This is a genomic window from Algibacter pectinivorans (assembly GCF_900112595.1).
GTDB classification, from domain to species: domain Bacteria; phylum Bacteroidota; class Bacteroidia; order Flavobacteriales; family Flavobacteriaceae; genus Algibacter_B; species Algibacter_B pectinivorans.
In genome coordinates, this window is the sequence record NZ_FOMI01000002.1 from 420,389 (window position 1) to 478,059 (window position 57,671).

The following is a 57,671-nucleotide window of genomic DNA, read 5'->3' on the forward strand; positions in this document are numbered from 1 at the left end:
GAGCCTAAGCCACCATTTTGCCTAATTTTAACTCCGGCCGTGGCGTTTAGCAATTCGTTAGTTTGCATGTTTCTAAGACCAGCTTCTTTGGTTTTAATTACACTTACTGCAAAGCCTTGGGTTTCTTTTATTGTTTTATTAGATTTTCTAATTACTTGAACCTCGTCTAAATCTTGATAATCGGTTAATGTTAAGGTTGTGTGTATAGTTTTTTTATTCGCATCTAAAACCACCTTAATTTTTTTGGGTTTAGCATCAATAGAATAAATTTCTAAATGATACTCTCCAAAAGGAATAGTATTAAATTTAAATTCGCCATCTATACCTGTTGCCGTTTCTTTTTTAAGCGTTTTGTTTTGGATAGTTACGTAGGCTCCAAGAACGGGTTCGTTATTATTAAAAGTAACAAGTCCTTCTAGTGTGCAATTCTGACTAAAAGTAATACTGCTAAGTAGCAGTAAAAGTAAAAATGGACTTTTGTTAAGAAACATGGTTGTTTTTTTTTACAAAAGTAGCCTTATTTAGATTTAGTCCAAATAAAGATATAACATTTTCACATATCTAGTTTATAGTGTTAAAATTTTATTGATATCAAAATTTATAATTATTTATTTTAAATAGTAATCAAAAAAATCTGTTATTTTTAATAATTCTAAATAGAAGAAATTGAATTTAAATTGCATTTTTAAGGTGATTTTCATTAAAAAAATGAATTTTAACAGCGAAAAGGATTGTTTTTTGGCTAAAACTCGAATTTTAACTGGACACTCACACTTGCAGTTGGTTGTGGCTTTTCTTTTTTTTCTGTGTTTAAGCTAGACATAGAAATGCCCAACAGCCTAACAGAATTATTTAAAGTTTCTTGGTAGAGCAACTGTGTTGCTGTTTCTAAAATTACATCCTTATCACTTATGTAATATGGTAATGTTTTACTGCGTGTTTGTAATGTAAAATCGCTGTATTTTATTTTTAAGGTTACGGTTTTACCGGCCACTTTGCTTTTTAGTAACCTACGCGATACCTCTTCTGCAATTTGTTTTAGTTTGTCTAGCATAAATATTTCCGACGATAAATTTTCGCTAAACGTCCGTTCGGCAGCCAAACTTTTTCTAATTCTATCTGGTTTTACCTCGCTATCTTGAATACCTCTAACTATGTTATAATAGTATCGTCCAGATTTTCCGAAGTTTTTATCCAGATATTCTAATGATTTGTTTTTTAAATCTAAACCCGTAAAAATGCCTTTTTGGTACATTTTTTCGGCCGTAACTTTGCCTACACCATAAAATTTTCGAATATCCAATTGTTCTAAAAACTCAATAACTTCCTCGGGATTTACCGTTTTTTGTCCGTTTGGTTTATTGTAATCGCTTGCTACCTTAGCAATAAATTTGTTAATTGAAATACCAGCAGAGGCTGTTAAACCCACTTCTTCAAAAATTCTAGTTCTAATCTCTTCAGCAATTTTCGAGGCACTTGGGTTTCCTTTTTTGTTTACAGTAACATCCAAATACGCTTCATCTAAAGATAGTGGTTCTACCAAATCGGTATAATCATGAAAAATTTTTCTAATTTTTTTAGATATTTCGGCGTACCGTTCAAAATTTGTTTTCACAAAAATAAGATGCGGACATAGTTTTATAGCCAATGAGCCAGACATCGCACTTTTTACTCCAAATTTTCTAGCCTCGTAACTCGCAGCACTAATAACACCGCGTTTTCCGCCACCACCCACGGCAATTGCTTTGCCTTTAAGTTCTGGGTTATCCAATTGCTCTACAGAGGCATAAAACGCATCCATATCAACATGAATAATTTTTCTTACTGGAAAATTGCTAGACATACCGTAAATTTAGGCATTAAATGCCTGTTTATTAAAATAAGATTAGGATAAAAATGATAGAAATTGAACGTAAATTTTTGGTGACTTCAAATGCTTTTAAAACAGAGGCTTTTAAATCTACACGTATTATACAAGGATATTTAAATTCCAATAAGAATAGAGCTGTTAGAGTACGGATTAAAGGTGAGCAAGGGTTTTTAACCATAAAAGGGGCCTCATCAAAAAATGGATTGTCCCGTTTTGAATGGGAAAAAGAAATTCCCCGTAAAGAAGCTCAAGAATTGTTAAATTTGTGCGAACCTGGTGTTATTGATAAAACGCGTTACGAGGTAAAAGTAGGACCTCATATTTTTGAAGTTGATACGTTTTATGGCGATAATGAAGGTTTAATTATAGCCGAAGTCGAACTAAAAAACGAAAATGAAACTTTTGAAAAACCAAATTGGTTAGGCGAAGAGGTTTCTGGCCAAATAAAATATTATAACTCGCAGTTAAGTAACACCCCTTTTAACACGTGGGATACGTCCTGTAATAATTTATAAAAAATGAAATTAATGAAAAGAATTCTAGTAATATTTACGCTTAGTTTCGTGCTATTTGCATGTAAAGACAATTCAGTAAAACCGGAAACAGAAGAGGTTGTTAATGAGGTTAGTAATGTTATAAATGATGTTGCTGAAATAGAACCAGAAGTTCCGAAAACTATAAAGGAAATTAAGGAAGAACTTACGGCTAAAGGTTTTCAAATTTTCGATTATGTAGATGAAGCCACTCAAGATACTATCATAATGCAGCAGTATTTTATGGCGTTTTTAAAAAAAGGTGCTATTCGTATGCAAAACGAAGAGGAATCTGCAAAACTCCAAAAACAACATTTGGCACATTTAAAAAAAATGTACCAGTTAGGTTATGCTGATATTTCTGGTCCTTTTGGTGATGATGGCGATATTCGCGGTATAACCATTTACAATGTACCAACTTTAAAAATGGCCGATAGTTTAGCAAATTCAGATCCAATGGTTAAGGCCGGAAGATTAGTGATTGAAGTACACCCTTGGTGGGCCGCAAAAGGTTTTGAATTACGCTAATGCTAAAGTTTATTAGAGGGCTTTACCTCGTTTTAAATATGGCAATTATTATTGCTTTATTAGCCATTCATTTTGTGGTTAAAGAAAGTAGCCATCAAAGCTCCTTGCTTTATTACATGTTGCCTTTACCCATTATAATTGTTGCAGTTTTAGTTTTAAGTGTTTTTTTATCTAAAAGATATAGAAGGTATAACCTCATATTAACCGGATTGTTATTGGTAATTTGGTTAAGCCGAAGTTTTAAAATTAATATTCCGGAAGACGCTCAAGAAAACGATTTAGAAGTTGTTTTATGGAACGCATCTCGAGAAAATAATTTTAAAGAAGCTTTTATAGAAAACGAAAATATTCCTGATGTTTTTGTTTTGGTTGAAGCTCGTAGAATGAATATTAAAAGGCTTCAGCTTGATTTTCCTGAGTATCATTTTTATTTTTCTGGTGAAGAAATTTCCATTTTTTCTAGAACACCTATCGAAAATATTGAAGTAAATCAGAACAAATTCAGAACCGTTATTGTAAGCTTTAAAGTGAAAGATATTCGTTTTTATGCTGTTGATGGTGTAGGAAGCTTAGATGTTCCTCGAGCTTGGGGTTTAGATTTTATTGATGCACAAATAGAAGAAAAAGAACGCGCTGTGTTGCTAGGGGATTTTAATGTGCCTTTTGAGTCGAAATTTTTTAGTGCCATTAAATCTAATTTTAATCATGCTTTTAATGAAAAAGGAAATGGATTTCGCGAAACGTGGTTTTGGAATATGCCCTTGCTTTCTTTAGATCATATTTGGGTTTCAAAAGACTTGCAGGTTGTAGCTACAAAAAAAATAAACACGTTTAAAAGCGATCATTGTATGATTAGAACAACCATTAGATGGTAATTATTCTGATATTTCAAATTGTCGTTTTGCCTCGTTTCCAAATGCATCAACAACCGTAATAATATGTTGCCCTGATGTTGGTTTAACCGCTAACTCATGAATATCTTTTGTGCTTCCAATAAACCTTTCATCAACATACCAGAACACTGTAGTTTCTGGCTTGGAATGGGCAATTTTTAAAATAAGATTGTTGGTATTGCCATCAAAATCTTTCGGTAAAAAAATACTGTTATTGGCTTTTGGGTAAATAAAATCTATAGACACACTATTTTCGCCTAAACAATCACTTCTAAATTTTGGTAAAGGTTTATAAAATGGATTTTTAGTTTTGTAATAATAAGCCATTAATGGTGGCAGCACAAACCAAGACTTATGGTTAATATTACTTAAATCCTCGCACGAAGCGTTCACTTGAAAGGAGTTATTTTTATCCAAATGAATTAAAACATGATACGGACATGGTTTGGTTTTTAGTCCGCTAATTTGAATGTATTTTTCTTGGGTATCATTGCAATTTGGAGAAGCTCTATGGCCGCTTTGTTTGCATATAGTAACGTTTTGCATTTCATCAAAAGGTTTAGCAAACCAATCGGAATTTGGTAAAGCATCAAAAACATCAAATAAAATTGGGGCAGCGGTTTGCACGCCAACTAATCCTGGTCGGCCTTCGCCATCGGCATTTCCAACCCAAACACCAACCACATAATCTTTTGTGGTTCCAATGGCCCAAGCATCTCTAAAGCCGAAACTGGTACCGGTTTTCCAAGCTATTTGCTTCGAGCCATCAAAAAACTCCCAACTTTCATCACTTTCAGGTCGGTTTACTTCTTTTAAACTTTCGTAGGTAAGATATATAGAGGCGGCATCAAAAAGCGTTTTATCCGTAGTTTTGTTTCCAAAATCAACCACTTCAGAAGCCAAAAACGTAGGTTCGCAAAATTCATTTGAAAAGTACTCGCTAGAATGTTCAGAGAAATGGTTTAAGGTTGAAGATAAAGCAGCATAGCTTTTACATAAATCCCAAAGGTTACTTTCGGCACCTCCTAAAACTAAGGATAATCCGTAATGATTGGCATTATATTTTAAATCCTTAAGATGTAGTTGTTTTAAATAATGGTAGAATCTATCTAAACCAAAACTTTGCAACATTCTAACCGCAGGCACATTTAAAGAGCGCGATAAAGCGCGACTTGCAGGTACAGCGCCATCATAGGTTTTGTCGTAGTTTTCTGGGTTATAGCTTCCAAATTGTGTGGGTACATCGGCTACCAAAGTATTAGGTAGTAAGTCGCCAGTATCTAGCATAGCAGCATATAAAAAGGGTTTTAAAATACTACCGGTACTTCTAGGTTTATCAATAATATCCACATCCTTTTGATGTGCTTTATCTGTTGGTGTATTACCTACATAAGCTAAAACTTGTCTGGTTTTTACATTTAAAACTAAAACCGCTGCATTATGAATTTCGTTTTGGCTAAGTTGATTGTAATGCGTTTTTACAATACGGTTTACACGGTCTTGAAGCTTTGTGTTTATGGTAGTATAAATGCGTTGTCCGTAATACTTTTTAGTTATTTTTTGTAATAAATGAGGTGCTATTTGCGGCAGCGGATAAGGTTTTTGAGGCAAACCTTCGGCAATAGAAAGTTTATAGGTAAGTGAATCTAAAATCGCATTATCTAAAAGTTTTTTCAGTAGGCGATTTCGTTTATTTAATAAGCGCTCTTGGTTTTTCCCGGGGTAAATTAAGCTAGGTGCATTTGGTAAAACTGCTAAGGTGGCACTTTCTGCCCACGATAAATCGTTAGCATGTCTATTAAAATACCGCCACGAAGCTGCTTCAAGCCCTACCACATTTCCCCCGAAAGGGGCATTACTGGTATAAAACGCTAAAATATTATCTTTAGACTCTCGTAACTCCAAACGTGTGGCTAGAATTATTTCTTTTACTTTTTCAAAATAGGTTCTAGGTTGTCCTTTTCTCGATAGTCTGATAACCTGTTGCGTTAGGGTGCTTCCGCCACGTTTAATACCTCCAGATTTTAAATTATCTCGTATGGTCTTAAAAATAGAAATTGGGTTAAACCCAGGATGTTTATAAAAGTACTCGTCTTCAAATTGTAGAATACAAGTTTTAAATTTATCGGGAATAGAATCGTTGTGCGGAAAACGCCATTGTCCATCTTTGGCAATTTGTGCACCTAAAAGTTCATTATTGGAACTTGTAATTACAGTAGCTGTAGGGTCTTTAAAAAGTTGTTTTGGCAGACAAAACATATAAGCAAAACATAGTACAGCAATAATTGCCGATTTAATTTTATGTTTCTTTATGGTGTTTATTAGGCCTGTCATTTACCTTTCCGTCCTTTGGACACCTTCCCTTCATGAAGGCAAGGAATTGTGTAGGAGTTTAGTTTTAATTTATTAATATTTTTAATTTAACGCTCATCCATTACAAGCAGGAGCAGATTTAGTTTTGCTAAAGGAAACTAAAAAAGAAGCTGTTTTATTAAGATTCTTGGTTTCTTAGAAACTCATATTCGCGTTCTACTTTGCAAATTCTTACCTTATACCAACTGTACCAATCTTGTCTTCCTTTTTGTTGTGCCTGTAAATGCTCCGTTTGTTGTTTCCAGTTATTAATGGCTTCAACAGTTTCCCAATAGCTAACAGTAATTCCAATACCATCTCTTGCACTTTCCATACCTAGAAAACCAGGTTGCTGTTTGGCTAAATGTTCCATTTTATCAGCCATGTCTGCATAACCTTCAATAATTTCATTTTGAGTTGATGTAAAGATTACCGCATAATACGGTTTAAAGTCATTTGTCATTGCTCAAAAGGTATTTAATTACTAATAAGTGGCATTTTCTTCTTATTCCAAGTTAAAACTTGCACGCCGCTAGAGTAATGCATTCTATCTGGTTGGTTATTTATTAAATGGTTAAAACGCCCATAGTTTAATTTTACACTACTAATGTTTATATTTTGCATGGGCCATTCCACATGGTGCACGTCGTACTCAATAATATGTTTTTTATAATCTTGAAATACCGCATAACGTTCAGTAAGCCATAAATCGGTTTCATCTTTTTTAACAGGCGTTTCATTGCGTTCATATTTTATATAAAACGTGTCATTAAATATATTATTTTCTGATGTAAAAGTAGATGCGTTTCTACTCATTTTAGAATGCCTATATGGAAATTTAGAAAGTGTTTTTAAAACCTTACAAGAAGTTTTTTTACTGCCTTCCATACTTAAAAAGTACACACTAGGCTTGCCATTACAAACCACATAAACACGAATATTTATTTCTTGAAAATCTGAAATGTGAGGGATTTTTGGTAAGCTCCTAACACCAATATTATTCATGTTAAAAGCCACTAAACTTACCCATGTTTTACCGTTAAGAGTATCTACTTTTAAAGGTTTAGGAATTAGCGGTTTAATTAATTCTGGGTTAACTTCCCAATGTAAAAAAACAGCCTTATTCCATTCTTGGTAAAATTTCCAAGAACGTTTTGGGTATGCAAAAGGTCTGTGCGATTTTTGTTTTAATATGTCCTTTGCTTTCATATCACTTCTCAACCGTAACCCATTCTCCTTTAGTTCTAACTAAAAATTCATTATCGTACATGGCTTCGGCTTGTACACCAGGTAAATAATAGGTGCCTAAATACGAGGCATTCAACATCACATTAAACGTTTTGGTGCTGTGTTTGCCTTTTTCTGGTAAATCAAAATAGAAATTTACGCGGTCGTCTCTAATATCGGTATGTCTTGCGGCGCTTGTTACTGTGCTTCCAAAGGCCGTAAAACGAGTATTTACAATGTCCCAACCCGACGGGAAAATTTGGGTTAAAGCCACATCATTTACAGCCGCATTTTTTAAATTACTTACGCTTACAGTGGCCATAAAATCTTGACCTTGCATAAGCTTAGATATTTCAATTGGATTGCCTTTTAAATCTTTGTATTTAACAGATACGCTTAAACCACGTTGCTCGACCAATTCTTGACCTAGCGGTAATTTTCCAGAATTTAACACACGAACATAAACCACATTGTCTTTCGCATTTGTAAAAGTTAAATTATTAGCGCCATCAACAACTTGTAACTCCCGTTGTGCAATGGCACTTTTGGTTTCTATATTTTCAGTTTTTCCGTTTATGGTGTAATTTACGTTTAACGCTTTTCCGCCATTGGCATTAACCATTTTAGCCATAGCCAATAAACTGTATGCCGAGGTTTGTGTGCTCATCCATCGGTCGCTCGATAAATCTTTAGCAATAGTTTCGGCTAGTTCTCGCATTTTAGCGTTTTTGGTAAGTACCATAGTCTCTAAAGCCATAGCACGGTTTCTATCTACAGATCCATAGGTATAATAATTATAGCGCTGAGGTTTAAAATTAATATTTGCCGACTGCGAAATTTTATCGCTAGCTTCTTGCTGTCCTGCTAAAGCATAAGCTGCTGCCAATCGCCATTTGGCTTCGTTAGAAATTTCGGAGAATTCTCGAAGCCTGTTCATGCTTCCTAATTCCGGACTTCCCGCTAATGCTAATGTGTAAAGCCTGTAGGCTTGAGCCAAATCGGAATTATAGCTTCTATAGCTAGGGCGCCAATTTCTAGCCGCTTGCTTTTGGTATTTTAACCAATTGCTTTTAAAGGTAAGTGGCAATACATAGCCTTTCTTTTCGGCTTCAAGCATAAAATGACCAGCGTAACTTGTTCCCCAATCATTCGCGCTTTGTTCTCCAATCCAATAACTTAGTCCGCCATGTGCACGCTGAAAATGTCCTAAACGCTTAATGCCATTTTCTACATTGGTTTGAATTTGTTTCTTTTTATCGTAAGTTAAATCAAAAATATCGGCTAAAAATAATTGAGGAAACACACTGGATGTGGTTTGCTCTACACAACCATGCGGATATTGAATTAAGTATTGCAGCCTGCGTGAAAAATCCATCGGCGGAAGGGTTGAAAACTCAATGGTTGCAGCATTTGTTCCTGCCACACCAAAGGTTGTAAAGTCTAAAGTTTCAGAAGCATTTGCTGCTAAGGTTTTATCTATAGCTTTGGATGTTATTGGGTTGGTGTTTAAAACATCTAACTCTACTTTGTAAGTCGATTTTTCACCATTTCCAGTAGCAATCACTTCAACGGTATTAATGCCTTTAGCTTTACTAACATCTAATTCAAAATAAGCCATTTGTTCGTCCGGTTGGGCAAAATTCAAGGTTTTAGTGGTTTCTCCAACAATCGAAATGCCATCGCTCAGTTTTAAACTAATGTTTACATTTTTCATTTTAGGTTCCATAGCAAAAACAGTAACTGGCAAGGTTACTTTTTCACCTGGGCTTAACTTCCGCGGAAGCGTTGCTAAAACCATAAGCGGTTTTTTAACTTCTACAGCCTTATCTGTGCTTCCGTAAGCTTCATTGCTGTTGTTTCCTGAAACCACCATGGTGCGTACCGAACCTATGTAATTTGGTAGTTTTATTTGATGTGTTTTGGTTTGTCCTGCATCCAATTTAAAAGGTCCTAAATAGGTAACTACAGGTTTAAAACGGTTTGCTTTTTTGTTTTTTCCGCCAGCAGCACTACCATCGCCACCAATAGCAAATACTTGGTCTATGCTGCCAGAATAGGCACCAATAACATCATCGAAAACATCCCAAGTTTTTACACCTAAAGCTTCACGTTTATAAAATTCATCCCAAGCATTTGGGGTTTTAAAACGTGTTAAATCTAGCAAGCCTTCTTCAACCATAGCAATGGTATAGGTCATGGCTTTTTTGTTTTTTTCAGATATTTTAACCTCAAAGGTTTGCTCTGGGCGTAATTTATCTGGCATTTGCAATTGAGGTTGTAATATAGTGTTTGGGTCTTCTACCATAATTGGAATTACGCCATATAAACGAATTGGTAAATCGTTGGCCGTAATAGCATGCGGTTGTAGTAATGAAATGTTTACAAACACATTTGGTGCCATATCATTACTAATTGGAATATCCACAACGGTTTCTCCTTTGGCTGTTTTTACCCATTTATAATCTAAAACTTCGGTACCATTTTCTATACTTACCAAAGCACGCCCTTCGCTTCCTGATGCAAAGGTAATTTTAGCGGTTTCGCCAACATTATAGTTTTCTTTATCGGCAGAAAAGACTAGCATTTTAGCGGCTTCTTTATCGCTAGATGGTGATTTTTGCCACCAGTTTTTATAAAAATAGGCTGTTCGTCCTGTGGCATGACCACTTACAGGATCGGAAACTCTTATTAAATAGCGGCCTCTATCATTATCAGGAACCTTAATGTTAAAAGTGGCTTTGCCATTTGCATCTGTGTTTACTTTTGTTGTGGTGTAAGGCCTGTGGTAGTTGCTAGACACGTAGCTAGACAAATTATCGTAAGAGGAATTCCACCACCAACGCCATTCTACTTTATAAATTTTAACTTCTAGATTGTTTCGTTTTATAGGCTTGCCATTTTTATCGACTACAACGACATCAAACTGTTGATTTTCGTCTGTAAAAAACGAACCGTACGCATTGCCTTTTGGCGAACGCAATCCTACAAAAGACTCGTAAGGTGCGTATTGTTTTGTAAAGGCGTCCATTGAGAAGTCACCACCATTTTCGAAGGCACGGACTAAAAATTGAACGTTAAGCATACCAGGAGCATTTTTACCAACACTCAGGTTTTTATTTATTGTGGCTAAGCCTTCGTTATTTACTTTGCCTTCAAAAACATTTATTTCTTCGGTTTGAAAGTTGCGTGTTGGGTCGTTAAACGTATAATCTTTATAATTTTTAAACGCCGAATAGGCTGTACTAAATTTAGCTTTTACCTCGGCTTTTAAATTTTTTCCTGGAGCGCCATGAAGCCATTTTACATCTAAGTGCCCTTCAAGAGGAGTTTTACTAGAAAGTATCTCGTTTTCAAAATCGACTTTAATTTTTAAGCGATTAGGTTTTACAGTTTCAATTTTTAAAGGTTTGTAAAATGTAGCACCTCCTACAGATACTTTAGCATTGTAATTTCCTGTTTTATCTTCGGTGGATGTTGTTACTGTGAACTTGTAGAAATTATCAATATTATTGGTAGTAACGTTTTTATGTACCAATTTACCATTGGGGTCGGTAATTTCGAGTTTTACAGGATGGTTTTTTGGGAGCGGATTTGCTCTATCATTTAGCATAAAGGTTAAGTGTAATGTGTCTCCTGGTCGCCAAACACCGCGTTCGCCATAAATATAACCTTTAAGTCCGCGTTGTAAACGATTTCCAGATACATCGAATTTGCTTAAGGATAATGAGTTACCATCATGAAGTTTTACATAGGTTTTATTTTTCCCTTTTGAAACAATGGCGAATGCTGCATTTTTATCGGAATCGATTAAGGTTAAACCTTGCTCGTCGGTATTTCTACTGGCTAATTCTTGCTGCTGGAAATTATAAATAGCCACTTTAGCACCAGCTTCAGGATTGGTATTAAGTATATTGGAAACTGCAAAATAATACGAGTTGTTAGCGCCTTGTTTAGCAATAACACCCAAGTTTGAAGCCAATAAATTTTGAGACACTATTTTATTTTCGCCGTAGTAGGCATCATGACAAGGGTTTTGCTCTTCTCGCCAATTGTATGTATAGTTTTTGTAGCGGTAAGCCTTATTGTCCCAATATGCTTCTTCGCGTAATTCTTCATCTTCACCATCTGTATCGGTGTAATTACCCTCATAGTAATCATCTTCATAATAATCATCGTAATCATCGCTTTCAGAATTTGAAATGCCGGCATTAGCCTCGCAATCGTATAATGAATAACTTTTATTAAAACTTAATTCTATACGGTAAATGGCGCCAGCATCTGCTTTAAAATATTGAGATAAATCTATACTATAGGCTTTCCATTTTCCAGAATTTTCGGCTGCGGTTTGTAGTGGTATAGTTTGTTTTGCAATACGACGACCAACCTTTTTAATATCGTAAGTGTTATTGCTGCTTAAATTATTGTCTTGTAGAAACTGAAGGATATTGTCTTCAAAAATCTTAATAACACGAACATCAACAGCACTTAAATTAACCGCCTCGAAATTGAATTTTAGTTGTTCGGAATTTGGTAAAATAGTACCATTGCTAATTAGTCGAACTTGTGGTTTTAAAGATTCGAAAGCAATGGTTTCAGAAAAAGGTTTCTTCAGCTTAAAACCATCGGTGTTTTTTATGCCTTGAAATACATCAACTTGAATGTTGCCAACTAATTTAGTGTCTGGATATACTTTTAATACATTGCCATCCACAATGTATTTTGGGTTTTTTACCTTTTGAATAGTGACTAAACCATCAAAATTTTGTTGTTTTTTTAATGGATCTGAGAAGTTTATAGATAAATATTGTTCGGGCGATTGAATGACGTCTACGTTTACAATGCTAAAATTATTTATACCTGGAATAGCCATGGTGTTTTCGCCCTCGTTTGATGCTTTTATGGCTTTTCCATTCCATTTAACAAGTATGTTATCGTCGTCTATTTTACGATTAATACTGTCAATTTTAAACTCGAAATACTTTGAAGATGTATTGGCTTCGTTAAAAACTATGGATAGGTTTTCACCATTTTGAGTCGCTTTAACTAAGGTTTTGGCATCTTTAAGCGAAATGATATCGGCAGATTTTATTACGCCTTCCATGTACTGCCAATTTTTGCTATACGATTGTAAATGATTGGTATCTATATTAAAACTTGGTGTTATTGTTTTAAACTGAAAGGTGTAATCGCTAAAACCGTCGGGCATATTTTTATAAATGTCGCGAAGTTTAACGGTAACAGTGTATTCGGTATCTGGTTCTAGATTTTCATCGGGTGTAAAAAGGAGCGTGTGCTTATTTCCGGCTGTTAATTTGCCTTCTACATGAGGTTTAATACTTATAATGTTATCTGTAATGTCCTGACCCATTTCCCAGCCTTCAACCTCATTAGCTAAATTAATTTGAATAGGATTTGCTACCGATGTTATGCCAGAAGTGGTGTAGCTTATATAGTCTCGAAACTTAAAAAGGTTATCGGTTTCTACAACTTTCTTTTTACAAGAAACAATAATTGAAAGTATAAAAATGAACGCAAGAAGCTTTTTTAGAGACATGGATAGACGAATTTATATGAACAAAATTAGGTAAAAAAGAAAGCGTAAGGTGTTTCTCGTTAATAAAATTACGTTCATTTTTTTAAGTTTAGACTATTAGTATTTGTTAAAGTACTCCCAAAAAATACAGTTAGTAAGTTTAAAAATGTTCTTATAATTAGCACGAGTTTTTATGAAATATTTTTTTTTCAGTTGATAATACTATTCATAGAATGGATTGGTTGTTAGATGTTTTATGATGATAACTCTGTTTTAAGTTGAATATAAAGAGGCCTTATTTAGTCTCTATTAACGGTAGTTTTTCTATTGTTAATTAAAACTGAAATCAATCATTATATAATTCGTAAATTTCAGTAAAAACGACTTTTAATTGGTATATTCGTAAACATATTCAGTATAAACCATAAATCAATAATTAATGAGTAATAAAGAAGTGAATTTTGGTATTGATAACGCGCTTAAAATACTTGGTGTAACCGGTTTAAATGAAGGGTCATCTATAGGATTAACTAACTTTTCTTCTGGTGAAATTATCGAATCTTTTTCGCCTGTTGATGGATTATTGGTGGGTAAAATAAAACAAACTACAAAGGCAGATTACGAGAAAGTTATGGAAGCTGCTACATCGGCCTTTAAAACTTGGCGAACAATGCCAGCGCCACAACGAGGGGAAATTGTACGCCAATTTGGTAATAAATTACGAGAAAAAAAGGAGGCTTTAGGTAAACTAGTGTCCTATGAAATGGGTAAAAGTTATCAAGAAGGTTTGGGCGAAGTTCAAGAAATGATTGATATCTGCGATTTTGCAGTAGGATTGTCACGTCAGTTACACGGTTTAACCATGCACTCTGAGCGTCCAGGACACCGCATGTACGAGCAATACCATCCGCTAGGTGTGGTTGGTATTATTTCGGCTTTTAATTTTCCAGTAGCTGTTTGGGCGTGGAATACGGCTTTAGCTTGGGTTTGTGGCGATGTTTGTATTTGGAAACCCTCGGAAAAAACACCTATGTGTGGTGTGGCGTGCCAAAATATTGCTGCCGAAGTTTTTGCCGAAAATAACTTGCCAGAAGGTATTTCATGTTTAATAAATGGCGATTATAAGGTTGGCGAATTTATGAGTAAAGACACGCGCATTCCATTAATATCTGCAACAGGTTCTACTAAAATGGGAAAATTGGTAGCTCAAGAAGTTGCTGCGCGTTTAGGTAAAAGTTTATTGGAGTTAGGTGGCAATAACGCTATAATTGTTACGCCAGATGCCGATATAAAAATGACGGTTATAGGTGCTGTTTTTGGGGCCGTTGGTACCGCAGGACAACGTTGTACAAGTACACGTCGATTAATAATTCACGAATCGATTTACGATAAGATAAAAACTGCTGTTGTGGATGCGTATAAACAATTGCGCATTGGAAACCCGCTAGATGAAAACAATCATGTTGGGCCGTTAATAGATAAAGATGCTGTTAAAATGTATCAAAATGCTTTAGAGAAAGTAGTTGAAGAAGGCGGAAACCTTGTAGTTGAAGGTGGTGTGCTTTCTGGAAAAGGTTATGAAAGCGGATGCTATGTAAAGCCTGCAATTGCAGAAGCTAAACCAAATTTTATGATTGTACAACACGAAACTTTTGCACCTGTTTTATACTTGTTAAAATATTCTGGAACGGTTGAAAATGCTATAGACATTCAAAATGAAGTGACGCAAGGGTTAAGTTCTGCTATTATGACGAATAATTTACGCGAGGCGGAACGTTTCTTGTCTGTTCAAGGGTCGGATTGTGGCATTGCAAATGTAAATATTGGAACTTCTGGAGCCGAAATTGGAGGTGCTTTTGGAGGTGAGAAAGATACAGGTGGCGGACGCGAATCGGGTTCAGATGCATGGAAAGTTTACATGCGCAGACAAACCAATACCATTAATTATACTACAGAATTGCCACTAGCTCAGGGAATTAAGTTCAATTTATAATCTATCCTCGATTTACGCATTTAAAAGTCATATTTGTATTAATGTGACTTTTTTGGTTTTATTGGTTCATATTTTACGAGCTTAAAGTGTTATCTTGTAGATACTTATATTTTATTAACCAAAAACTAAAATCTAATGAGTAAAAAATCATCCTATCTTTTAGGAATTATACTCACTATTATTATCGGTACTATTTTGTATTACTTTCTCTGTTGTAGCGTATGCTGTGGCAAAGAATCTTGTAAAAATAAAGTAGACGAAACTAAAAGTGTTGTAACTCCAGAAAAAAAAGATGCCACTAAAAATGCACTTGTAATAAAAGATGCTAACGGCGACTTTAATCTTAACTTAAGTGAGAATTTCAATTTTAAATCGTCTAATTTTTCAATTTTACAACCTGTTTCTGCTAATGTTGAAAACGGTGTGGTAAAGCTTAAAGACTATCTTTTAGCAAATCCTTTAAAAACAGTAGATATTACAGGTTTTTATAAAAGTGATGAAGTTAACAATTCTGCCTATCCAAATCTTGGGATAGCAAGAGCAAATTCGGTTAAAAATTACTTGGTTTTACATGGCATCTCTTCTAAACAAATAGATACTTATGGCAAATTAAACGATGCTATTCATGCAGATGATAGTAATATATTGTTTGGACCAGTGGAGTTTGTTGTTGCAACAACAGATGCATCAGATACCTCGGCAATTGAAGCTTTAAAAACAGCTTGCGATGCCATTAGGTCAAACCCATTAGTGTTACATTTTAAAACTGGGCAAGCATCAATAAATTTAACTCCAGAACAGCGCCAGAAAATCGCAGATATTTCTCATTGTGTAGATAAATTAGGGGTTAAAATACAGGTTGTAGGACATACCGATAATACAGGAGATGCCGCAAAAAATATTGTTTTAGGCCAGCAGCGTGCCGATTTTGCTAAGGGTTATTTAGTTAAAAATGGACTATTGGAAGGCAATATAGAAACATCATCTAAAGGACCTAACGTGCCTATTGCAGACAATGCCACCGAAGCAGGACGCGCAAAAAATAGAAGAACAGAAATTACAATTAACTAAAATAAAAAAAATATAAAATTATGAATTGGTGTATATTAATTCCATTATTAGTCGGTGCTATTTGCGCTATATTAGGTTATTTATTAGGAAGACTCTTAGGTGGAGGAACTCATGATGACTGTAATGAAAAATTAGGGAAACTACAAGCAGAGCTAGATGCCTGTAAATTAAGTAAAGTGTCTATAGAGGGCGATTTAAAATCAACTAAAGCGTCTTTAGCGTCATCATTAGCCGCTCCTGCTGCTCCTGCGGCTTCTGTGTCCAGTGCTGTTTTAATTCCTTTTGATGCAGCTGCGGCTAAAGCTGTGTTTGGAAAGAAAATAAAAGATAACGATTTAACGGTTGTGGAGGGTATTGGCCCAAAAATTCAGGAGTTATTTCATAATAATGGTGTAAAAACATGGAAAGCATTATCAGAGTGTTCCATTGAAAAATGTAAAGACGTTTTAATTAGTGGAGGCGATAGGTTTAAAATGCACAAACCAGGTACATGGCCAAAACAAGCTAAGTTTGCTTACGAAGGCAAATGGGCCGAATTGCTTAAATGGCAAGACGAATTGGATGGCGGAAAATAAGTGTTACCATATTTTAATAAAAACCGTTTCCTGTAAAGAAACGGTTTTTTTGTATATTCATATTAAACTATTTTAAAACATTTAGGTCTAATGGTATACCGTGTTGCTACTTAATAGGTTTTATGTCTTAATATTATCGCTTTATGAAAACAAAACATATACAACATTTATACAGACGTATTGGTTTTGGGATTTTACCCGCAACTTTAAATAAGTTGTCAAAAAAGAGCGAAAAAGCAATTATTAATGAGCTGTTTAAGGCTTCGAAACAGTTTATACCTCTGGAAGTCGATACTTCGGAAATAAAAGCTATTTATAAAAGTGCTTTTATGAAGGGTGAAAAACTAGATGCTGAAACACGCAGAAAAGTTCAAAAATTAAGTCGCATGAAACAGCTTGAGTTAAATGTGGCTTGGATTGAAAGACTTGCAAACTCTCAAGATGTATTAAGGGAAAAAATGACCCTGTTTTGGGCCAACCATTTTGTATGCGAGGACAATAGTATTACCTATATTCAACAGTTTAATAATACGCTAAGAAAACATGCCTTAGGCGATTTTAAAGCATTTGTAAATGCAGTTTCTAAAGAAGCAGCTATGACAAAATATTTAAACACAAAGCAGAATAAAAAACAAAGACCTAACGAGAATTTTGCTCGCGAACTCATGGAATTGTTCACCTTAGGTGTTGGTAATTATTCCGAAGCAGATATAAAAGAAAGTGCTAGAGCGTTTACAGGTTATAGTCATAATTTACAAGGTGATTTTGTATTTAGAAAACGAGCACACGACCAAGGCGAAAAAACCTTTTTTGGAAAAACAGGTAGTTTCTCGGGCGAAGATATTATCGATATTATCCTGGAGCAAAAACAATGCGCAAAGTATATATGCGGAAAGATATACCGCTATTTTGTAAATGATTTGATTGATGAAAATCATGTTAATGAAATGGCTAATGTTTTTTATAAAGACTATAATATTGAGAATGTAATGCGTTATATGCTTACATCTGGCTGGTTTTATAATGATCAAAATATAGGTTCAAAAATTAAGTCGCCAATAGAATTTATAGTAGGTCTTAAAACCATAGTGCCTACAGATTTTAAAAACCCGAAACAACTTTTATATATTCAAAAACTATTAGGTCAAATACTTTTAAATCCACCAAATGTAGCTGGTTGGAAAGGTGGTAAAAGCTGGATAGATAGCAATACTATTGTTTTGCGTTTAAAATTACCATCATTATTATTAAATAACGCCTATATATCTAAAGAAAAACTAGGTGAGGTTGATGAATATGCTCAGGCTAAAAAAGAGGCTTTTAAGAAAAAATATGGTAAACGATTTAAAACAGTTGCTAATTGGGAGTATTTTAATACACAATTTAAAAATGTTGCGATAAGTGATTTTCAAAAACATGTCTTGGCGTGCGAGGTTAGTGAAAGCGCAAAAGCGTATTTGCAATCTTTAGAGAAAGTCTCTAAAAAAGAATACTGTGTGCAGCTCATGTCGTTACCCGAATATCAAATGTGTTAATTATGGACAGAAGAAAATTTTTAAAACAGTCGTCTTTAGCAAGTAGCCTATTTTTTGTTCCTAGTTTTGTTAGAGCATTCGAGGAGGTTGCAAGTAGTACATTAGGTTATAAACGTTTAGTAATTATACAGCTATCTGGAGGTAATGATGGGCTAAATACTGTTATTCCTTACAGAAACGATGTGTATTATAAAGCGCGTCCTACATTAGGAATTCCACAAAAAGATATTATTAAGTTAAACGATGAGGTTGGTTTAAACGCTAGTTTAAAGCCATTAAAAAGGCTGTACGATAAGGGTTATTTATCTATTATTAATAACGTAGGGTACCCAAATCCAGTACGTTCTCATTTTAGGTCTATGGATATTTGGCAAACTGCTACCGATGCTAATACATATTCGCAAAGTGGATGGATTGGTCGTTATTTAGATCATTATGGTAAACAACCACACAGCGCTATCGAGGTGGACGAAAGTTTATCCCTAGCCATGAAAGGCGAACAGTTTAACGCTATTGCAACACAAGATGCAAAGGCTTTATATAACCTGTCTAAAGATCCATATTTTAAAAACATTCATAAGCATAAAAACGATGCACATTTAAGCGAGCACAATTTGGGTTATTTATACAAATCTATGATTGCTGCGGAGTCTTCAGCTAAGTATATTTTCGAAACCAGTAAAACCGTTACTAGTAAAAAAGAATATCCAAATAATAAATTTGGAAAGCAGATGAAAACCACTGCACAATTTATTAATTCGCGCTTAGATACTAAGGTGTTTTATACCTCTTTAGGCGGTTTCGATACACACGTAAATCAATTAAATGCCCAAAAACGATTATTAGGTAATTATGCAGAAAGTGTAGAGGCTTTTGTGGAAGATTTAAAAGATAATAACACATTTAAAGATACTTTAATTTTAACCTTTTCGGAATTTGGGCGCCGTGTAAAACAAAACGCTAGTGTTGGTACAGATCATGGTACAGCAAACAATGTATTTATAATTGGAGAAAACTTAAAGAAACAAGGGTTATATAATAATATGGCGAGTTTAAGTAATTTAGACGATAACGGCGATTTGAAATTCGAAATAGATTTTAGAACTATTTACGCCACCGTGTTAGATAAATGGCTAGAAGTAGATAATAAAAAAGTGCTTAATAAAGCCTTTAATCAGTTAGATTTTATTTAAAGCTCATTTAAATTTTATGAGCGCTATCATACCTTTAGGCAGGTTACCATTGGAATCTCTAACGCGGGTGCCTCTGATAAAGGACGTGATAATAATAATTTATTGGAAATTTAGATACAACAGGTTTCCTTCAAATAAAGACGTCTTGAGTGTAGTGTATTAATTGCTATACTAAATAAACGATAGGTTTTTCAGGAAAATTTAGGGACTAAAAAAACCCTGAACCAATCTTAACGATTTGGGGCGCAAGGTTTAATTAAATGATTAATAGCATTGCAAATATAAATAAATATAGTCTTACAATGTTATAATAATGTTAAAAATACAGAATAACCCCAAATTTTATTAGGCGATAAAATTTAGGGCTTTCGAGACTAACTAATTATAAAAATAACACTAATTTATTTGCTTAATCTAGTCCTAAATTCAGGATACTTTTTATTATAAAGTTCTAAAGTAGTATCATCAATAGTGGTAATAATTAGTGTTGATGTGTCGTCTTCAGATTCTATTATAACTTGTGTGCCATCAGCGCTTAAAATGTAGGTGTATGTTTCGATAACTCCCGATTCGCAGACATCGTCGGAATTAAGAAAATAGTTCTGAGACAGTAATGTGCCATCGCTTAAAAAATTAAGATATATGTTTCTAGTACAATCGTTTGCTTCTTCATAGGTTTCAGGGTTGGTAGTTGTATCCCAAACTCCTGCTGCAAACCATTTATTTTCTAATAGTTCTGTTACAGTGGGTTCATCTTCTTTGTTATCATCACTGGAGCAAGCGCAAAATGATGTCATTAAAAGTAATACGACTAGTAATTTGTAGTTTTTAAATACTGTTTTCATGTTTTAAATTTGTAAGTTATGTTAATAATTGCATGCAAATTATACCTTAACTAATTGACTTTACATCACATATGTAACAAAGTATATCACATATGTAACATGTTTGTTTTATCTAGATAATCAAAGGGTTATCAAGGTTATTGTATGTATTAGATATACAATAGACCATGGTTTTAAGAAATAAGTAAGCCTACGTGTTTAGGTTTTTAGGCTTCACTTAAGGCAGAAAATTAGCTGTACTTAACTTTTCTTAAAATTCTTAAAGACTCTTTGTAGAGGTTGTAATATTCCTTGTTGTAAGCCTTTATGTAAGGTTTGGCTTCGTGTAGTTTGTCTATAGCCTCATGAAATAAGTTGAGGTAACAAATTAGGTAAGTTGATGGTAGATTTCTTAAATCTAAGTCTTCGCTCGTAGTTAGTGGTTGACCTTTTTTTAGTTTTTCTAAAATGGCATTATTTGTATTGTAAACATGGTGTAAATCTTTTTTATTAAACTGCGGAGGCGCAAAAAGTAAATGGGTGTCAATAGAGTAATTGGCATTATCTTCAAACTTAATAATTGTCTCTTCCAAAGGATAATATTTAGCTAAATTTTGAAGGCCCAGATTTACGTATTCAATAATTTTAAAGCTATCATCGTTAATCGATATGGCAACTTCGTCTAAAGCCGAAAAAAACAAACGCACCTGTTCGTTAATTAATTCTATATCCACTCTAGAGTAAAATGTATTTTCTTTAACTTTCTTTTTATGTCCTGCCCAACATACAACAAAATACTCTTTAAATACTTTGTATTGTGCATTATAGTCTTTACGGCTATTCATAAAATGGAAAACACCATTTAGAGTGTGCTCTATATTGTTTTGCGCATGGTTTTCTATAGCTTCAACTATTTTAGAATTTACATCCTTAATTTCAATATCAAAAACCTTAGGCATACTTATACTGCCATCTCTAAAAAAGACAGAGCCGCCATAGTATTTCCAAATGTTTTTTCTAAGAGATGTTATTTTACCTGTAGGTCTAATAGTTACTAAGCCAACTACTTTATCGTCTGGTAAATGTGGAAACGGGATGTTTTCATATTGCACGATTGGCGGATGGCTCAAATAGGCATTAATGAGGTTTTGTATTTTGCTATCATCAAAAAAATCGACTCCAATAATAGTGTTATCTTCATCTTCAACTCCAATAACTATATACGAATTGTTTTTTGGATTACTATTGGAAAGGGCGCAGATATGCTTTAAAAACTTAGCCTTTCCTTCCTTATGGCTAATATCAACTTTTCGCTTTTTATCATAAAAGCTGTTCTCGTCGTTGTGGGCAAGTAAATGTTTTATGAGGAGGCGTTTGTTAATCATTTCGATATTGTCAAGTTTCTTTTACGCGAATACAATAGTCTCCTAATTAAATCCATATTTTAAGCAAATATTACCATTGCTTTTGAGTTGTGCTCAGGCCTTGATATAACACTACTTGATTTGCTGAGTTTGGAAAACTGTTTACATCACCCGGTCCTGTAACAACATTTCGCTCTGCGACATTCTTATAACTAATGTTTTTATTTGCATAAATGCCTAAATATCCTATGTCGGTAGTTGGTGTATTACTTCCTTTTAAAACATAACAATTAGTACCTACCTCGTTAGCGGGTAATAAGCCACCAATATCTACGAACCCATCGGAGGCACTTGTGCTTGATTGCTTTACTTTGTTTGTTGTACTTACGGCATGGTTGTTCATTTTAAATGCAAAAACATAACTACTAGCCGGCATTGTTATGCCATTGTTATTTGCGCCAGAAAAGGATGTAGGTGCATTTAGGTTAGAGCTTTCGTAAGCTATATAATCATCATCGGAAGTTGCTACTTTAGTAACATTATTTAATTTATTAGCTAGTGCATTATATTCTGCTTCTTCAATAATAACCCATGTGCCATCAGCAGCAGCTAAATAATTTGCTTGAGAGGCTGTTAAAAAAGACTTGATATCATCTAGATTGTTAATGTTAATTGTGGCCGTAGCACTTGCTGTATCAATGGCATCAACAATAGAAATTGAGGCGCTTATTATTGGGTTAGTTTCATAATCAAAGGCCTCAGGGTCTGCTACCGACAACTCACCTGTACTAGGGTTAATTTTTAATGCTCCAGAAGGTGTTTGAGAGCTTATACTAAAACTCAAGGTGTTTGTGCTTGAGGCTTGGATAGTGGCAATAATCGCATCTACTGCAGGGTTTTCATCAAAATTAGTAACTAGGTTATTAACGATTATTTTATTGCTGGCACTAGAGTCGTCGTCGCTGCCGCAGGAACATATAAATAATAAAATTGTTAAAATAAAAAAGCTTGAGGGTTTTAGACTGGTTTTCATAATTAAGAATTTATTGATCACTATATTTAGTATAATTAATTGTGTTTAAAGATGAGTGTTTTGTTTATAATTTGTAAAAAGTGTTTTTTAAATTAGTGGTATTGCATAGGTAAAAGTGTTGTAAATTTATGACAAATAGTGTAATTAAGTAGTGTTCTGTGTTTTTTAAAATTTTAATTATTTTGTTTACCAATTTTTTTCACCATAGAAGAATTAGCCTGAGCCGTTGGAAATACCAATAAATCTGCAATATTAACATGTGGTGGCCTAGAAACGGCAAAATAAATAATTTCTGCTATGTCTTTAGCTTGTAGGGCTTTAAAGCCTTTGTACACGTTATCGGCCACAGCATCGCCTTTAAAGCGTACTTTAGAAAATTCGGTTTCTACCAAACCAGGGTTAATGGCTCCAACTTTAATGCCATACGGGTTTAAATCCATACGCATGCCCTCTGTAATAGCTAAAACGGCATGTTTACTAGCGCAATACACATTGCCTTTTGGGTACACCTCTTTACCGGCCGACGATCCAATATTTATTATTTGACCAGATTTACGCTCCGTCATTTGTGGTATTATGGCTTTACTAACATATAGCAAACCTTTAACATTAATGTCCATCATGGCATCCCAATCGTCTGTACTTCCGTTGTGTATTGGGTCTAAACCATGAGCGTTACCTGCATTATTTATTAAAATATCAATAGTTTTAAAATCTTCTGGAAGGTTTGCAATGGCTTTAAACGTCGCGTCCTTATCGCGAACATCAAAATTTAAAACATGAACATCGGTTAATCGTGCTAATGCTTTCTCAATGGTTTTTAAGCGTTGTAACCGTCTGCCACAAAGTACCAAGTTAATCCCTTGTTTTGCAAACTCATAGGCGGTAGCTTCTCCAATTCCACTTGTAGCCCCAGTAATTAGTGCTGTTTTTTTCATATTATGTTTTATTTGTCTACACCCTAAAAATACTTAAAAGCTATTTTAAAATAGAAGCTTTTTAAAAGATATAAGTTAGGATGCTTTAACTATTTAAGATAAACTTATAATAATTATTTGTTAAATGGTATAAACATTGGGTTTCCTTAATTTTTTTAACCATTTTTTAACATGGTATCAGCAAAAATTTTAACACTTTGCAAACCGAAAATAACTACTGTATTTTTGGATTTATAATAAAACAAAAAATGATGGAAGAAACCAGTACAATTGATATTAAGTCAATTAACGAGAAAATTGAAAAAGAAAGTGCTTTTGTTGATTTACTGATGCTAGAAATGAATAAAGTCATCGTAGGTCAAAAACACATGGTAGAGCGTTTGTTAATTGGTTTGTTGGGACAAGGGCATATTTTGCTTGAAGGTGTTCCGGGTTTAGCAAAAACTTTAGCAATTAACACTTTGGCACAGGCTGTAGATGGTAGCTTTAGTAGAATACAGTTTACTCCAGATTTATTACCTGCAGATGTTACAGGAACATTAATCTACAATATGAAGGTTAATGATTTTTCAATTAAAAAAGGGCCAATATTTGCAAATTTCGTATTAGCAGATGAGATTAATAGAGCGCCCGCAAAAGTGCAATCGGCGCTTTTAGAAGCCATGCAAGAAAAGCAGGTAACTATTGGCGATGAAACCTTTAAGTTAGATAAACCTTTTTTAGTAATGGCAACTATGAATCCGGTTGAGCAGGAAGGAACTTATCCTCTACCAGAAGCACAGGTGGATCGATTTATGCTAAAAACAGTTATTGATTACCCAAAAATTGACGAGGAGCAGTTAATTATGCGTGCCAATTTAAAAGGAGCTTGGGATAAAGTAAACCCTGTGGTGTCTATAGCACAGATTCTTAGAGCACAAGATGCTGTTAGAGATGTTTACATGGATGAAAAAATAGAAAAATACATACTAGATATTATTTTTGCTACGCGTTATCCAGAAAAATTTAGACTTCCAGATTTAAAACCATTAATATCTTTTGGAGCATCACCTCGTGGTAGTATAAACTTAGCAACAGCGGCAAAATGTTATGCATTTATTAAGCGCCGTGGGTATGTAATTCCTGAAGATGTTCGTGCTGTAGTTTATGATGTATTAAGACACAGAATTGGAATTACTTACGAAGCTGAAGCAGAAAATATTACTTCAATAGATATTATAAACAAAATAGTAAACGAAATAGAGGTACCATAAATGAGTTTCCAGTATTCAGTTTCAGTGAGCAGTTGCTTACTTAACTGAATACTAAAAAACTTAACGGTTTATTGATAACTGATTACTGCGACTGAAAACTGTTTACTGAATAGATGGATACTAAAGAATTACTAAAAAAAGTACGAAAAATTGAGATTAAGACACGGCGTTTGTCTGATCATATTTTTGGAGGAGAATACCATTCTACCTTTAAAGGTCGTGGTATGACTTTTAGTGAGGTGCGTCAGTATCAATTTGGCGATGATGTTAGAAATATAGACTGGAATGTTACCGCACGTTATAACGAGCCTTACGTAAAAGTTTTTGAAGAAGAACGCGAACTTACCATGATGCTTATGGTAGATGTTTCGGGGTCTGAGATGTTTGGTACCAACCAGCAATTTAAAAACGAAGTGGTTACTGAAATTGCTGCAACTTTAGCCTTTTCGGCAACACAGAATAACGATAAAATAGGGCTTATTTTATTTTCAGATAAAGTAGAGCTATATATTCCGCCTAAAAAAGGACGATCGCATGTACTACGTATTATTCGCGAGCTTATAGAGTTTAAGCCAGAAAGTAAACTTACAAATTTTGCCGAGGCCTTAAAGTTTTTGCAAAACGTCATGAAAAAGAAAGCCATTGTATTTGTGCTTTCCGATTTTATTGCAGACGATTACCATCAAACCATGAAAATAGTTTCTGGAAAACACGATGTTACAGGTATTCGGGTTTACGATAAGCGAGAAGAAGAAATTCCAAATCTAGGTATAGTACAAATGCAAGATGAGGAAACTGGCGAACTCATGCTAGTTAACACAGCTTCAAAAAAAGTGCGAATTAATTACGGGAAGTTCTACAGCCAAAAAGTAGCATATTATAAAGATAGTTTTACAAAATCTGGTGCCGGCGCTATAGATTGTCGCGTAGACGAAAGTTATGTAAAAAAGCTTTTAGGCTATTTTAAAAGAAGAGGATAAAAAGATTTACAATTTATGAATAACGATTTACGATATATGAATAGAAAACACACCGTCATCGGACTTCCGTCTGCGGTCTTTTTTTCTATATTCTTTATTCTATTTTCTCTTGTTTCATCAGGTCAAGTCTCATCAACGATCGACTCTACTTCAATAAAAATTGGAGAGCAAATTACATATTACGTTCAAGTTGAAGCAGACTCTACCGATTTAGTGGTTTTTCCGGAAGGGCAAACTTTTTCGCCTTTAGAGATGATTGAATCCTATGATATTGATACGCTAAAAAAAAGCGATAAATATAACCTAATTAAAAAATACGGATTAACCCAATTCGATTCTGGATCGTACACCATTCCAAGGCAAAAAATAATTATTGGCGATAAAACCTTTTTCACCGATTCGTTAAGGGTTGAGGTTAATAATGTTGTGGTAGATACCACGCAAGGTTTATACGATATTAAACCCATTATTGCTGTAGAGAAAAGCGGGAGCGATTGGTGGAAGTATCTATTGCTAACCTTACTAATCATAGGTGCAATAGCGTTTTTACTATATTGGTTTATTTGGCGAAAAAAGCCGTTAACCGAAGATGAAAAAATAGCCTTATTACCACCTTATGATAGAGCAAAATTAGCCATTCGTAAGTTGGATGAAAGTACGTATTTAGAAAACAAAAATTTAAAGGATTACTACTCAGAGTTAACTTTTATTATTAGAAAATATCTAGACGAAAAAGTATACGATAAAGCTTTAGAGAGTACCACCGACGAGCTAATTACAAGATTAAAAATACTAAAACAAGGCAATCAAGTCGATTTAAGTCAGGACGATATTAAGAATTTAGAAGACATCTTAAAACGTGCCGATTTAGTAAAATTTGCAAAATCTGCTCCAGATATCGAGTTGGCAAAAATTGATAGAGATACCATAGATGTAGAAATTGATCATGTAAAAGAAGCCTTACCAGAACCTACCGAGGAAGAAAAGCTGTTAGACGAAAAATATAGAGAAGAGCAAGAACGCAAAAAGAAACGTAAAAAGATATGGCTAACCGTAGGTATTAGTGTGTTTTTATTGCTTGCAACTTTAACAGGTTTGTCTGTAAAATACGGATTCGATTTAGTAAAAGACACTATAATTGGTCATGATAGTAAAGAGCTTTTAGAGGGCGATTGGGTACGTAGTGCCTATGGTTTTCCGCCAATTACCATTTCTACACCTAAAGTTTTAAAACGTAGCACGCCACAGTTGCCAGAAGAAATGGCACAACAAATAGAATTAACGCAATTTAGCTATGGAAGCTTAATTGATAATTTTCAAATACAAGTAGCCACAACAAACATTAAAAATTTAGGCGAGAATAAAATTAATTTGGAGCAGGCAATGGAAGGCACATTAAAAGTGTTTGAAAACGCTGGAGCACAAAATATAATTACTAAAAACGAAAAGTTTGTAACACCAAATGGTGCCGAAGGATTAAAGGTTTATGGCACCATGGATTCTCCGGTTCTTGGAACCGATAAACTTGAAAAAGGTAAATATGTTATTTTAGGATTTACCGCAGAAAGCGTGGTGCAACAGGTTATGCTTTTTTATAAAGAACAAGATGTTTATGCCCAACAAATGGTAGATCGTATATTAAATTCAGTCGAACTTAAACCTGCAGAAGAATAATGTTAGAAGGTATTGAATTTGTAAATAAAGAATTTTTCTGGTTGCTGTTAGTCATTCCATTGGTTGTACTATGGTACATTTTAAAAAATAAAAAACAAACAGCCGAACTTAAAATATCAAGTTTAAAAGGTTTTAAAGTAACCAGTTCTTGGTTGCCAAAACTTAGGCATTTGTTGTTTGGCTTACGTTTATTGGCATTAACTCTTTTAATAATGGCATTGGCTAGACCACAATCGGTAGATGTGTCTACAAAAACGAAAACCACCCGAGGTATAGATATTGTTATGGCTATTGATGTTTCTGCAAGTATGCTGGCTAAAGATTTATCGCCAAATAGATTAGAAGCCTTAAAAAAAGTAGCCTCAGAGTTTATTATGGGCAGACCAAACGATAGGATAGGTCTAGTAGAATACGCCGGCGAGAGTTACACCAAAACACCAATTACAAGCGATAAGTCTATTGTATTGCGTTCGCTAAAAGGCATTAAATACAATAATATTATTGAAGGCGGAACTGCCATAGGCATGGGTTTAGCAACCTCTGTAAATAGATTAAAGGATAGTAAAGCATCAAGTAAAGTTATTATTTTATTAACCGATGGTGTAAACAACTCTGGGTTTATAGATCCTAAAATTGCAAGTGAGTTGGCTGTCGAGTATGGTATTAAAACGTACACCATAGGTTTAGGAACCAACGGAATGGCCTTATCGCCAGTAGCTATTTTACCAAATGGTAATTTTCAATATGGTAGAATTCAAGTTGAAATTGATGAGGAGTTGCTAAAAGAAATTGCCAAGGTTACAGGAGGTAAATATTTTAGAGCCACCAATAATAAAAAGCTAGAAGAGATTTACGAAGAGATAAATAAGTTAGAGAAAACAGAAATCGAAGAGTTTAAATATTATAATTACGAAGAAAAATTTAGACCATTAGTCATTCTTGCAGGCTTGTTACTGCTAATGGAATTACTATTGCGTTACACCGTTTTTAGAAGTTTTATTTAGATGTTTTTTTATTTTCGCAAAGGCGGAAATCATAAAAAAAGAACCCTAAGAATAAAAATATTAGTGAATTCGTGGAAACAGATTTAAACAAATCCGCGACAAACAACTAAACAATAAAATGTTTCAATTAGAAGAAAAAATATGGTTTTGGACATTAGGAGTTATTCCAGTAATAATCCTGCTTTTTTTGGTGCTTCAATTTTGGAGGTATAGAACCCAAAAAAAGTTTGCTGATGCCGCATTGCTTAAGCGATTAAGTCCTAATAGGTCTGTTTTTAAATCCGTTTTAAAGGTCATTGTATTAAGTTTAGCATTTTTATGTTTAACAATTGCTTTGGTAAATCCTAAAATTGGTACAAAACTAGAAACGGTTAAGCGCGAAGGTGTCGATATTGTGTTTGCAGTCGATGTTTCTAAAAGTATGTTGGCAGAAGATATTGCTCCAAACCGACTAGAAAAATCCAAACAATTAGTTACTCAAATTATAAATAATTTAGCAAGCGACCGTGTGGGTATTATTGCCTATGCCGGAAAAGCGTTTCCGCAACTGCCAATTACAACAGATTATGCATCGGCTAAAATGTTTTTACAAAGCATGAATACCGATATGCTATCATCGCAAGGTACCGCCATAAACGAAGCTATTAAATTGGCTAAAACCTATTTTGATAACGAGGAGCAAACCAATCGTGTACTTATAATACTTTCCGATGGCGAGGATCATAGCGAACAAGCAGCCGTGGTTGCAGAAGAAGCTAGCGAGGAAGGTATTAGAATTTTCACCATTGGTGTTGGCGATGTAAAAGGAGGACCAATTCCAGAAAAAAGAAACGGTGTTGTATTAAGTTATAAAAAAGATAGCCAAGGCGAAACCGTAATTACCAAGCTAAATGAAGAAACACTAAAAAATATAGCATCAGAGGCTAACGGTGTTTACATTAACGGTAAAAATACAAACAATGTAGTTGAAAATATTCGTGAGATATTAAATACCATGGATAAAACGGAGTTTGAAGCTAAAGAATTTGCAGATTTTAAAGATCAGTTTCAATGGTTTTTAGGTTTCGGAATTTTCTTTTTATTATTAGATGTTTTACTATTAGAAAGAAAAACAGGTTGGTTAAAGAAGTTAAATCTATTTAATGAAAATTTTTAATGTCCGCGAAAGCGTAAACCTTATTACTAAGGGTAATAAATATTTATAATTTTTTTAACGCCAAAAACACATAAGATTCTATAAATTAGAAATAAAAAATGAAGCATATAATTCTTATTATAATAACATTAACCTCGATTTTTTCTTTTTCGCAAGAAGAAAACGAAGCGTTATTGTTAGCTGCAAAAAAGGCAAATAATTATGTTTATGAAGGTAATGAGCTAATTGGCAATGAAGATTTTGTTTCGGCAGAAATGGCTTACCGCAAAGCCATTTCAGAACAACCTACAGGAGCTACAGGAGCATATAATTTAGGTACATCGTATTACAAAAGTGGTAATTTTAACGAAGCCTTATATCGATTGGAACAAGCTGTAAAAACAGCAAGTACAAAGTCTGAAAAACATAAAGCATTTCATAACATTGGAAACATTTTAATGCAAAATGAAAAATGTAAGGAAGCGGTTGAAGCTTATAAAAATGCATTAAGAAACAATCCTACCGATAATGAAACGAGATACAATTTAGGTGTAGCAAAAGTTTGTGCAGAACAGCAACAACAGCAAGACGACCAAAATAAGGAGGATAAAGATAACAAAGACGAAAAGCAAGACGATAATAAAGAGAACCAAGGCCAAAAGGAAAACCAGGATAATAAAGATAAAGAAGGCGAAGATAAAGAGGATAAAAAGGATAAAAAGGACGAGGGCGACGACGATAAAAAAGAAGGTGAAGACGAGAAAGATGAGGATGGTAAACCTAAAGATGAAAAAGAAGATAAGGGCAATGAAGGAGACAAGGAGAAGGAAGACAATAAAAAGCCACAACAGCAACCAGGACAATTATCGCCTCAGCAAATTAAAAGTTTGTTAGAAGCCATGAATAATCAAGAACAAAAAGTTCAAGAAAAAATGAATGCCGAAAAACAAAAAGGTGTTAAAATTAAAACCGATAAAGATTGGTAAGTTTGAGCTATAAGTTTCGTGCAAGATTTTAAAAACCTTGTAGGGATTAAAAAGAATAAATAAAAATCATTTTGTCGTGCAAAAGGCATAGCCTAAGCATCTCAATTTAATACAAATGAAAATTATAAAACATTTATACATATTACTCATATTGGTTTCAACTTTGGCATCGGCACAAGTAAAGTTTGATGCAAAGCCTAGTAAAACCAAATTAGGGATTAACGAGCGCCTGCGTATTGATTTTGAAATGAATCAAGATGGCGATAACTTTAATCCGCCAGATTTTAATGGATTTACCGTTGTAGGTGGCCCAAACCAATCGGTAAGTAATTCGTGGATTAATGGTAAACGCTCCTTTAAAAAAACATACTCTTATTTTTTAGCACCTAAAAAGCGCGGACGTTTTACAATTTCTCAAGCTACTATAACTATTGATGGTGAAACCTTTAAAACAACACCTTTAAAAATAGAGGTTACAGCTGCAGTAGATATTCCTAAGGATCCTAACGATCCTAATTATTTAGCGTCAGAAAACATACATTTAGTTGCCGAAATATCTAAAACAAACCCATACCTTAACGAGGCTATTACAGTTGTGTATAAGCTTTATGTGTCGCCTAAAATAGCGGTAGATAATTGGAATGAAATCGATTCGCCTAGGTATAACGATTTTTGGAGCCAAAATATAAATACGCAAGGTCAAAAAGTACAAAACGGAACCTACAAGGGTGAAGATTATCGTTATTTGGTGTTAAGAAAAACGGTTTTATATCCTCAAAAAACAGGCAAGTTAAATTTAGAGCCTTTAACCTTAGATCTGTCTATGCGTGTGCCGTCTAACAGACGCGATATTTTTGGTAGTTTTTTAATGACGCGTGTTAACCGAACCGTATCTGCAGGTAACCAAACCATAAATGTAAAAGCCTTACCTCAAGAAGGTAAACCAGCAGATTTTACAGGTGCTGTTGGCGATTTTAAACTTAATGTATCTTCTTCTAAAACAGAATTAGATGCCACAGAGTCCTTATTGTTAAACGTAAAAGTATCTGGAAACGGGAATTTAAAGCTATTTAAACTTCCTAAAATATCGTTACCAAGCTCGTTAGAAGTTTACGAGCCAGAGCATAAAGAGGATGTTACTACTAACTTATCTGGTATGCAAGGTAGTATTTTAGATAGTTATACGGTAGTGCCTCAGTTTAAAGGTAAATACCCAATACCGAGTATTTCATTTTCGTATTTCGACTTAAAATCTAAAAGCTACAAAAGGCTCACATCCAACGAAATTGTTATTAATGTGCTAAACGGTCCGTCAAACAACGCAATAGCATCTAATGCTAATCAGGCGGCCAATAGTAATAAGCAGGCTGTAGTTTTAAATAACGATCAGTTTGCATTTATAAAAACAAAAACTAACTTTTCGGCAGTACAGCCAGAATACTTTTTTAAGTCTAGCACGTTTTGGGGCTTACTGCTTTTACCATTTTTAGCAATTCCTTTGGCTATTTTTATTCGTAAAAAGAAGGCAACACGAGATGCCGATGTATCTGGTAATAAAATTAGAAAAGCCAATAAGCTTGCACGTAAATATTTAAGCAATGCCAAAAAGGCTTTAGGTAAAAAAGAGGCCTTTTATATCGCTCTAGAGAAAGCGTTACATAATTATTTAAAGGCGAAGTTACAAATTGAAACTAACGAGCTTAGTAAGGATAAAATTAAGAGTTTATTAGCCGAAAAAGGCGTAGAAAGAAGCGTTATTAAAGATTTTGAAGGAATTTTAGAAAGTTGTGAGTTAGCGCGATATACGCCAATAGATATTGTGACTATGCAAGAGGATTACGATAAGGCAGCAAAAACTATTTCATTAATCGATAAACAAGCACGTTAATATGAAAAAGATTTTATACATACTATCGTTTTTGGTGAGTTTTTGGGTTTTTGCACAAAACCAAACGCTATTTGAAAAGGCAAATAATTTGTACAACCAAGGGAAATACGCCGAAGCTATAGATAACTATAGTTTGATTTTAGAAAGCAAAAAGCATTCGGCAGAGTTGTACTTTAATTTAGCAAATGCCCATTATAAACTCAATAATATTGCGCCAAGTATTTTTTATTACGAAAAAGCATTACAATTGAAACCTAATGACGCAGAGATAAAAAACAATATAGCTTTTGCTCGAAATATGACTATCGATGCCATTGATGTGGTTCCAGATGCAGGGTTTTCCAAACTATTAAATAGTACAACCAAAAAACTGTCTTTTGATGGGTGGGCAAAGGCGTCAGTAGTTTTAGTATTTTGTTTTGTAGTACTGTTTTTAGTGTATTATTTTGCATATTCAACGCTAAATAAACGCTTATCATTTATTGGCAGTATTGCAGCTTTACTATTTGTGTTTATAACATTGGCTTTTGCTTTTCATAGATTTAATTTAGATAATAAAGATAATCCGGCTATTATTTTTGCTCAGGAAACTAAAGTAAAAAACGATCCAAATGCACGAGGTGAAGAAGCTTTTAGACTGCATGAAGGAACTAAAGTTCAGGTTGTTGAAACTTATAATGGTTGGAATAAAATTGAACTTTCTGATGGTAAAACAGGCTGGGTAAAAGCCGAAGATTTAAAGCTAATAAGGATGTTGTAGATTTGTTTTAATTAAAATTTAACTATACTAATGGGTTTATGTGTTATCTTTACTCTTTATTTTTTTGATGAAAAAACAAATTACAGCAATATTCTTTTTAGTTTTATTTATGGGTCTCATGTCAGCCCCATCTGTTATTGCTGTGTTAGATGATTCTGTTGATACATCTATTTTTTATTCTATAGCTGAAGAAGAAGAAAGTGGCAAAACCAAAAACATGCTGTCTCCCTTTTCTTTAGAAAATCATGATTTTTTAGATGGTTTCGATTATACAGATCTTCAAAAATTCGGTTATTATTTTAAAAATTACCCGAAACCACATCTTAATTTAATCTCACCACCACCCGACTTTATCATTATATAATTCCGGTTTTTAGCCTGTATTTATAGGCTTTATAATTAAGTTTAATCGCTTTTGGTTTAAAATATAACCAGAAGGAAAATTATTTTATATGTTTAAAAATATTAAAAATGACTTACCAGCAAGTATAGTTGTGTTTTTTGTCGCTTTACCTTTATGTTTAGGTATTGCATTAGCTAGTGGAGCACCTTTATTTTCCGGTGTTATTGCTGGAATTATTGGTGGTATAGTTGTAGGAGCATTAAGTGGCTCTAAAATTGGAGTTAGTGGTCCTGCGGCAGGTTTAGCAGCTATTGTATTAACTGCAATTGGAAACTTAGGTGGTTACGAAAACTTTTTAGTTGCTGTAGTGTTAGCGGGTATTATTCAAATTATTTTTGGAGTTTTAAAAGCCGGGGTTATCGGTTATTATTTCCCGTCTTCTGTTATAAAAGGTATGTTAACTGGTATAGGTATTATTATTATCTTAAAACAAATTCCTCACTTTTTTGGCTATGATGCCGAAGCAGAAGGTGCCGATAGTTTTGTTGAAAGTTCTGGAGAAAATACCTTTTCAGCTTTAGCTAACATATCAGACCATATTATTTTAGGATCTTTAATTATTGGAGTTGTGGCTCTAGCCATTATTTTATTTTGGGATAAAGTACTTTCTAAAAAAGCTAAAATATTTCAAATTATTCAAGGGCCAATTGTAGCCGTAGTATTGGGTATAATTTTTTATGCAGCTACTCAGGATAGTGGTAGCTTATCAATAGCTTCTTCTCACCTCGTTAGTGTGCCAATTCCAGACGATGTTTCATCTTTTATAGGCCAGTTTAGTTTTCCTAATTTTGGAGCCATTACAAATCCAGATATATGGATTGTAGCCTTTACAATGGCATTAGTAGCCAGTTTAGAAACACTTTTATGTGTCGAAGCAACAGATAAATTAGATCCGCATAAAAACGTAACACCAACCAACAGAGAGTTATTAGCTCAAGGTACAGGAAACATTGTTTCAGGTTTAATTGGTGGTCTTCCAATTACGCAAGTAATTGTTAGGAGTTCTGCAAATATTCAATCTGGAGGGGTTTCAAAAATGTCTGCCATTCTTCATGGTTTTTTCCTTTTAATTTCGGTTGTAGTTATTCCTAAACTTTTAAACATGATTCCGTTATCGGTACTTGCAGCTATATTATTAGTTGTAGGTTACAAGTTGGCTAAACCTAGTTTATTCAAAAAAATGTTCGACTTAGGTTGGAAACAATTTGTGCCTTTCGTGGTAACGGTTTTAGGTATTGTTTTTATCGATTTACTTTGGGGTATTGGTTTAGGTCTTGCGGTTGGTATTGTTGTAATTCTTTTAAAGAGTTACCAAAACTCTCACTTCTTACATATCGAAGACAAAAGCAACGGTAAACACAGAATTAAAATGACTTTAGCCGAAGAGGTTACCTTTTTTAATAAAGGTGCTATCCTTAAAGAATTGGATAGTTTACCTAAAGATACCATGTTAGAGTTAGACTTAATTAATACGAGGTTTTTGGATAATGATATTATCGAAATCTTAGAAGATTTTCTTTTAAAAGCTGAAGAAAGAAATATAGATATTAAATTAGTTTCTAAACGTGGTATTGTTCAAAACCCTGAAAGTTTTATAGAGTTTTTTAATGAAAGACCAAAATCGAGTTTAAGTTTAAGTTAATAGATATGAAAGCAAGTAAATATAAAATATTGGTTCTTTCAGATTTAAAAAAGCACACTGCTAGTACCATAAAAAGTGCTGTAGGTTTAGCAAAAATGGTAGATGCAGAAATTGATGTGTTTCATGTTAAGAAACCAACTGATGTTGTTGCTAGCGATAGTCAATTGTCTGCCATCAGAACAATAAATCAAGCATTAAACCAATCGAAAAATAAAATTGAAAAGCTCATTAATCCGTTTATAGAGGATTATAACGTAAATATTACTTTTAATTATGGTATAGGTAATATTAAATCGGAAATTGAAACTTATATTGAAAACACTAAGCCCGATTGCATTGTATTGGGTAAGCGTAACACTAAAATTATAAATTTAACTGGCGATCATTTAACAGATTTTATTTTAAAATCCTATAGCGGCCCGGTGTTAATAGTATCCAAACAAAATGGAATAACACCAGAAACCGATTTACATCTTGGTTTGCTTAATGGGCAATCGCAAGTTTTTAATCAAGATTTTAATAGTAGCTTGTTTCAAAACACAAGTGCTCCCTTAAAGTCCTTTAATATTGTTAATAGCAAAAGTACGACTAGTACATTAGGTAATACGCTTAATGAAAACACTGTCGATTTTGTTTTTGAAAAAAACGATAACACGATTAAAAAAATAGATCAGTATTTAGAGCAAAATAAGGTTAACTTGTTATTGATTAATCGTCCGGATAATAAAGGAACAAAAATCAATAATAACTCCGAAATTAAACAAATAATTAATAATGTAAACGTGTCGTTGTTTATAACTAGTAATACACCATAACAAGCCGTTTAGATTAAATAAAAAATATATTATGAAAGCACATACAAAAGAAACGCAGTCTACAATGACGCCAGCAAAAGCTATTCAATTCTTAAAAGAAGGGAACCAAAGATTTCAAAGTAACTTAAAAGCAAACAGAAACCTTTTAGAGCAAGTTAACGATACTAGCGAAGGGCAATTCCCTTTTGCAACTATTTTAAGTTGTATTGATTCTAGAGTTTCTGCCGAATTAGTATTCGATCAAGGTTTAGGCGATATATTTAGCGTTCGTATTGCAGGAAACTTTGTAAACGAAGATATTTTAGGAAGCATGGAATTTGCATGTAAATTAGCAGGAACAAAAGTAATTGTAGTTTTAGGTCATACTAGTTGTGGTGCGGTAAAAGGTGCTTGCGACGATGCTAAACTAGGAAATTTAACAGCTATGTTAAGCAAAATTAAACCTGCAGTTTCGGCTGTTGCAGAACCTGCCGATACGAGTTTAAGAAACTCTAAAAATTTAGATTTTGTAGATAACGTTTCTAAAAAGAATGTAGAGTTAACCATTGATAGAATACATGCCGAAAGCCCAGTGTTATCTGAAATGGAAAAAAACGGAGAGATAAAAATTGTTGGTGCTATGTACGATATTAATACAGGAGCAGTAAGTTTTTATTAAAACTCTTTTATGATAATAAAAAGTATTAAAAAGAATATAGCTTTGGTAGTATTAACAGTCATGTTTGTACTACCAAATTTTGTTATTGCTCAAGATAGCGATTTTGGAAATTGGCTTATTTATATTGGTAATAAAAAGCTCGATTCTAAATGGAACATTCATAACGAGGTACAATACCGAAATTATAATGCTGTTGGCGATTTAGAGCAATTGCTTTTGCGTACAGGATTAGGCTATACTTTTAACGAAGGTAAAAATAATTTTTTATTGGGTTATGGGTATATACTATCAGAAAACTATATTAATAATACCGATGAAAAAATCTCTGTAAATGAGCATCGAATTTTTCAGCAATTTACATCCAAACAAAGTGTAGGACGGGTAAAATTAAATCATCGCTACCGTTTCGAGCAGCGTTTTGTTGAAGCCGACTTTAAAATGAGGTTCAGGTATTTTTTAGGGTTAAGCATTCCGTTAACCATTCAGGAAGAAAACCTTACTAAATTATATTTTTCGGCTTATAACGAGATATTTTTAAATACAAAATCGTCCGTTTTCGATAGGAACAGGGTTTATGGAGGCCTTGGCTACCATCTCAATAAAAATATACGAATCGAGGCTGGTTATATGAACCAGTTCTTTGAAACTTCGGGTAGGGATCAATTTAATATTATAACCTTTGTCAATTTTTAAAAGGATAATTTTAAAAAAAATCAATACTTTAAGTATTGATTTTTTTTTTGAATAAAGAAGAGTTAACTTAGTTACTAAAACAATAAACTAAACATGAAAAATATATTTTCAAACATTAAAGGGGATGCCTTTGGCGGAATTACCGCAGGTATTGTTGCATTACCTTTAGCACTAGCTTTTGGAGTTTCTTCAGGTTTAGGTCCTACGGCAGGACTATACGGAGCCATTTTTATAAGTTTCTTTGCTGCACTTTTTGGTGGCACTAGTACTCAAATTTCTGGGCCTACTGCACCAATGACAGCAGTTAGTATGGTAGTTATTGCAGGTATTATAGCCTCTAACGATGGCGATGTAAACAAAGCACTGCCCGTTATATTAACCGTATTTTTAATTGCCGGCTTAATGCAAATTGGTTTAGGGGTTTTAGGTTTAGGAAAATACATTAGGTACATTCCGTATCCAGTAGTTTCCGGGTTTATGACCGCTATTGGCGTAATTATCCTATTAACTCAAATTTTGCCTTCGTTGGGGTATTACCCAAAAGAAGATATGGAATTTGTTAATACCTTTAAGGCGCAAGCCCAAGAGGTTATTTTAGAAAATATTTTAAAAGAAGAAGCTGGCGAAGGTGTTTTAGTTCTTGAAAACTTTAAAGAAACTATTAATCGTGCCGACCAAATTTCGCAAGCCGATATTTTAAAGGAGTCTCAAACCTTAGCAGCAAAAGAAGCTTCGGGAGCATTAGGTGCGGTAAAATCAATTCCTAAAGCGCTTCAAAATATTAATTGGCTAGAGTTAATTTTAGCCTTAGGAACCATATTTATTATTTATGGTTTTAAGCGCATTACCAAAGCGGTACCAAGTACTTTGGTGGCTTTAATTGTTATGTCTGGTATTGCCGTTGGTTTTGGTTTAAACTACAGACCCATCGAAGAAATCCCTAGCGGTTTGCCTCTTCCTAATTTAGAGATTTTTACAAATTTTAATTTGGCAAGTGTTAGTCCGTACATATTTACAGCCTTAACCTTAGCGCTTTTAGGTGCTATCGATTCGTTACTAACAAGTGTAGTTGCCGATAATATGACTAAAACCAAACACAAACCAAATAAAGAATTGGTGGGGCAAGGTATTGGTAACACCATTGCAGCGGTGTTTGGCGGTCTTCCAGGAGCAGGAGCAACTATTAGAACTGTTGTTAACATTACTTCGGGCGGAAAAACAAAGCTTTCAGGAATGATAGCCGGTATCATGTTATTAATAATCCTTTTAGGGCTAGGGCCAATAGCCTCCCAAATTCCAGCAGCGGTATTGGCAGGTATATTAATTACTGTAGGTATTGGCGTAATGGATTATAAAGGCTTAAAAGCTATTCCTGCTTTACCTAAAGATATTAAAATTGGGCCACTAAAAATGAGCTCAGAGGTATTAATAATGCTTGTAGTTTTATTCCTGTCTACATTCTGGAATTTAGTTTATGCAGTAGGAATAGGTTTAGTTATAGCGTCTTTAATGTTCATGAAAAAAATTGGAGATTTAACCGCAGAACGATCAGATGTTAAAGCCCTTAAAGAAGAAGCTTGGGATGATGAAATAGGATTTCCAGAAAATTTAAAAGAAGAAGTTTTTGTAAAACACTTAAAAGGCCCATTATTTTTTGGTTCAACAAGCGATTTTCAAGTATTAACCCAACAAATACCTAATACGGCAAAAACCGTTGTTTTAAGGCTAGGTCGTATGCAATACATGGATCAATCCGGACTATACGCTATGGAAGATATGCTCCAAGAGTTAAATAAAAATAAAGTACAAGTCTTATTTGTTGGTTTATTAGACCAACCAAAGTATATGATGGAGCGTATTGATATTATCCCAGATATGGTACCAAAAGAGCATATCTTCAGTAATTTTAAAAAATGTATGACATGGATTAAGGAAAACGTTAAAGACGAGGTTTAAATGTACTAAAATCAATTTAAAAAAGGATTTGTAACCTCTAAAATACAAAAACATAAGTATAGTAAAAAAAAGCCGCTTTTAAAAGCGGCTTTTTTTTATGCCTCTTGTTCTAAAGTGTCGTTTTCCTCTTGGTCGTCTTCCGGGGTTAAAATATTCGGAAAAATCATAGGTACTAAACTTTTTACCGGCTTGTAAAGTATTGTGCTATCAATGTTTTCTTCATCCACAAACGTTATGGTACTATTCATTTTGTCAAAAACATTCAAAATAACACTTAAAATTAAAGCTATTTTTAAGGCTCCAAAAATACCGCCAGCCAATTTATTTATTATGCCTAATGCGGCAAAATCGGCTAGTTTAGTAAGTGCTTTTCCTGCTAGCCCAATGGCCAAAACGATAACTATAAACGTTATGGCAAAGGCAACAATATTAATGGTTTTTTCTTCCCAAGCAGTTTTAGTTTGCAAAAACTCGGCAGCAAAGTTGCTAAAATGTATAGCGCCATAAACACCGGCAACTAAAGCAATTAAAGAGGCCACTTCAACAAAAAGGCCTTTCATAAAACCACGAACAAGACCAAATAAAATTAATGCACCTAAAACAATATCAATAACACCCATATTTAAAGTAATTTAAAACAAATATAAAATAATACTAACACTTAGGTTTACTAACTTTGCAGCTTTAAAATTAGTTAAGCTAATATTTTCTGGCATGTATGGCTAAGCAAAGAATTTTTAGGGCAACTAATCCCAAGTAATATCGGGAACTCATCTTAATTATAAAAAGTTTAATGGCTAGAGACGAACAATTAAAAGAACGCTGGGAAATGGTAGTACAAAAACTATCCAATCAATTTGCCGATGGCGACACGCTAGATCTAGATGCTATAATTTATTTAATAGGTGTGCAAGAACTAGGGCAATTAGATAGGGAGTTTAAAAAAGACCAAAAACTAGACCTCATGCATATTGCTATTTGCAAGTTGTTGGTGCCTTACGGCTATTACGAGCTCGATTTTGTCGATAACGACGGTTGGCCACATTATAAAGCGCTCGCAGAATTGCCAAATTTAAAAGCCGGCGAGCAAAGCATTTTAATGAAAGAGGCCATTGTAAACTACTTTATAGAAACAGAATATATCCATTAAAATGCCCATCACTTCAAGTGTCCCGAATTTATTTCTGGATGTATCAAGAAGTTGGGCGTTACCACAAGGGTCGGGCTTTCACTACTCGCTCTCTACGAGGAGCTCAAACAAACCGTTCAATCCCTAACGCAATTCACGTAAAAAATAGTAAATTTGCCATCATTTTGTAAAAGGTCATGATAGATAAGATAAAAGAACTCATAGCAGAAGCCGAAGCTTTTAAAGCCCAATCTAAAGAGGAAGTAGAAGCATTTCGTATTAAATATTTAGGTAAAAAAGGATTATTAAACGACTTTTTTGCAGAGTTTAAAAATGTAGCAAACGATCAAAAAAAAGAATTTGGTCAAACCATAAACAAGCTTAAAAGCACTGCCGAGGCTAAGGTTAATGCCCTTAAAGAAGAGCTGGAAAGTAAAGAAGAAGTAAAAGGCGTTTATGGGGATTTATCGCGCCCAGGCGAGCCTATTCAAATAGGCGCAAGACACCCTATTTCTGTTGTAAAAAATCAAATAATAGATATTTTTTCGCGCATTGGTTTTAATGTAAGCGAAGGTCCAGAAATAGAAGATGATTGGCATAACTTTACGGCACTAAACTTGCCAGAATACCATCCAGCACGCGATATGCAGGATACGTTTTTTATTCAAACCAATCCAGATATCTTATTACGTACACACACCAGTTCGGTACAAGTACGTTATATGGAAAATAATCAACCGCCTATTCGTACAATATCTCCAGGTAGAGTATACAGAAACGAGGCCATATCAGCACGTTCACATTGTTTTTTCCACCAATTAGAAGGGTTGTATATAGATAAAGATGTAAGTTTTGCCGATTTAAAACAAACCTTACAACACTTTACAACCGAGCTTTTTGGAAAAGCTAAAATTCGTTTACGTCCGTCTTACTTTCCATTTACCGAGCCAAGTGCAGAAGTAGATGTGTATTGGGGACTAGAAACAGAAACCGATTATAAAATTACTAAAGGTACAGGCTGGTTAGAAATTGGAGGCTGTGGCATGGTAGATCCTAACGTGTTAAAAAACTGTGGTATAGACCCAGAGGAATATTCTGGTTTTGCCTTTGGTGTTGGTATAGATCGTATAGCCATGTTACTACATCAAATTAGTGATATCCGTTTATTAAGCGAGAACGATGTGCGGTTCTTAGAGCAATTTAAAAGCGCACTTTAAATTTTTATAGAAATATACTTTAAAGTCAACTGTACATAACGGTTGGCTTTTTTTGTTCATTAATGTTTTTAAATAACCTGCAACACACGTTTTTTTTAAAGAAACTTCAATGTTAAAGATTCTTTAAAGTGCACTAAGAGTTCTTTAAATATATGGCTTAAGCTTATATTTGAAGTTAACCTCAATTAGAATAAAAAGTATTAAAATGATTAGAAGAGTCTTCTTAACACCATTCCAGAAATTTGTAAAAATAGAAAGTTTTAGTGGTATTTTATTAATGTTTGCTACAGTGCTAGCCTTGGTTTGGGCTAACTCTCCTTATGGAGATGTTTATAGAGCGCTTTGGCAATATGATTTAGGGGTAGTAACAGAAACTTTTGAGTTTAAGAAACCCTTAATTTTGTGGGTTAACGATGGGTTAATGGCTATATTTTTTCTTCTTATTGGGTTAGAGATAAAACGAGAGTTATTAATAGGTGAGCTTAATACACCAAAAAAAATAGCATTTCCCTTAGTTGGCGCCTTAGGTGGTATGTTGGTACCCGTAATTTTCTTTTTACTTATAAATCAAAATCCAGAAACCGCAAAAGGTTGGGGTATACCCATGGCAACAGATATTGCATTTTCTTTAGCTATTTTAAACGCCCTGGGTAGTAGAGTGCCTTTAAGCCTTAAAATATTTTTAACCGCATTTGCTATTGTAGATGATATAGGCGCTGTTTTGGTAATCGCTATTTTTTATAGCGGTAATATTAATATAACGTTGCTATTATTGGCGCTTTTTATGCTTGCTATTTTATACGTCCTATCTTATAAAGGAATTTATTCTAAGTTTATAATGTTTATTTTTGGAGTTGTAATTTGGTTTTTATTCTTAAAGTCGGGTATTCATCCAACTATTGCTGGTATTTTATTGGCATTTTCTGTTCCTATTAGACAAAAAATAGATACCTCTAAATTTTTAGTAGAATTAGAGAACGTATATAGTAATATTAAAAATGCTAGTATACTTAAAAAGCCTATTCTTTCGCATGAGCAAATACAACATATAGATAATTTAAACGATTGGTCAGCTAAGTTCCAATCGCCTTTACAACATTTAGAGCATAGTTTACATGGTTGGGTGGCATATTTTGTTATACCTATTTTTGCTCTTGCAAATGCAGGCGTGCTAATTTCCGGTTCCGGAAACTTAGATACTGCTTTAGTTATTAATATTGTTATATGTTTAGTTTTAGGAAAAGGTATAGGTATTACATCAATAGTATTACTAGTTCAAAAATTAAAATGGATAGAAGTACCAAGCGATATAAGTATTAAACAAATTATTGGAGTTTCTTTTTTAGCAGGTATTGGCTTTACTATGGCTATATTTATAGGTAGTTTGGCCTTTTCTACTACCCCAGAATTTATAGATTCTGCTAAAATAGGTATTCTAATAGGTTCGTTTATATCGGCAATAATTGGATATGTTATACTTCGTATGGGGGCCCAGACAAACGCGGTTACATAGTTTATTTCTTTATCGACTTAAAAAAAGCCTAAGAGCTTTTTTTATTTAACAACAATTTAACTTCGTTTAGTTCGGTTTGTTCCGAACCTGTTATATGTTTGCAGAGAATTTTACCGTCCATGAACAATATATTCAATACAACGGTATTAAAATAGTAAACATGAAAAAAGATAGCTGCCAAAAAAAAATGAGTCTTGTTGAAAAACTAGGCGTTCATTTAGAAGCAAGAGAAAAATTGGCGCCAGTAGCTGCACGTATTTTATCATATATAATTCTTACGGGAAAAAGAGGTGCCACTTTTGAAGATATGGTAAGTGTGCTTTGTGCCAGTAAAAGTACCATTTCTACACACTTAAACCATTTACAAGATTTAAATAAAATTGAATATTTCACAAAAACTGGCGATCGTAAAAAGTATTTCATCATCGATAAAAACACCATTATTCAGCATGTGGATAGGATGATAAGTCATTGGGATGAAGAGCGCGCTATTCATTTAGAAATTAAGGCATATAAAGAAACCCAAAACGAACTAAAAATTGAAAATAACGACGAGAAGTTCGATTTAAGTTTTCATAACGATTATGTAAAGTTTGTAGACGAAGCAACAGCATCAGTTAAAGAATTAAGAGAAAAATTAATAAGCAACAAGTTCCATATTTAAAGTTTTACCAAAATGAAAAATAACAAACTATATACCGCACTAGTACTAAGTCTATTCTTAGTTATTGTAAGTTGTGGCAATTCAGACCAAAACCAAGCGGCAGCGGCACCACCGCCTGCACCTTTTCCTGTGTCGCAATTAGAAACTAAAACCGTAACAGGTTATCAAGATTATCCAGCAACCATAGAAGGGATTGTAAACAGTGATGTAAGAGCAAAAACATCTGGTTATATCGAGAAAGTATTTGTAGACGAAGGACAAAAAGTACGTAAAGGGCAAGCTTTATTTAAGCTAGAAACACAGTCTTTAAGTCAAGATGCAGGAGCAGCCAAAGCGCGTGTTAATGTGGCACAAGTTGAGGTAGATAAGTTAATTCCTTTAGTAGAAAAAAATATAATTAGTCCAGTACAATTAGAAACTGCCAAAGCTAATTTAGCACAAGCCAAAGCAAATTATAGTAGTGTTACTGCTAATATTGGTTATGCCACTATTAAAAGTCCAATTGATGGTTATGTTGGTGCTATAAATTTTAGAGAAGGGGCGTTAATTAGTCCTAACGACGCCACGCCATTAACTACGGTAAGCGAAATAGACCAAGTATATGCCTTTTTTAGTTTTAACGAAGCACAATATATCGACCATTTACAACGCTCTGAAGGTCAAAATAAAGCAGAACGTATTAAAAATTCGCCAGACTTAAGTTTAGTTCTTGCAAATGGAAAAATGTATTCTGAAAAAGGACGCATTCAAACTAGTACAGGTCAAATAAATCAAAGTACAGGAACCATTCAAATTAGAGCCGCTTTTAATAACCCTAACGAAATTTTAACCAATGGAAACAGCGGTAAAATTAGAATTCCTACCGAGTATAAAGATGCTGTAGTAGTACCACAGTCTGCAACCTTCGAGCAACAAGGAAATATTATGATTTATAAGTTAGTTGCAGACAATAAAGTAGCCACATCTATCTTAAAAGTAAAAGGAACCGTAGATAACTTATATGTTGTAGAATCTGGGGTAAAGGCTAACGATAAAATTGTAGTTTCAGGAGTAGGTAAACTAAGAAATGGCATGGTAATCTCACCGCAAAACACCTCTTTTGAAGATGCTATTAAACCCGTTGCAACTTTATTTAGAAATTAAATAACCACCAAACATAATTTATCATGTTAAAAACATTTATTGAAAGACCAGTGCTTTCAACAGTAATCTCTATTATCATAGTTATGCTAGGTGTTATTAGTATAACTAGCTTACCAATAGAAGAATATCCAGATATTGCGCCGCCTACCATTAAGGTTACTGCAAATTATACAGGAGCCAATGCCGAAACCGTTTTAGAGAGTGTAATTATACCTATCGAAGAACAAATTAATGGTGTAGAAGGTATGACATACATAACTTCTACCGCGTCAAACACGGGTACAGCAGAAATTACAGTGTACTTCGATCAAGAAATTGATGCAGATATAGCAGCTGTAAACGTGCAAAATCGTGTGTCTAGAGCAACACCTTTATTACCACAAGAGGTAATACAAACAGGTATAACTACACAAAAGCAAGAAACGAGTGCACTGATGTTTATTTCTATGTATTCTGAAAGCGAAAATTACGACGCCACATTTATTCAGAATTACTTAAAAATTAACGTTATTCCAGCTATGCAACGTATTAGTGGTGTTGGTGATGTTAGTGTATTCTCCCAACAAGATTATGCCATGCGTATTTGGTTAAACCCAGAAAAATTAGCATCTTATAATTTAATTCCTTCAGATATTTCGGCAGTTTTAGCAGAACAAAATTTAGAAGCTGCTGCGGGATCTTTAGGTCAGAATAACGGTGAATCTTTTTCGTATACTTTAACCTATAGCGGTCGTTTTAAAGATGAAGCACAATACAGCGATATTGTTATTAAAGCTTTAGGAAACGGAGAGTTTTTGCGTTTAAAAGATGTCGCAACTATCGAGTTAGATGCACAATCTTATGCGTCTAACGCCATGAGTAAAGGGCATCCGGCAGTATTTATGGGGATCTTTCAAACCAAAGGTTCTAATGCACAAGAGATTATTGAAAACATAAAAGTAACTCTAGAGCAAATAAAAGCAGATCTTCCCGAAGGATTAGATGTATTTGTACCTTACGATACGAGTTTGTTCTTAAACGCATCTATCGAAAAAGTAATTAGCACTTTATTAGAGGCCTTTTTATTAGTATTCCTAGTGGTGTTTATCTTTTTACAAGATTTCCGTTCTACCTTAATTCCAGCAATTGCAGTGCCTGTTTCTATTATTGGTACGTTCTTTTTCTTGAATATTTTTGGGTATTCTATAAACCTATTAACCCTATTTGCGTTAGTGCTCGCCATTGGTATTGTGGTAGATGATGCCATTGTAGTTGTAGAGGCGGTACATGCCAAACTAGATGAAGGCGAAAGAGACCCTAAAAAAGCCACACTTACAGCCATGAACGAGATTTCTGGTGCAATTATTTCTATTACTTTAGTAATGGCAGCGGTATTTATTCCGGTAACTTTTGTAACGGGTCCAACAGGAGTATTTTATGAGCAGTTTGGTGTAACGTTAATTATTGCCATTTTAATTTCGGCAGTAAACGCATTAACTTTGAGTCCCGCATTATGTGCTTTATTATTAAAAGGGCATAAGGATGATGAAGAGTTAAAAGGAAAAAGTCCGCTAAAACGTTTTTACACATTATTTAATCGTGGATTTAACGCTACGGTTGATAGATATGGTAAATCGCTTCAGTTTTTATACAGAAGAAAATTTGTTTCTGTTTTATTATTAATCATTGCTGTTGTAGGTATATATTGGGCTGCAACAACAACACCAACAGGGTTTGTACCTAATGAGGATAGAGGCATTATTTTCGCTAATATCGAATTACCTCCAGGAGCTTCATTAGATAGAACAGATGCAGTAGCAAGACAACTTTATGCTAAAGCCGAAGGCATAGAGGGTATTTCGGCAGTAAACTTTATTAAAGGTAGAAGTTTAATTAGTGGAGCTGGTAGTAACTTTGGTTTTGGTATTATTAAATTAGAAGATTGGTCAGACCGTACAAGTCCTGCACTTTCAGCACAGGCCATTACCGGAAAATTATTTGGTATAGGAGCTACCATTCCAGAGGCTAATATTATTTTCTTTTCGCCACCTAGTATTCGTGGTTTTGGTAACTCGTCTGGTTTCGAAATTAACTTATTGGACAAGTTTGGAGGCGAGTTTACAGATTTAGATCAAGCAAACAAAGATTTTTCAATGGCCTTAATGAGTCACCCAGAAATTAAGTATGCAACATCTTCATTTAATACGAGCTATCCGCAATACGAGATGGAAGTAAATGTGCCTTTAGCAAAAGAAAAAGGAGTGTCGGTTACTAGTATTTTCTCTACGTTGCAAGGCTATATAGGTGGAATTTATGCGTCCGATTTCTCTAGATTTGGAAAACAGTTTAGAGTATATATACAAGCCTTACCAGAAGATAGAGCAGACGAAAATGCTTTAAATAGTATGTATGTTCGAACAGATTCTGGCGAAATGACACCAATTACGCAGTTTGTAACCTTAAAGCGTGTGTATGGACCACAATCGGTAACGCGTTTTAACTTATTTAATTCAACTACAATTACAGGGGCCACAAACGAAGGGTTTAGTACCGGTGATGCTATTAAAGTAATTGAAGAAGAGGTTGCAAAATTACCAAGTAATTATACTGTTGCCTATTCTGGTTTAACACGTGAGGAGGTAAATGCAGGAAACCAAACAACGTTCATTTTTATATTAAGTATCCTATTTGTGTATTTCTTATTAAGTGCGCAATACGAAAGTTATTTATTGCCATTTGCAGTAGTATTTTCATTACCATTTGGTGTATTTGGAGCCTATATAAGTACTAAGTTTTTAGGCTTAGAAAACAATATTTATTTCCAAATAGCCTTAATTATGCTTATTGGGTTATTGGCTAAAAACGCCATACTTATTGTGGAGTTTGCTTTAGCCAGACGAAAGAACGGCGAGAGTATTGTAGATGCCGCAATTCACGGAGCAAAATCGCGTTTACGTCCTATTTTAATGACCTCATTCGCTTTTATTTTAGGGTTAATGCCATTAGCGTTAGCAAAAGGTGTTGGGTCCGAAGGGAATAACTCTATTGGTTCTGGTGCTGCTGGTGGCATGCTTATAGGTACGCTTTTAGGAGTTTTTGTAATTCCTATCTTATTTATACTATTCCAGTGGTTACAAGAAAAAATTTCAGGGAAACCAGTAATACAAACTATTGAAGAATAACACGATGAAATCAAACATAAAACATAGAAATTTTAGTAAAGGTGCTTTAGTATTGGTAGTTGCATTAACGTTACAAAGTTGTTTTGTGGCTAAAGATTATGAACGACCAAATTTAGAAACTGAAACAGAAGCACTTTACCGCACAGATAATTTGCCAACAGATAGTTTATCTATTGCAAATGTATCATGGAAAACGTTGTTTACAGACCAATATCTTCAAGATTATATAGAAGAAGGTTTGCAAAATAATATGGATGTTCGTAGCGCTTTACAGCAAATTATTTCGGCCGAAGCTTATGCTAAACAAGGTAAAGCAGGGTACTTTCCAACCTTAAGTGTTGGGCCTAACTATACGCATCAAGAATACTCAGCTAATAGCCAATTTGGGTCTATATTTAGCGGTGGTTTAGATACTTACGATGTAACCGCCAATTTATCTTGGGAAGCCGATATTTGGGGTAAAATAAGAAGTAATAAACGTGCAACGCAAGCGGCTTATTTACAAAGCGTAGCAGGACATCAAGCTGTAAAAACACAGTTGGTTTCTAGCATTGCAAACACGTATTATAATTTGTTAGCCTTGGATGCGCAGTTAGAAATAACAAAGCAAACTATTGAAACTAGAGAAATTGGGGTTGAAACCATTAAAGCCTTAAAAGATGCTGGCCAAGTAACACAAGTGGCTGTAGATCAAAATATAGCGCAGTATAATAGCGCTAGAGCATTACAGGTAGATTTAGAGGTTGCCATTTTTAAAACTGAAAATACTTTAAGTATTTTATTGGGTAAAGCACCTCAAAATTTTGAAAGAAGCAGCTTAAATATTCAAAAAATAAATGAGGAAATTACCGTTGGTGTACCTTCTACTCTATTAAGTAATAGACCAGATGTTATGGCTGCAGAGTTTGCATTAATTCAGAATTTTGAGTTAACCAATGTTGCTAATAGCAGTTTTTATCCGAGTTTAACTTTAACAGCGTCTGGAGGTTTACAAAGTTTAGAGTTGGATAATTTATTTAATACCAATTCACTTTTTGCTACAGTTGTTGGTGGGTTAACGCAACCGCTTTTTAATCAGCGTAAGCTTAAAACTCAAAAAGAAGTGGCTTTAGCAAACCAGGAAAGTGCACTTTTAAACTTTAAGAAAACATTATTGGTTGCAGGTAGCGAAGTATCTAATGCTTTATATAGCTATAACGCCGAAACTAAAAAATTTGAATTTAGAAAAAATGAAGTTGAAGCTTTACGTAAAGCCGAAGCAAACTCCGAAGAATTGCTTAAAAACGGTTATGCCAATTACTTAGATTTATTAACGGCAAGACAAAGTGCTTTAAGTGCAGAGCTTAATGTTATAGATAGTAAATTACAACAATTAGTATCTATTGTAGATTTATATGAAGCACTTGGTGGCGGATGGAGATAAAATAAATAACTATGATTACTAAGGCAACTTTGTTAAAATGTTCTATTAAAAAGTTTACGCAATGCGGAAGCAAGCATGTAACTTTAGACGACATAGCAAATACACTTGGTATATCAAAAAAAACAATTTATGCTTTTTATAAAAACAAAGAAGCGCTGGTTTCGGCTAGTATTGAAAGTTTATTAAACGAGTATAAAGACGATATAAATGGGATTGTTAATAGCAATGGTAAAGATCCTGTTTTGTGTGTTATAATAATTTACCAGAGAGGGTTTGAGTATTTAAAATACTTTAAGCCCTCTTTTCTTTTTGGTCTAGAAAAGTACTACCCTAAAGCAAATGCCATATTTGAAAGTTTTATTGAAGCGTTGTCTAACACCACAGTGTATAAATTACTTATACAAGCTCAAGAATCTGGACATATTAAAGCGGAAGTTAACTTAAAACTGATAGTTAGTGTTTACTTTTTACGCATAGATAAGCTCATTTTTAAAAAGAATAACTTATTCGAGTTGTACCCAAAAGAAGAACTTTTTAACCATTTAGTAGTTTATAATTTAAAAGGAATAATTACACCTAATTATTCTAATTCTTATTTTTGAATAGTTTACTATTTTTGCAGCATGAAAAGAGATATTGAAATTCCTGTTGTAAAAGATGTGTACGTTGCTGTGGTAAACGAGTATAACGATATTTATAAAACGCAAGACTGGAACGCGTATATTATTAACAATAAAGATGTTGATTTAGAAATGGTTATTATTGTTACCGATGGCTATTCTGAAACTAAAACAACATCGAAGTTTAGAAAAAAAATTGATGTGCTTCCTAAAAAGAGTTATGCTAAAATAGAGCTTATACAAGAGGAGTTGTTTGCTTTAAATAACCAGTTTAAAGTGTCTTTTTTCGAGGGTAACCAAATGTTTGATAAAACCTATTTGTTTAGAAAAAACACTATTAACCTTAAGGCTTTGCAGCCTGTACCCTTAATGGATGTTAAAGGTGTTTTGGTAAAATAGCATAGTCCTGCTGAGGTAGGAATTTCATAATAAGAACCCTTCCGTCTTTAATTCCTTTTACTGGAATTAAAGCCACCTTCCCTTAAAAAAAAGGGAAGGAATTAATTGTTTATAGTTTTAGTGCTAATATACTTGAAGGAACTCTCCTCATTTTAAAGGAGGAGTGGATTTAATTTCGATACCTCGAAAATTAAAGACGAGGTGGTTGCTTATAAATTTTTGAAATGAGAACATATTTCTTTTAATACAAATTCAAGATTTTCGAAAACTAATTTGTTTTCAAATCTTATAAGTTTGAAACCTAGGCGCTCTAATCTATTTGTTCGTTCTAAATCATAGTTTTGTTGAGCAAAATCGAAATGGTATGCTCCATCTAGTTCAATAATAAGTTTTTCTTTAGGGCAGTAGAAGTCTACTATAAAGTTTTCGATACTATGTTGTCGCCTAAATTTGCGGCCTCCTAATTGCTTTTTTTGAAGGTGTTTCCATAATGTAGCTTCGGCGGAAGTTAAACTTTTTCGAAGTTCTTTTCTGCGTTGTTCTAAATATTTATAATTATGGATATTTTTCATTTTGTGTTTAAAACCCTTCCGTCTTTAATTCCTTTTACTGGAATTAAAGCCACCTTCCCTTAAAAAAAAGGGAAGGAATTGAGTTTACGTTTTAACTTAAGATTTTTGTTAAAATACAATATAATTAACGGTTTTAATAAACGGAAAAGTAATGCTGCGCCTTTTGTAGGCTAGATTGGATTCTATTTTAATGTTGTATAATAAAAGACACGGTGGTTTTTGCGTTAGGGATTGTAGCGGCATCCTTTTTTTTGCTGCCATAAATGGCAAAAAAAAGATATAGCGTAAAGCCCGACCCTTTTCGGGTAACGCCCACATTATTGCTATAAATTAATGGTATTAGATTCTTGCTTTTGCAGGTATTACTTAATCCAATTTATCGGTAAGTTTTTTAAATACTTTTTTAGGGTTTTTATTGTCGTACAAAATCTCGTAAACCGCGTTTATAATAGGAGTTTGAGTTTTTTTAACGTTTTTGTCGTTTAGTGTATGGGCGCTTTTTGTTGCGTAATACCCTTCGGCAACCATGCTCATTTCCATTTGTGCAGATTTTACGGTGTAGCCTTTACCAATCATATTTCCAAACATACGGTTTCGCGAAAACACCGAGTAACCGGTTACTAGTAAATCGCCTAAATACGCCGAATTATTAATGTTACGTTTCATTTTATGGCGCTTTTTAATAAAACGTTTCATTTCGCGTATGGCATTACTCATTAATACACTCTGGAAGTTATCGCCATAGCCCAAGCCATGCGCTATTCCGGCTGCAATGGCGTAAATGTTTTTAAGCATAACGGCGTATTCAATGCCTATAACATCGTCGCTAGTTTTTGTTTTTATATAATCGCTAGATAAAGTGTTGGCAATGGCCTCTGCTTTGGCTGTATTAGAGCATGAAATGGTTAAGTAGGATAAACGCTCTAGAGCTACTTCTTCGGCATGACAAGGTCCTGCAATTACCGCAATATTATCGTAAGGTATTTTATAGGTTTTATGAAAATGCTCGCCTACCAACAGTCCTGTTTCGGGCATTATGCCTTTTACTGCAGATACTATGGTTTTGTTAGAAATATCGACAGTTAGTTTTTCTAATTCGCTATGGATAAAGGCCGATGGGATTACAAAAATTAAAACATCGGCATATTGGGCAATTTCATTAATATCGTTGCTAAGTTTTAATTGCTCTAAATGAAACTCTACCGAACTTAAGTAATTAGGATTGTGTTGCTCTCTTAATAAATGCTCTTTAGTGTATACACTGCGCATATACCAACCAATTTCATTTAAGTTTTCGCTAAGCATTTTTACAATAGCTGTAGCCCAACTTCCTGCTCCAAAAACCGCATATTTTAAAGGTTTATCCATAGGTTTAATATCGTTTTCTAGTTCAAAAATACATAAATATTTTTCATTTTAAAGAGCTGTTGTAAAAGAATCTGGAAATGAGGGTAAAGCGCCGTAATTAAAGCGTTTTTATAATGGTTTAAGGTTTTTTACAGGGCCTAAAAAAGAGCGGTTTAAAATGTTTGGCACGCGTTTTGAAACTACACTAAACAGAAACCCTAAAATGTTAGATTATGAAGACGATAAAATTACTTTCAAGTTTTGCCTTAATAGCAACTCTTTTTACATCTTGTTATACAGAGGTTATAGTTGATGATTTTAATGAGGCACCTCCACTTACAGTAAACCAATTATTAAACTCTTACGAGCTGTGGTATGTAGATATTAATAGCACTGTTGGTTATGGCGAAACTCCTTTTTTACAAAAAGCGTTTACAGTATCGTTTATTAATGGTGTGTTATACGCTAATAATAATATTGCTGGTTTAGGTAGTAATGGTAATGGATATGGAATTGATGTTGCTAATTACGATGCTTATAATATGATTTTAGATGTGCAACATGATATTGATGGTTTTTCGACTTTTGATGTTTACGAAGTAGATTATAATACTATTGAGTTATATAATCCAAACAACGATACCTCGTATTTTTTAGATGGTTACCAACGTAATAATTTTGATTATGATTTTGTGTTTTATGATAACATCCATTACTTTTTACAAGAATACGATGCTTGGGAAAAAACATATACTAGTGATTACGGCGCTATAAATGAGTTTGATAACGAAAATTATTTACAGTTTTTAGCTGGAGGGAATGATTCTGAATTTAGAAGTTCGCAAGACACTAATATTAATAACGCTAATAACTTATATTGGGACTACACAGGTGTTTACGGTGTAGGAGATGTAAGTGGTAATGAAACTTTAAAAATTTTAACATTAGATTATGATTACTTAGGCAATGAATATTTTGAGTTGAGCGTTATTAATGATAGTAAGATAGAGTTGTTTCACGCTGCCTCTGAAACGGTATATGAATTTGAAGGACGCGGATATATACAGTATTTAAAATCTGATAGTAAGAAACAAAACGAAGTTAAAGAAGATAAAATGCGCAAGCATAGAAAAGATAAAGTAGCAAACCCGAGAGAAAATACAAGGGTTTAAGAAAAGATAGAATTAGCATTCTTACAGGATGCCTTAATTAAGAATTTTGGTTGGTTATTTAGTTTAGAAACCGCTTAAAGCACTCAGCTTTAAGCGGTTTCTTTTTTTTATTGGTTTGTAATGTGACTTTTTAGTTTTTAAGGTGTCCTAATTAGGAATTGTTTTAGTTATTGAAAATACAAGGAATTACAATTTTTAGCAATAGTAAAAAAGAAGAAAAAACACATTCGTGTAAAATTTATTTAGAAAAGAACATGAGCACTTAATTAATAGCTAATTACATTATTATGTTCTAAGGCCAACTTGCAAAAGTTGGTCTTTATTGTTTTTATAAGCCATTTATTTTGAAATCCATTTATTTAAAACTTTAAATAATTCGTCTTTAATAACGGGTTTAGACAGAAAATCGACACAGCCTTTATTAAAGCATTTTTCTTTTTCTTCTGGCATGGTATAAGCAGTTTGCATAATTACCTTAGCCTTTGGGTTTATTTCTAGAATGGCGCTTAAAGCATCTATACCATTCATTTCTGGCATTCTAATATCCAGTAAAACAACATCAATCTCTGGAGTAGTTTGGTAGGTGTTTACGGCTTGGGTACCTGTTTTTGCAAATAGTAAATAGGCACCTGTGTTTTTTAAGACTACTTTAAAAAGCAATTGGATTAAGGCGTCGTCTTCCGCGATTAAAATAGTTTTGTCTTTTAAAAACCTTGTACATTTTATTGGCAGTTTCGGTTTTTTTGCGTTTTTAAATTGAGTTAGTTTTAAAGGTATACTAAAACTAAATGTAGTGCCCAAATTCAAATTAGAACTAACGTTAATATTACCTCCCATTAGAGTTATGATACCTTTGCAAATGGCAAGACCTAAGCCCGTGCCTCCATATTTTGCATTGTTTTGGTAATTAATTTGTTTAAAGCGTTCAAATATTTCAATCTGTTTTTCTTTTTTAATTCCTATACCTTGGTCTTTAACAAAGAATTTTATGTTATCCTCCTCCACTTCAAAACCAAAAGATATTTCGCCCTTATCAGAAAACTTTAAGGCATTATTTAATAAATTTAGAAGCACTTGTTGCAACCTATGACTATCTGTAATAATTACTAAATCTTTATAGGTATCTGGAATAACCGTTTTAAAAGTAATATCTTTTTTATATTCGTTGGTGTTTAGTTGATTATAGGTGATTTCTAAATTATCGATAAGATTTGGTACGTGGCACTCTTTATACACCAACTTAATCTCATTGGATTCCATTTTAGCAACATCAATTATATCATCAATTAGATTTAAAAGTTGTTTGGAATTTCCATCTATAATCTCAAGATATTTAAGGCGTTCTTTTTTTGTTAAACTATCGTTTTTAAGTAATTCCGAGAAACCTAAAACACTATTCATTGGCGTTCTAATTTCATGACTCATATTGGCCAAAAAGTAGTTTTTATGCAGGTTTGCTATTTCGGCTTCTTTTTTAGCTTTTATAAGTTCTTCTTCGTATAGTTTTTGCTGAGTAATATCTTGTACAGCTCCTTTTAATGCTATAATGGTATTATTTTCGTCCTTTACAGCTTCGCCCATAATACAAAGCCAACCGGGTGTTCCGCCCTGTCTTATAATTTCTAATTCGAGATTATATGGTATACCTTGGTTTTGGCAGTCGTTTATAGCTTTGGATATTGTTTTCCAGCTAGATTTTGTAAAAAGTTTACTACTCGATTTTAAATTTGGAGGCGGTAAATTAGGATCGAACCCATAAATTTTATAAAGCTCTCTTGTCCAGCGTACACTGCCGGTTTCTAAATCTAAATACCAACTGCCTACGTGTGTGATTTCTTGAGCGCGATATAGCTCTTCTTGACTTTTAGCAAGTTCTTCTTTTTTATTTTTAAGTTCGGTAATGTTGGCAAAGGTTGCAGCAAACTCTCCTTTAACGGGGCAAAATAAATGTACTTGGTAATGCTTGCCATCTTTGGTAGAGTATTCTTTTATATAGTGTTCTTTATTAGATAAGGCTGTTTCTCCAAAGGTTTTTATCCAAGTGGTTGGGTCGTCTTGTATGTAAGGCGCTATTTTTTTTAGTCTTTTTCCTAAAAATTCATGTCGTTCTAAACCTATTATCTTTTCAAAGGTAGGATTGGCATCTAAATATATCCAATCTATAGGTTGGCCCTCGTTATTGGTTATTATTTCGCCGTGTAAAAAGCCTTCGTTTAAATTTTGAAAGAGGTTTTTATACCTTAGTTCGACTATTTTTAGGTCTTTTTCGGTTTCTTTAAGTTTATTAATATTATTTAATGTAATTACAATGCCATTTATTTTTTTTGCAGATGTAATAAAAGGACTCGCTCTAAATAAATAGTAGTTATTATTTTTATCGCTTAATTGTTTTTCGATAGTTATAAGTTTCTCTAATACTAAACTCGAGTCTTTAATAATTCCTGCCCTGGTATCTTCTAAAAAATTGGATGTAAAGCTTGAAAGTGGTCTGCCATAATCAGACTCGTGTAAATTAAAAATTTCCTTAAGTGCCGGTGTAAATTTTCTAATGCGTAACTCGGTATCTAGAAACAGGGTGGCAATTTCGGTGTTATCTAATAGGTTTGTTACATCGTTACTTAAGTTTGTAAGCTCCTTGTTCTTTTCCTGCATTTCAGAATTTACAGTATACAATTCTTCGTTTACAGATTGTAATTCCTCGTTAGTGCTTTGAAGTTCTTCGTTGGATGCCATGAGTTCTTCGTTAGACGATTGTAGCTCCTCATTGCTAGTTTCTAGTTCTTCAATAGCATTTTGTAATTCTGTTTTTACAGCTTTTAGTTCGTTTTCTAAATCCTCCAAACGTTGGTTAGATACCTCTTCTACATCTATATTTTTAAGTACTACAGGTGCTTCCTTATCTAAAACTTTATCATTTGTAAATTCTATTAAATAACAACCATTAAGCGCATCATCTATATCTGGTTTATGGAATTTTAAATCAAAAGAAAAATTTTGGGTTTTGGTTTTATTTATAACGCCTTTTATAATAATATCTTGGTTTTCACTTTCTAGTCTGCGAATACCACTTCTTATAAGTCCTGCAATGTCGGTATTTACTATTTTTAATAAATTATTTTGAAAAAGACCTTCGTTATGGGATAAACGTTTTCCGGCATCGCCTTTAATAAAAAGGATATTAAAACTTTTATCTATAAAAATGGATGCAGGACTAAACTTTTTACTTAAATACTTATGGAATACTAGTTCTGGGTTTTCTTTAACTCTAAAATTAGGTGATTGAATGTTAGTTGTAGGTGTTTTATATGAAATGGTTGAAACCCGCTCTAAACTGTTGCTCTGCGAAGGATATTGTTTTGTGCTCGAAATATTTTGAAATATTTTCCACTTTACATCGATAGTTTTAAAATGCTTTGATACCGTTCCTAACGACTCGCTATTACCCAAAAATAAGTAAGCATATTGATTTAAGGCAAACTGAAAATTATGCATCACTTTCTTTTGAATTTTAGTGTCAAAATAAATGAGTAAATTTCGGCAGGAAATTAAATCCATTCTTATAAATGGTGGGTCTTTTATTAAGTTATGATTAGAGAAAACTATTTTCTCTCTAAGGGTTTTAATAATTTGTATTTTATCGCCAATTTTTATAAAATAACGATCTAAGAATTTTTTATCAATTTCATTAGAAATATTAATATTGTACATACCAAGCCCCGCAAATGTTAAAGCTCTTGGATCTATATCTGTGCCAAATATTTTAAAATTGATATTAAGATTGTTACTTTTAATATAATCGTCCAATAAAATGGCTATCGAGTAAACTTCTTCACCGGTAGAGCAGCCGGCAATCCAGATACGAACCGTTTCATCTACTTGTTTGGATTCGCATAATTTTGGAATAACCTTGGTTTTTAAACTACTAAAGGCTTCGGTGTCTCTAAAAAAGCGGGTAACCCCTATTAGAAAATCTTCTTTAAGCGCTTGTTTTTCTTCTACGTT

The 57,671-nt window shown here is 33.8% G+C and carries 46 protein-coding genes (2 of these 46 running past the window's edge); 32 read left to right on the top strand and 14 right to left on the bottom strand.

Annotated elements, in window-relative coordinates; genetic code table 11:
• Positions 1-491: the start of a TonB-dependent receptor gene (locus BMY96_RS04535; RefSeq protein WP_092849612.1), read on the bottom strand. Its footprint begins 1,930 nt before the window's first position; only the first 491 of its 2,421 coding nucleotides appear in the window; the start codon lies at positions 489-491; the stop codon falls past the left edge of the window.
• Between the two features lie 251 nt (positions 492-742).
• The gene (gene dinB, locus BMY96_RS04540) at positions 743-1,843 is read right to left on the bottom strand and encodes a DNA polymerase IV (RefSeq protein ID WP_092849614.1); all 1,101 of its coding nucleotides are present in this window, start codon (positions 1,841-1,843) and stop codon (positions 743-745) included.
• Positions 1,844-1,896: 53 nt separating this feature from the next.
• Here dinB and BMY96_RS04545 point away from each other — a divergent pair, with 53 nt between their 5' ends.
• From BMY96_RS04545 to BMY96_RS04555, 3 genes are read left to right on the top strand one after another with little or no spacing between them, the layout of a single operon-like run.
• Complete coding sequence (locus tag BMY96_RS04545) at positions 1,897-2,385, top strand: CYTH domain-containing protein (protein WP_092849616.1); 489 nt, start codon at positions 1,897-1,899, stop codon at positions 2,383-2,385.
• Between the two features lie 12 nt (positions 2,386-2,397).
• A complete protein-coding gene (locus BMY96_RS04550) occupies positions 2,398-2,931 on the top strand; it encodes a YciI family protein (protein ID WP_092849618.1) in 534 nt (177 codons plus the stop codon).
• A 38-nt stretch (positions 2,932-2,969) separates the two neighbouring features.
• Complete coding sequence (locus BMY96_RS04555; RefSeq protein WP_175473510.1) at positions 2,970-3,806, top strand: endonuclease/exonuclease/phosphatase family protein; 837 nt, start codon at positions 2,970-2,972, stop codon at positions 3,804-3,806.
• On the opposite strand, the gene pbpC is transcribed toward BMY96_RS04555, so the two are convergent.
• The 4 genes from pbpC to BMY96_RS04575 form a co-directional block, all read right to left on the bottom strand.
• Positions 3,807-6,158: a penicillin-binding protein 1C gene (gene pbpC / locus BMY96_RS04560; protein WP_092849625.1), complete on the bottom strand. Its 2,352-nt coding sequence runs from the start codon at positions 6,156-6,158 to the stop codon at positions 3,807-3,809. It lies immediately after the preceding gene.
• A 157-nt stretch (positions 6,159-6,315) separates the two neighbouring features.
• Positions 6,316-6,639, bottom strand: coding sequence for an antibiotic biosynthesis monooxygenase family protein (locus BMY96_RS04565; protein ID WP_092849628.1), 324 nt, complete (start codon positions 6,637-6,639; stop codon positions 6,316-6,318).
• A gap of 14 nt (positions 6,640-6,653) precedes the next feature.
• Positions 6,654-7,385 carry a YqjF family protein gene (locus tag BMY96_RS04570; protein ID WP_092849631.1) on the bottom strand — a complete coding sequence of 244 codons (732 nt, stop codon included), beginning with the start codon at positions 7,383-7,385 and terminating at the stop codon, positions 6,654-6,656.
• A gap of 1 nt (position 7,386) precedes the next feature.
• Positions 7,387-12,957 carry an MG2 domain-containing protein gene (locus BMY96_RS04575; protein ID WP_092849634.1) on the bottom strand — a complete coding sequence of 1,857 codons (5,571 nt, stop codon included), beginning with the start codon at positions 12,955-12,957 and terminating at the stop codon, positions 7,387-7,389.
• A 418-nt stretch (positions 12,958-13,375) separates the two neighbouring features.
• On the opposite strand from BMY96_RS04575, the gene amaB reads away from it, so the two are divergent.
• The 5 genes from amaB to BMY96_RS04600 all read left to right on the top strand — a co-directional run bounded on the left by amaB (position 13,376) and on the right by BMY96_RS04600 (position 19,303).
• On the top strand, positions 13,376-14,929 hold the full coding sequence (gene amaB, locus BMY96_RS04580) for an L-piperidine-6-carboxylate dehydrogenase (protein WP_092849637.1): 1,554 nt from the start codon (positions 13,376-13,378) through the stop codon (positions 14,927-14,929).
• A gap of 135 nt (positions 14,930-15,064) precedes the next feature.
• On the top strand, positions 15,065-16,000 hold the full coding sequence (locus tag BMY96_RS04585) for an OmpA family protein (RefSeq protein WP_092849639.1): 936 nt from the start codon (positions 15,065-15,067) through the stop codon (positions 15,998-16,000).
• 20 nt (positions 16,001-16,020) lie between these two features.
• The gene (locus tag BMY96_RS04590) at positions 16,021-16,575 is read left to right on the top strand and encodes a hypothetical protein (protein ID WP_092849642.1); all 555 of its coding nucleotides are present in this window, start codon (positions 16,021-16,023) and stop codon (positions 16,573-16,575) included.
• Between the two features lie 143 nt (positions 16,576-16,718).
• A complete protein-coding gene (locus tag BMY96_RS04595; RefSeq protein ID WP_092849645.1) occupies positions 16,719-18,110 on the top strand; it encodes a DUF1800 domain-containing protein in 1,392 nt (463 codons plus the stop codon).
• A gap of 2 nt (positions 18,111-18,112) precedes the next feature.
• The gene (locus tag BMY96_RS04600; RefSeq protein WP_092849648.1) at positions 18,113-19,303 is read left to right on the top strand and encodes a DUF1501 domain-containing protein; all 1,191 of its coding nucleotides are present in this window, start codon (positions 18,113-18,115) and stop codon (positions 19,301-19,303) included.
• Between the two features lie 401 nt (positions 19,304-19,704).
• On the opposite strand, the gene BMY96_RS04605 is transcribed toward BMY96_RS04600, so the two are convergent.
• From BMY96_RS04605 to BMY96_RS04620, 4 genes are all read right to left on the bottom strand, one after another.
• Entirely contained in the window at positions 19,705-20,148 is a 444-nt protein-coding gene (locus tag BMY96_RS04605) for a lipocalin family protein (protein ID WP_092849650.1), read from the bottom strand.
• 230 nt (positions 20,149-20,378) lie between these two features.
• Positions 20,379-21,512, bottom strand: coding sequence for an ATP-binding protein (locus BMY96_RS04610; RefSeq protein WP_092849652.1), 1,134 nt, complete (start codon positions 21,510-21,512; stop codon positions 20,379-20,381).
• Positions 21,513-21,582: 70 nt separating this feature from the next.
• Positions 21,583-22,524 carry a cadherin repeat domain-containing protein gene (locus tag BMY96_RS04615; protein ID WP_092849654.1) on the bottom strand — a complete coding sequence of 314 codons (942 nt, stop codon included), beginning with the start codon at positions 22,522-22,524 and terminating at the stop codon, positions 21,583-21,585.
• A 173-nt stretch (positions 22,525-22,697) separates the two neighbouring features.
• Entirely contained in the window at positions 22,698-23,462 is a 765-nt protein-coding gene (locus BMY96_RS04620) for an SDR family NAD(P)-dependent oxidoreductase (protein ID WP_092849657.1), read from the bottom strand.
• Positions 23,463-23,713: 251 nt separating this feature from the next.
• On the opposite strand from BMY96_RS04620, the gene BMY96_RS04625 reads away from it, so the two are divergent.
• From BMY96_RS04625 to BMY96_RS04690, 14 genes are all read left to right on the top strand, one after another.
• Entirely contained in the window at positions 23,714-24,715 is a 1,002-nt protein-coding gene (locus BMY96_RS04625; protein WP_092849888.1) for an AAA family ATPase, read from the top strand.
• Between the two features lie 113 nt (positions 24,716-24,828).
• On the top strand, positions 24,829-25,695 hold the full coding sequence (locus BMY96_RS04630; protein ID WP_092849660.1) for a DUF58 domain-containing protein: 867 nt from the start codon (positions 24,829-24,831) through the stop codon (positions 25,693-25,695).
• 15 nt (positions 25,696-25,710) lie between these two features.
• Positions 25,711-27,369 carry a BatD family protein gene (locus BMY96_RS04635; RefSeq protein WP_245750540.1) on the top strand — a complete coding sequence of 553 codons (1,659 nt, stop codon included), beginning with the start codon at positions 25,711-25,713 and terminating at the stop codon, positions 27,367-27,369.
• Positions 27,369-28,373, top strand: a complete 1,005-nt coding sequence (locus BMY96_RS04640; protein ID WP_092849664.1) for a vWA domain-containing protein — start codon at positions 27,369-27,371, stop codon at positions 28,371-28,373. The genes BMY96_RS04635 and BMY96_RS04640 overlap by 1 nt, the downstream gene beginning before the upstream one ends.
• A gap of 118 nt (positions 28,374-28,491) precedes the next feature.
• A complete protein-coding gene (locus tag BMY96_RS04645; protein ID WP_092849666.1) occupies positions 28,492-29,529 on the top strand; it encodes a vWA domain-containing protein in 1,038 nt (345 codons plus the stop codon).
• Between the two features lie 98 nt (positions 29,530-29,627).
• Positions 29,628-30,494 (top strand): tetratricopeptide repeat protein, encoded by an 867-nt coding sequence (locus tag BMY96_RS04650; protein ID WP_092849669.1) that lies wholly within the window; start codon positions 29,628-29,630, stop codon positions 30,492-30,494.
• 115 nt (positions 30,495-30,609) lie between these two features.
• Positions 30,610-32,382 (top strand): BatD family protein, encoded by a 1,773-nt coding sequence (locus BMY96_RS04655; RefSeq protein ID WP_092849671.1) that lies wholly within the window; start codon positions 30,610-30,612, stop codon positions 32,380-32,382.
• Position 32,383: 1 nt separating this feature from the next.
• Entirely contained in the window at positions 32,384-33,142 is a 759-nt protein-coding gene (locus BMY96_RS04660; protein ID WP_092849673.1) for an SH3 domain-containing protein, read from the top strand.
• Positions 33,143-33,260: 118 nt separating this feature from the next.
• A complete protein-coding gene (locus tag BMY96_RS04665; protein WP_245750541.1) occupies positions 33,261-33,506 on the top strand; it encodes a hypothetical protein in 246 nt (81 codons plus the stop codon).
• 88 nt (positions 33,507-33,594) lie between these two features.
• The gene (locus tag BMY96_RS04670; RefSeq protein WP_092849678.1) at positions 33,595-35,187 is read left to right on the top strand and encodes a SulP family inorganic anion transporter; all 1,593 of its coding nucleotides are present in this window, start codon (positions 33,595-33,597) and stop codon (positions 35,185-35,187) included.
• Positions 35,188-35,192: 5 nt separating this feature from the next.
• A complete protein-coding gene (locus BMY96_RS04675) occupies positions 35,193-36,002 on the top strand; it encodes a universal stress protein (protein WP_092849680.1) in 810 nt (269 codons plus the stop codon).
• Between the two features lie 31 nt (positions 36,003-36,033).
• A complete protein-coding gene (locus BMY96_RS04680) occupies positions 36,034-36,660 on the top strand; it encodes a carbonic anhydrase family protein (protein WP_092849683.1) in 627 nt (208 codons plus the stop codon).
• A gap of 9 nt (positions 36,661-36,669) precedes the next feature.
• Complete coding sequence (locus BMY96_RS04685) at positions 36,670-37,353, top strand: DUF2490 domain-containing protein (RefSeq protein WP_092849685.1); 684 nt, start codon at positions 36,670-36,672, stop codon at positions 37,351-37,353.
• A gap of 93 nt (positions 37,354-37,446) precedes the next feature.
• Entirely contained in the window at positions 37,447-39,309 is a 1,863-nt protein-coding gene (locus tag BMY96_RS04690; protein ID WP_092849687.1) for a SulP family inorganic anion transporter, read from the top strand.
• Positions 39,310-39,404: 95 nt separating this feature from the next.
• Here BMY96_RS04690 and BMY96_RS04695 read toward each other — a convergent pair whose 3' ends face one another.
• Entirely contained in the window at positions 39,405-39,929 is a 525-nt protein-coding gene (locus BMY96_RS04695; RefSeq protein ID WP_092849690.1) for a CvpA family protein, read from the bottom strand.
• Positions 39,930-40,102: 173 nt separating this feature from the next.
• Here BMY96_RS04695 and BMY96_RS04700 point away from each other — a divergent pair, with 173 nt between their 5' ends.
• The 9 genes from BMY96_RS04700 to BMY96_RS04740 all read left to right on the top strand — a co-directional run bounded on the left by BMY96_RS04700 (position 40,103) and on the right by BMY96_RS04740 (position 50,578).
• A complete protein-coding gene (locus tag BMY96_RS04700; protein ID WP_092849693.1) occupies positions 40,103-40,459 on the top strand; it encodes a hypothetical protein in 357 nt (118 codons plus the stop codon).
• Positions 40,460-40,635: 176 nt separating this feature from the next.
• Positions 40,636-41,655: a phenylalanine--tRNA ligase subunit alpha gene (pheS, locus tag BMY96_RS04705; protein ID WP_092849697.1), complete on the top strand. Its 1,020-nt coding sequence runs from the start codon at positions 40,636-40,638 to the stop codon at positions 41,653-41,655.
• 205 nt (positions 41,656-41,860) lie between these two features.
• Positions 41,861-43,168, top strand: a complete 1,308-nt coding sequence (gene nhaA / locus BMY96_RS04710) for a Na+/H+ antiporter NhaA (protein ID WP_092849699.1) — start codon at positions 41,861-41,863, stop codon at positions 43,166-43,168.
• Between the two features lie 160 nt (positions 43,169-43,328).
• Positions 43,329-43,832 (top strand): GbsR/MarR family transcriptional regulator, encoded by a 504-nt coding sequence (locus BMY96_RS04715; RefSeq protein WP_092849891.1) that lies wholly within the window; start codon positions 43,329-43,331, stop codon positions 43,830-43,832.
• A 12-nt stretch (positions 43,833-43,844) separates the two neighbouring features.
• Positions 43,845-44,975 (top strand): efflux RND transporter periplasmic adaptor subunit, encoded by a 1,131-nt coding sequence (locus BMY96_RS04720; protein WP_092849702.1) that lies wholly within the window; start codon positions 43,845-43,847, stop codon positions 44,973-44,975.
• 23 nt (positions 44,976-44,998) lie between these two features.
• Complete coding sequence (locus BMY96_RS04725) at positions 44,999-48,136, top strand: efflux RND transporter permease subunit (protein ID WP_092849704.1); 3,138 nt, start codon at positions 44,999-45,001, stop codon at positions 48,134-48,136.
• Positions 48,137-48,140: 4 nt separating this feature from the next.
• Positions 48,141-49,559 carry an efflux transporter outer membrane subunit gene (locus BMY96_RS04730; RefSeq protein ID WP_092849706.1) on the top strand — a complete coding sequence of 473 codons (1,419 nt, stop codon included), beginning with the start codon at positions 48,141-48,143 and terminating at the stop codon, positions 49,557-49,559.
• 11 nt (positions 49,560-49,570) lie between these two features.
• On the top strand, positions 49,571-50,161 hold the full coding sequence (locus BMY96_RS04735; protein ID WP_092849708.1) for a TetR/AcrR family transcriptional regulator: 591 nt from the start codon (positions 49,571-49,573) through the stop codon (positions 50,159-50,161).
• A gap of 21 nt (positions 50,162-50,182) precedes the next feature.
• Entirely contained in the window at positions 50,183-50,578 is a 396-nt protein-coding gene (locus tag BMY96_RS04740) for a hypothetical protein (protein WP_092849711.1), read from the top strand.
• 209 nt (positions 50,579-50,787) lie between these two features.
• On the opposite strand, the gene BMY96_RS04745 is transcribed toward BMY96_RS04740, so the two are convergent.
• Positions 50,788-51,150: an endonuclease domain-containing protein gene (locus tag BMY96_RS04745; protein ID WP_092849714.1), complete on the bottom strand. Its 363-nt coding sequence runs from the start codon at positions 51,148-51,150 to the stop codon at positions 50,788-50,790.
• Between the two features lie 366 nt (positions 51,151-51,516).
• Entirely contained in the window at positions 51,517-52,518 is a 1,002-nt protein-coding gene (locus BMY96_RS04750) for an NAD(P)H-dependent glycerol-3-phosphate dehydrogenase (protein WP_092849716.1), read from the bottom strand.
• A gap of 212 nt (positions 52,519-52,730) precedes the next feature.
• Here BMY96_RS04750 and BMY96_RS04755 point away from each other — a divergent pair, with 212 nt between their 5' ends.
• The gene (locus BMY96_RS04755) at positions 52,731-53,669 is read left to right on the top strand and encodes a nicotinic acid mononucleotide adenyltransferase (RefSeq protein ID WP_092849719.1); all 939 of its coding nucleotides are present in this window, start codon (positions 52,731-52,733) and stop codon (positions 53,667-53,669) included.
• 339 nt (positions 53,670-54,008) lie between these two features.
• On the opposite strand, the gene BMY96_RS04760 is transcribed toward BMY96_RS04755, so the two are convergent.
• Positions 54,009-57,671, bottom strand: partial view of a chemotaxis protein CheB gene (locus BMY96_RS04760; protein WP_092849723.1) — the 3' portion only. The gene runs 774 nt beyond the window's last position; only the last 3,663 of its 4,437 coding nucleotides appear in the window; its start codon lies off the right edge, out of view; the stop codon is at positions 54,009-54,011.

Bases quoted from the DNA above. Each gene is read 5' to 3' on its own strand.
- BMY96_RS04605 (WP_092849650.1), bottom strand. From the start codon at position 20,148: ATGAAAACAGTATTTAAAAACTACAAATTACTAGTCGTATTACTTTTA.
- amaB (WP_092849637.1), top strand. From the start codon at position 13,376: ATGAGTAATAAAGAAGTGAATTTTGGTATTGATAACGCGCTTAAAATA.
- pheS (WP_092849697.1), top strand. From the start codon at position 40,636: ATGATAGATAAGATAAAAGAACTCATAGCAGAAGCCGAAGCTTTTAAA.
- BMY96_RS04690 (WP_092849687.1), top strand. From the start codon at position 37,447: ATGAAAAATATATTTTCAAACATTAAAGGGGATGCCTTTGGCGGAATT.
- BMY96_RS04745 (WP_092849714.1), bottom strand. From the start codon at position 51,150: ATGAAAAATATCCATAATTATAAATATTTAGAACAACGCAGAAAAGAA.
- BMY96_RS04755 (WP_092849719.1), top strand. From the start codon at position 52,731: ATGAAGACGATAAAATTACTTTCAAGTTTTGCCTTAATAGCAACTCTT.
- BMY96_RS04700 (WP_092849693.1), top strand. From the start codon at position 40,103: ATGGCTAGAGACGAACAATTAAAAGAACGCTGGGAAATGGTAGTACAA.
- BMY96_RS04715 (WP_092849891.1), top strand. From the start codon at position 43,329: ATGAAAAAAGATAGCTGCCAAAAAAAAATGAGTCTTGTTGAAAAACTA.
- BMY96_RS04600 (WP_092849648.1), top strand. From the start codon at position 18,113: ATGGACAGAAGAAAATTTTTAAAACAGTCGTCTTTAGCAAGTAGCCTA.
- BMY96_RS04695 (WP_092849690.1), bottom strand. From the start codon at position 39,929: ATGGGTGTTATTGATATTGTTTTAGGTGCATTAATTTTATTTGGTCTT.
- BMY96_RS04650 (WP_092849669.1), top strand. From the start codon at position 29,628: ATGAAGCATATAATTCTTATTATAATAACATTAACCTCGATTTTTTCT.
- BMY96_RS04685 (WP_092849685.1), top strand. From the start codon at position 36,670: ATGATAATAAAAAGTATTAAAAAGAATATAGCTTTGGTAGTATTAACA.
- BMY96_RS04570 (WP_092849631.1), bottom strand. From the start codon at position 7,385: ATGAAAGCAAAGGACATATTAAAACAAAAATCGCACAGACCTTTTGCA.
- BMY96_RS04575 (WP_092849634.1), bottom strand. From the start codon at position 12,957: ATGTCTCTAAAAAAGCTTCTTGCGTTCATTTTTATACTTTCAATTATT.
- BMY96_RS04615 (WP_092849654.1), bottom strand. From the start codon at position 22,524: ATGAAAACCAGTCTAAAACCCTCAAGCTTTTTTATTTTAACAATTTTA.
- BMY96_RS04720 (WP_092849702.1), top strand. From the start codon at position 43,845: ATGAAAAATAACAAACTATATACCGCACTAGTACTAAGTCTATTCTTA.
- BMY96_RS04665 (WP_245750541.1), top strand. From the start codon at position 33,261: ATGTCAGCCCCATCTGTTATTGCTGTGTTAGATGATTCTGTTGATACA.
- BMY96_RS04725 (WP_092849704.1), top strand. From the start codon at position 44,999: ATGTTAAAAACATTTATTGAAAGACCAGTGCTTTCAACAGTAATCTCT.
- BMY96_RS04730 (WP_092849706.1), top strand. From the start codon at position 48,141: ATGAAATCAAACATAAAACATAGAAATTTTAGTAAAGGTGCTTTAGTA.
- BMY96_RS04635 (WP_245750540.1), top strand. From the start codon at position 25,711: ATGAATAACGATTTACGATATATGAATAGAAAACACACCGTCATCGGA.
- BMY96_RS04620 (WP_092849657.1), bottom strand. From the start codon at position 23,462: ATGAAAAAAACAGCACTAATTACTGGGGCTACAAGTGGAATTGGAGAA.
- BMY96_RS04595 (WP_092849645.1), top strand. From the start codon at position 16,719: ATGAAAACAAAACATATACAACATTTATACAGACGTATTGGTTTTGGG.
- BMY96_RS04670 (WP_092849678.1), top strand. From the start codon at position 33,595: ATGTTTAAAAATATTAAAAATGACTTACCAGCAAGTATAGTTGTGTTT.
- BMY96_RS04645 (WP_092849666.1), top strand. From the start codon at position 28,492: ATGTTTCAATTAGAAGAAAAAATATGGTTTTGGACATTAGGAGTTATT.
- BMY96_RS04625 (WP_092849888.1), top strand. From the start codon at position 23,714: ATGGAAGAAACCAGTACAATTGATATTAAGTCAATTAACGAGAAAATT.
- nhaA (WP_092849699.1), top strand. From the start codon at position 41,861: ATGATTAGAAGAGTCTTCTTAACACCATTCCAGAAATTTGTAAAAATA.
- BMY96_RS04750 (WP_092849716.1), bottom strand. From the start codon at position 52,518: ATGGATAAACCTTTAAAATATGCGGTTTTTGGAGCAGGAAGTTGGGCT.
- BMY96_RS04680 (WP_092849683.1), top strand. From the start codon at position 36,034: ATGAAAGCACATACAAAAGAAACGCAGTCTACAATGACGCCAGCAAAA.
- dinB (WP_092849614.1), bottom strand. From the start codon at position 1,843: ATGTCTAGCAATTTTCCAGTAAGAAAAATTATTCATGTTGATATGGAT.
- BMY96_RS04590 (WP_092849642.1), top strand. From the start codon at position 16,021: ATGAATTGGTGTATATTAATTCCATTATTAGTCGGTGCTATTTGCGCT.
- BMY96_RS04610 (WP_092849652.1), bottom strand. From the start codon at position 21,512: ATGATTAACAAACGCCTCCTCATAAAACATTTACTTGCCCACAACGAC.
- BMY96_RS04585 (WP_092849639.1), top strand. From the start codon at position 15,065: ATGAGTAAAAAATCATCCTATCTTTTAGGAATTATACTCACTATTATT.
- BMY96_RS04655 (WP_092849671.1), top strand. From the start codon at position 30,610: ATGAAAATTATAAAACATTTATACATATTACTCATATTGGTTTCAACT.
- BMY96_RS04550 (WP_092849618.1), top strand. From the start codon at position 2,398: ATGAAAAGAATTCTAGTAATATTTACGCTTAGTTTCGTGCTATTTGCA.
- BMY96_RS04640 (WP_092849664.1), top strand. From the start codon at position 27,369: ATGTTAGAAGGTATTGAATTTGTAAATAAAGAATTTTTCTGGTTGCTG.
- BMY96_RS04565 (WP_092849628.1), bottom strand. From the start codon at position 6,639: ATGACAAATGACTTTAAACCGTATTATGCGGTAATCTTTACATCAACT.
- BMY96_RS04545 (WP_092849616.1), top strand. From the start codon at position 1,897: ATGATAGAAATTGAACGTAAATTTTTGGTGACTTCAAATGCTTTTAAA.
- BMY96_RS04735 (WP_092849708.1), top strand. From the start codon at position 49,571: ATGATTACTAAGGCAACTTTGTTAAAATGTTCTATTAAAAAGTTTACG.
- BMY96_RS04740 (WP_092849711.1), top strand. From the start codon at position 50,183: ATGAAAAGAGATATTGAAATTCCTGTTGTAAAAGATGTGTACGTTGCT.
- BMY96_RS04660 (WP_092849673.1), top strand. From the start codon at position 32,384: ATGAAAAAGATTTTATACATACTATCGTTTTTGGTGAGTTTTTGGGTT.
- pbpC (WP_092849625.1), bottom strand. From the start codon at position 6,158: ATGACAGGCCTAATAAACACCATAAAGAAACATAAAATTAAATCGGCA.
- BMY96_RS04555 (WP_175473510.1), top strand. From the start codon at position 2,970: ATGGCAATTATTATTGCTTTATTAGCCATTCATTTTGTGGTTAAAGAA.
- BMY96_RS04675 (WP_092849680.1), top strand. From the start codon at position 35,193: ATGAAAGCAAGTAAATATAAAATATTGGTTCTTTCAGATTTAAAAAAG.
- BMY96_RS04630 (WP_092849660.1), top strand. From the start codon at position 24,829: ATGGATACTAAAGAATTACTAAAAAAAGTACGAAAAATTGAGATTAAG.